This is a genomic window from Archangium sp., assembly GCF_057119385.1.
Window position 1 is genome coordinate 1 of sequence record NZ_DBNGVP010000131.1, and the last position, 57,183, is coordinate 57,183.

A 57,183-nucleotide genomic window follows, 5' to 3' on the forward strand; every position below is an offset into this window, starting at 1 on the left:
GTGGTGCGGCCGGCCTTGGACTTCGTCCTGCACTGGAGCCGCTGGCGACGCCGCCATCAGGCCATCGCCAAACGCTGCCATTACCGACGCAGAGACCCTCGCGCCAAAGTCCCACTGTAGTACTAGGCGCATTTGAGATTCTCTGCGTTTAAAATCAGTTTCGGTAAGGACCATTCCAAGACTTCGCCCCAAGCGACCCCATTGAGAAAGGCGCCTTACCGAAACAGGAGCATCAGAGATTATCAAATCAGTCGTACAATAGCAGCTGCCATACCAGCCCAGTCAACGCGACCAGTTAGATGACACCACGAAATGCGCACGGCTCGGCGAACATCAGCGTCCGCGAATCCCATTGCCAACAACACATGGCTAAGCGTGTAAGACTGTGAAGTGCAGGCAGCCCCGTTAGAAACTGCTGAAATACCTTTCCACGCTAGCATCACAGCTTCCGAATCCACCCCCGGGAAGGATATATTCAGGACATGAGGCAAAGTGCGTTCCGTATCTCCGTGGATCGTAACATTTAGCGGTTTAAGCGAAGCCAAAGCCTCTTCACGCATTTTCAGAATCATGCGTTGCCGTCGCTCATTGTCGCACAGAGCTATTTCAGCAGCCAGTCCCAATCCAACAACAAGTGGCACAGCGACAGTTCCAGGGCGAAGCCCTCGCTCTTGCCCTCCACCCACCATCAAAGGGGTAAGCGGAACTCGCTCATAATCCCGACGCCGCATAAGGAGAGCGCCAACGCCTTTGGGGCCATAAATTTTGTGGCCACTGATACTTATTAAGTCAATTCTTGGGTTGCGTATCGCCTTGAACTCCTTGCCGAATCCCTGAGCAGCATCCGTGTGCAAATATGCTGGGTGATCCGTTAATACGCGACATATCTCATCCAGTGGTTGCAGGACTCCGGTCTCATTGTTCACGTGCATCACAGACACAAGCAGTGTGTCTGGGCGAAGTGCTGAACGGATTGCATCCGCGTCCACCCAGCCGCCCCCCGTAGGAGGAACGAGCGTAACCTCAAAGCCGCACTTGCGCAGTCGCTCAAGGGGTTCGAGTACAGCTTTGTGCTCGATCGCCGTGCTTACGATGTGCCGCCGCCCCGTTTTCTCACCGTGCGGCGCCAACCCGAGAATTGCCAGATTGTTGCTCTCGGTCGCTCCGCTGGTAAACAGGACTTCGTCCCGCTTCGCTCCAAGCACGGCTGCGACCTGCTCCCGGGCACGTTGGACCGCCTGCTGCGCCCGAATTCCGAAGTCGTGCGTCCGGCTGCCGGCATTGCCGAAATCCTCGGCCATGAACCGCAGCACTACGTCCCGGACCTCGGGCTCCATGGGGGTTGTCGCGTTGCAGTCGAGGTAGGCCGTCACCGCTGAGTCCTCCTTCAGGTGCGCCCAACTAGGTATACCCCCCGAAGTCAGTCGGCCAGGATCTTGATTTTTTCGCCCTGTTTGCTTTTTTGTTGACGTACAGGCGTCATCTTTCTTATTGACGCATGGGCGTCATCAAAGATACGCCACATGACTTCATGCGTCGTGCTCCTGGCCTATCTGATACGTCATCTTCCGGACGTCGGTCGCAATCTCCGGCCGCCTTTGGGTACGTATTCCCCGCCATCCGGGGAGTACAGGCCCACCGGGAGTTCTACGTCTCCATGTGCCCGCTGCGGCTCATCCCCCGCATCTTCCTCTTCAACGAGGACGAGCTGGTCCCAGAGCTGCGCGCACAGCGAGTCCTCAATAAGGGGCGCATCCCGGAAATGGCGCGCTACATCCTGGGGAACCGCGACTCCTACACGTTCTCGGCGCTCACCGCATCCATTGACGGAGACGTACGCTTCGAGCCCCTAGGCGAGACCGGCGACGCACAGAAGCTCGGTAGCCTCCAAGTGTCGATGCACGCGCGGTTCGTCATCAACGACGGGCAGCATCGCCGCGCCGCCATCGAGGCCGCCATCCGCGAGAACCCGGACCTGGCTGACGAGACCATCGCCGTCGTCTTCTTCCTCGACACTGGTCTCGAGCGCTGCCAGCAGATGTTCGCGGACCTCAATCGGCACGCCATCCGTCCATCGACTTCGCTGGGAGTGCTGTACGACCATCGAGAGGACGGCGCGAAGGTCGTCAAACACTCGGTGCTGAAGCTGCCTCTCTACCGTGACCTCACGGAGATGGAACGTAGCACCCTCTCTGCCCGCTCGCGGAAGCTGTTCACCCTGAGCGCATTGTACACGGCGACCCGAGCCCTCCTGGCCCGCTTGGAGGATCTCAGCGACGAGGAGCGCCGGGAATTGGCGACGGCCTTCTGGGATGAGACCGCGAAGCTGTTCCCCGAGTGGCAGCAAGTTCTGGAGCAGAAGCTGAGCGCCGCGGAAGTGCGTCGCGATCTGCTTCATACGCACGGAGTCGTCCTCCAAGCCCTCGGCCGTGTCGGCAATACGCTTCTGCGTGAGCAGCCACAAGCCTGGAAGAAGTCCCTGAAGAAGCTCTCGCGGCTCGATTGGTCGCGCTCGAACGCGAAGCTCTGGGAGGGCCGAGCCCTCGTGGGTGGCCGGGTATCGAAAGCCGGTACGCACGTCACCCTGACTACGAACCTCATCAAGGCCCACCTCGGACTCCTGCTGACTCCTGAAGAGCAGCGTATCGAGGACGCCTTGCTGCGAGGAGAACATGCAGCGAACTGATTCAAAGCGGGGCTCCGCCTTCGATGCCCTTGGCATGAAGCAGGTGATTGCCTCACTGGTCGAGGAGATCCAGGAACTCTATCTGGCAGACCAGGTTCCATGGGTGGTGGGCTACAGCGGAGGAAAGGATTCGACCGCGTGCCTCCAACTCGTCTGGATGGCGCTCGCCGGGCTTCCCGCAGAGAAGCGGACGAAGACCATCCACGTCATCAGCACCGATACCCTGGTGGAGAACCCGGTCGTTGCCGCCTGGGTGTCCCAATCGCTCGAGACGATGAAGAAGAGCGCGGCCAGTGCGGGCATGCCCATCGAGCCGCGCCGGCTCACCCCCGAGGTCACGGACACGTTCTGGGTCAACCTCATTGGCAAGGGGTACCCAGCGCCACGCCCTAAGTTCAGGTGGTGCACCTACCGGCTGAAGATCCGCCCTTCCAACGCGTTCATCAGCAACGTTGTCCGCAAGAGTGGCGAGGTCATCCTCGTGCTCGGCACGCGGAAAGCGGAAAGTGCCGCCCGGGCCCGCGCCATGGAGCGCCACGAGCGAAGGCGCGTGCGGGAACGCCTCAGTCCCAACGCCAACCTGCCCAACTCCCTCATCTACAGTCCCATCGAGGACTGGACGAACGATGACGTCTGGATGTTCCTGATGCAGTACCCCAATACCTGGGGTTACAAGAACAAGGACTTGCTGACCATGTACCAGGGGGCCTCCGCCGATGGAGAGTGCCCGCTCGTGGTCGACGACACGACTCCCAGTTGCGGAGACAGCCGCTTCGGCTGCTGGGTCTGCACGCTGGTGGAAAAAGACAAGTCGATGCAGGCCATGATCCAGAACGACGAGGAGAAGGAGTGGATGCTCCCGTTGTTGAAGCTGCGTGACGAACTGGATGTCACGGACGACAAGCACCTGCGCGACTTTCGCCGCATGAACGGTCTCGTTCAGCTCCATCACGGAAGGCCCATCCCCGGACCCTACACACAGTCCGCTCGTGAAAACTGGCTGTACCGTGTGCTCAAGGCCCAACGATGGGTGCGCAACAATGGCCCCGAGCACGTCCGCAGCATCGAGCTCATCTCGCTCCCCGAGATGCAGGAGATCCGACGCATCTGGGTGGTCGAAAAGCACGAGATCGAGGACAACCTTCCTCGTATCTACGCCCAGGCCATGGAGGAGCCCTACCCGGGTCCTGCTCTCGACGACAACCTGATCTTCAGCGCCGAGGACATGGAACTTCTACGCGAGGTCTGCGGGCAGGATCGCCTGCGCTTCGAGCTCGCACGCGAGCTGCTCGACATCGAGCGACGCCATCGCTCCATGTCAAGACGCACGGGTCTCTTCGATGCGTTGGAGGGTTCCATCAAGAAAGGCTTCTTCACGGATGCTGCCGATGCGACGAAGTACGCCGTCGCTCGGCAGGACGCACGAGAGAAGATCGACGAAATGCGTCAGACCCTGGAGCCGCAGCAGCTCGACTTGTTGTCCGGAGAGTCTTCGACGGACTCTCAGGACCAGGCCGTCTCATGATTCTCGACCAGCTCATCCTCCACAACTTCGGCATCTATCACGGGCGTCACGTCATCGAGTTGACGCCCACCTCGAAGAACAAGCCGATCATTCTCTTTGGCGGACTGAACGGCAGCGGTAAGACGACCCTGCTCGATGCCCTGAAGCTCGTTCTCTACGGAAAGCTCGCCGATTGCTCGAATCGCCGGGAACTCTCCTACGAGGAGTTCCTACGCCGTTGCATCCATCGCGCTATCGACCCACAGGATGGTGCGGCTCTTGAGCTACGGTTCCGCCACCGTGTCGATGGAGTCGAGCGCATCTTCCGAATTCACCGCGCCTGGTCCGCGAAAGGGCGGACGGTGCGTGAGCACCTCGAGGTGCTTTGCGATGGCAAACTGGATCCCGTCGCTACAGAGAATTGGACCGAGATGGTAGAGGAGTTCATCCCATCACGGCTCTCCGGATTCTTCTTCTTCGACGGCGAAAAGATCGAATCGCTCGCGGACCTGGAAGGCTCCGCGGATGTGCTGGCCACTGCGCTCCAGTCGCTGCTTGGACTCGACTTGGTTGATTTGCTCCAAACGGATTTGAAGGTGGTCGAGCGTCGCAACCGGGAAAAGCAACGCTCCCAAGAGGATCAGAACAAGCTCGCGGCTGCGAATACAGAGGTCGAGCAAATCAAGGAGCGCTACTCCGAGGCGGTCACAACCCGCGGGTCGAAACAGAACCAGGTCGATCGTCAGAAGAAACGCGTTCGCGACCTCGAAGAGAAGTTCCGCAGGGCAGGAGGCGAGCTCTATACCAAGCGCGCCGAGCATGAAGCAGCGCGTCAGACGACTGCTGACAGTCTCGAAAGAACCTACGATCGTCTCCGCGAGTTGTCTGAAAGTGCTGCGCCGCTGCTCCTGGTCAGGGAGCTACTCGACGAGGTGGCTGCCAGATCGGAATCCCCTGACTCCAAGTTGAAAGAAGAGCTGCTCACCGTCCTTTCCGAGCGGGACGAGAAGCTCCTGTCGGAAGCAAAGCGGGCCGGAACACCGTCCGCAGTACTGACCCGGCTCGCACGTTACCTGACTCAAGATCGGGAGAACCGTAAGCCTGTTCATTCCGAGGGACCAAGCCTTCGCCTCACGGACGAAGCCAACCGTGACCTGGCGAGCCTACGCGGCGCCCTTCTCTCCGAGGTCCAGGCGACCGGCACGGTGCTGCTGCGTGAAGTCGACTCTCTCCAACAGGAACTCACGCGGGCGGATCGTACGCTCGAGATGCTGCCCGATGAAGAAGCCATCGGTGACTTGGTCCGCCAGCTAGAGGAGGCCAGGAAAGCCCTCGCGAAAGCGGAAGCCGAGTTGCAGGTCGCCGCAGAAGAAGTCGAGCGCCTCCAGCTGGAACGCTCACGCAAGTGGGATGCCTATACCAAGCTGGTCGAGCACGAAGTGGATGATCGCTTCCGCCAAGAGGAAGCCAACCGCATCATCCAGCATGCACAAGGCGTCCGCTCGGCCATGGAGCAGTTCCGTAAAAAGGTGGCCGAGCGGCACGTGCGGCGCATCGAGCAACTCATCCTGGAAGGATTCAGCCACCTGATCCGCAAGGATTCGCTGGTGACTCGGCTGGCGATCGATCCATCGACGTACCACCTCTCGATGTTCGGCAGGGATGACCAGCCACTGCCTCCCGAGCGTCTTTCCGCTGGCGAACGGCAGCTGCTCGCGATCTCCATCATCTGGGGGCTCGCGCGTGCCGCCGGACGCCCCCTTCCTGTCGTCATCGATACTCCGTTGGGGCGGCTCGACTCTGTACACCGCAGCCATCTCGTCGAGCGTTACTTCCCCTTCGCCAGCCATCAGGTGATCCTGCTCTCCACGGATCAGGAGATCGATGAATCAGGCCTCGAACGCTTGAAGTCCTCCGTGTGTCTCTCCTACCGGCTGGCTTATGACGGTCAGGAGCAGTCCTCTCGCGTGGAAAAAGGTTACTTCTGGGGGTAGGGCGTACATGGTGATCGAGCACATCAAGCTGTCCCAGCAGGCGAAGGAACAGCTCATCAAGCTCAAGCGCGTCACGGGCATCATGCACTGGAACGTTCTGTGCCGGTGGGCGTTCTGCACGTCGCTTGCCGAGCCCACACCGCCGCATTCCATCCGGATTCCGGCGGACAGTTCGGTGGAGATGACGTGGAAGACATTCGGAGGTGAGCACGCAGAGATATACGAGGCCCTTCTGCGGGCTCGTTGTCTTCGTGATGGTCTGGAGCTCTCCGACGAAGTTCTCGCGGACCAGTTCCGACTGCACCTTCACCGGGGCATCGGGTACCTGTTCGCCGACAAGAAGATGCGCGATGTCGCCGACTTGTTCCGGCGCATTCCTGGACTCTCGCCGTGAGCGAGGCTGCACCGGGCTTCGCGCGTCACCGGACTGCACTCGCGCGAACGGACCTGTCTCGTCCAGCCCGTCTGGCGCTGAATGACGGCGTCATTACGCAGAGCACCCGCGTCCTCGATTACGGATGCGGGCGAGGAGGGGACATCCGGCGCCTGCGCGAGCAAGGCATTGATTGCGATGGGTGGGACCCCGCCCACCGTCCTGATGGACCTCGAAACCAGGCGGATGTCGTCAATCTCGGGTACGTCGTGAACGTCATCGAGGATGTGGCGGAGCGAGCCGAGGTACTCCGTACCGCCTGGTCGCTGGCCACGAAGGTCCTCGTCGTAGCAGCCCGACTCGAAGTGGAGGCCCATCAGATCATCGGTGGCTGCCACCAGGACGGGTTCGTGACTCGCCTGGGAACATTCCAGAAGCTCTACCACCAAGATGAGCTCCGCCGCTGGATTGACGGCACTCTGGAAGTAGCGAGCGTGCCCGCGGGTCCTGGCGTCTTCTACATCTTCCGAGACGAGGCTGCCCGGCAGACATTCCTCGCATCCCGGTATCGACGGCTCGGTGCGGCCCCTCGCGTCCGTCGCTCCGACGAACTCTTCGAGCGCCACAAGGACATCTTGCAACCGCTGCTCGATTTCCTTGGCCACCAGGGTCGACTGCCGCAACAGGAAGAACTGAGCGGCGCCCAGGCCATCTGCGAAGCGTTCGGCTCGATTCAACGCGCGTTCCGCGTCGTCCGCGCTGTCGTGGACGAGGCTCAGTGGGAGGACGTGCAGCAACAACGCACGGAGGACCTCCTCATCTACCTTGCACTCTCACGGTTCAGCCGGCGCCCTCGGCTCACCGAGCTTTCTGCCCCGCTCCAGCTCGACATGCGGGCGTTCTTCACCTCGTACAAGGCGGCCTGCGAACTGGCGGATGCTTTGCTGTTCTCAGCAGGTCACATGCCCAGTGTGGACCGGCTCTGCCAGCAATCGAAGATCGGCAAGCAAACCCCCTCGGCGCTCTACGTACACGTATCAGCCCTCGACAAGCTGGCCCCAGTGCTCAGAATCTACGAGGGATGCGCACGTGCCTTCATCGGTGCCGTCGAGAGCGCGAACGTCATCAAACTGCACCGCGGCAGCCCTCAAGTCTCCTACCTCTCGTATCCGGGCTTCGATACCGATCCACATCCCCGCCTGGATTCCTCGTTGCTCGTCGCACTCCAGACGTTCCGCATCGAGGTGCGGCACTTCAGCAACTCGAAAAACCCGCCCATCCTTCACCGCAAAGAAGAATTCGTCGCGGAAGCGTACCCTCAGCATGCGAAGTTCGCCCGGCTCACAGCCCAGGAGGAGCGTCATGGGTTGTATGAGTCCCCAGAGCGGATCGGCACACAGGCTGGATGGGAGCAGGTCCTTCAGGAACGCGGAGTGAGCCTCCGAGGGCATCGCGTCGTGTTGAGCAGGGGCTGAGCCTAGCCCGGTCTTGTGGCTCTCCCGTACTTCGTGGTTCAGACGTGCCTTCGTTCCGAGCCGCCGTCCCGGTCCTACTCCGCCGAGCGCACCGGTGTGAACAAGTCACGCGTGGGCGGACCGGGGTGCTCGCGGAGGTACGCCGTCACGGACTCGGGAACCGCGGCTCCCATGAGGGTGAGGTAACGCTGGATGAGGAGCACTCGGGACCGCTCGAAGAGTTCGCCGTCGCCGGGCACCTGCCAGGGCGTGGGGATGAGCTCTTGCGCAACCCCTCGCGCGAACGCGGCGTCCCCCGCGTCCCCCACCGCCTTCAACCACTCGTAGTCCTGCATCCCCAGGCGGATGAGCTTGAGCCGCATGGACGGCAGGGGCACGCCCGTGCTCCCCCCAATGGCGGAGACCGTCCCCGGATAGAAGAGCGTCCCGTCACCAAAACCTCCAAAGGCGTTCTGGTTCGTCCACGCCGTGGAGAGCATCTGCGCCACCTGATAGTAGAGCTCTCCCGTCGCGCCCACCTGGAAGGAGATCCACTCCAGTGCGCGCGCGCTCGAGGACGGACGGTCCACCATGTACGAGGGCCAATCCCCCCCTGGCGCGGCGCCGCCACAGCCGTGGGTCACACAGCTCTGGTAGACCCACAGCTCCCGCTCCCTCCGGCCGAGGAAGGCCTCGTAGCGAGAGATCGCCCCGGCCCCCACGCGTTGCTCCGGCATCGTGTAGAGCCAGATGACCGTCACCGTGGCGATGTCGATGAGCTCGCTCAACCCTTGCCGCTCCAACTCCTGAAGGGAGGAGATGGTGAGCACCGTGCGCAACCGCGGCTCCGCCTGCCGTGACAGCCTGGCACGGGCCCGCACCTCGTCGAACGAGATGCCATAGGGGGGCTCGTCGCCCGGAAAGCTCAAGGCACGGGGCAACCAGCCGCGCGCTCCCGCCTGGACTCCGAAGTCCGCGAGCGCCTCGGCAGTGAAATCGCCCAGATACTCCACGCTCGTCATCCGCGCTCCCGGCAGACGCAGGGGCGCGAGGCCCTCGACGTACGGGCCCCACCAGGTGTCGAAGGTGGCCCAGTCCGGACGATCCTGGGGATCGAACCGGCTGGAGAGCGTGATGCGGTGCTCGAGCCCCAGCTTCAGGAAGTCCGACGACAACCGGAGCTGCTCCTCCCGGGAGCACTCCCGCTGCCCGGTGAAGGCCATGCACAGGCTGGGAGTCCAGACGGAGAAGCTCGTCCGCAACGACGACGTGCTCGGCATCACCCAGTCCACCACGGTGAGGGACACCTCCACCCGCGCGAAGGACCCGCCGCCCACCACCTCGACCGAGCCGTGGTAGTCGCCCGGGGGTGCGCCCATGGGCACGTGCACGTCCACCCAGAGGGCACGCGACTCGTGCGCGGGCACGTCCAGGGGGAAGGCCAGACGCTTCTCGCCCACCGTCTCGTCGGTGTCTGGCACCAGTCCGTCTGGCCACGCCCCCACCTCCACGCCCGACAGCGACTGGTGGGCGACGGGCACCAGCGTCTCCCGGTAGAGGACGAGGTCCCCCCCCTCGATGCGGCCGGGGCCCTCCAACGCGGAGAGGCGTGCGCTCACCCCAGGCCAGCCCCAGTCCCCTCCGTGCAGTCCCACCTGGAAGGAGACGAACTCGTTGCGCGCGGCGAACAGCTGCACGCGCGAGCCGTCACCCGGTGGCGTCTGGGGCCGCACCTTCTCCATGGCACCCAACCCCCAGGCCGAGGGACCGGAGCCCGCCCTGGCGGGCATGCCGAGAACCAGCGCCAACACACCGACGACCCACACGAGAGCGCTCATGGTGTGTTCACCATGGGAATGAGTCCCGCCCCCGTCGTCCTGTCCTCCGGTGTCGGGTGAACAGAATGGGCGCGGAGGAAGGGGCAACCGCGGTGCTGGCCGTCCCCGCTCCAGGCAGCCCCTGGCACGTGCCCCCGGGTCCAGGTTGCCTTCGGGCTCGGGGCAAAAACACTACCCACTCCGACAGGATCCCTTACTCGAAGGTGGAGAGCGCTCCTCTGGGAGAAGTGACCGGGGACTTCCGGCGGTGGAGTTGCACCGGAGCTGGTGCCCGACAACCCGGCCCCCGCCACACCGCCCGGACGAGACCGGGAACACCACGGTGGGTGCTGGTGCAACGGGGACCGGTCCTCGCCTCCGGGCCTTCACCGCCCATGCCGCATCACTTCCCGCAGGTGTTCGGCCACTCCGATCAAGATGGCCGCTGCTCCCCGGCGGTTGAGTGGTGAGGTGGCCAGCTTCTTTCCCCTGGTACTCCAGGTCCGAGCCGAGCAGCAGACGGTCAGCTCCGCTCCTCGGTGGGGGGCGGTTGTTCCCCCCCTGCTTGTTGGGCTCGACGGGAGGGCTTTTCTCCAACGGAGGGATGGGCTCCGTTCCCGCTGCTGGACGGGGTTGCTCGGTGTCCTTCTGCTTGGACGGAGACGGCCTCGACATCGCGCTCCAGTCCCAGGCCCGCAGAACCACGTCATCCTTGTCCGCCTCCTCCTGGGCGGTGGCGTTGTGCGGCGTCATCAGGTGCGCCGGGTTCTCCTCGCCTCGAAGTACACGGCCGAGCTGATGCAGCCTGTTCTCCACCAGCAGCAGGATGGCGCTGATGATGACGGGCGCGCTGTGCGTCCGAGCCGGGTCGGGCACCGCGCCCATGGCGACGCTGTCCGCGATCCAATGGGCGCCCTCGATGGCGTAACGAATTTCCCCCAGCTCGGCCGAGAGGCCGATGTGTTCCATCTGCGTTCCTCCTCGGGTGGATTGGATGAAGGCGCACTAGCCGACCAGCCAGGACGTCAGCGGGGATGACCGCCATGAGCCTTATCCCGAGGAGCACGCGGCTTTGACGGGCCACGACTACGGAGATGCCGGGCCGCGCGAAGTTGGTGGGCGAGAACACCATCAGGCCCGAGGAGCAAGGACGAGTGGCCATGAAGGTGGAACTGTTCCATCCGGGAGCTATGCCGTGAATACCCACGGGGCAGCCCTGGTGGGCTCCAGGTGTGAGCCGCTGACGAGGCTGCCCCCCCTTCTGGAGCAGGTGTCACATCCCGGTCGCGGCATGTGCGATCAGGATCTACATCCGCATATCCGATGGCGCACGCGCTACGACACTCGCCTGCAAGGCGTCGTAAATTGTCGGTTGCATGCGGTACGCTCCTTCTGGGAGAACCCGCCGCCCGCCATGTCCAGCGACCCCAGTGACTTGAAGGTGTTCGCCGCTCCCGTTTTCCGAGGGGGACGATTCGACGACCACGCCATCCCGGTCGACGTGCTGCCGCAGTTCCTGGCCTACAAGAACTTGGTGCGGGACCTCGCGATGGCCCTCTTCCGGAAGAGGAACAACCGGATCCGCGTCCCCGCCCACTTCGAGGACGCGTTCCAACTTAAGTTGCAGAACGTCGAGAAGGACTGCGCCGTGCCGGTGTTTGCACGTGCGGAGGCGCAGTTCGCTGGCGTGACGATCGACCCCTTGGATGCTGGGCAGGCGGGCGACTACTATGACGAGGCCCGGGATATTATCTCGGATACAATCCACGCCCTGGCCACTCAGCAGGCGTTGCCCGACGACTTCCCCGAGGAATTTCTCGAGGACCTGCTCGCCCTCGGCAAGTACCTCCAGGACGATGAGTCGCTCGAATTCCGCGGCCCATCCCGGGCAGCAGGCCCCAGTACGACGCCATGGTGCGCGTGCTCATTGAGTCCCGCCTGGCACAGCCCTCCTATCGGAAGCTCGCGGAACTGAGCGAAACCGTCGTTGGCTTCGACTGGGATACCGGGCGCTTCCGCCTCCGCACTCTCGATGGTTACTACGTGGTCGGGAGTCACACTGCCAGTACTGCGGGCGCCTTGGCGAAGGCCATCAACGAGAAGAACTTCTCCAGGGTGCGTGTTTTAGGGGAGGTCACCTTTACTCACGACCACATTCCGCAGAAGATCAACGATATCCGCGAAGCGCGCGGTTGGTCTGGAAGCAACGAGGCGAGCGTGCGCCAGGTTGAGGAACGCATCAAGGAACTCCAAACCCTGAAACCAGGGTGGCTCGACAACGAGCATGGCCGCGCGCTACCTGAGGAAGGGTTGTCGTGGCTGGAGGGGTTGCTGATCGGCCTGATGGTTGAGCGCTACCTACCCAAGCCGCGCCTCTATGCTACTCCCGACGGCGAGGTAGAAGCCGAATGGTCGTTCGGCACCTGGGAAGTCAGCGCGACCATCGACCTTGAAAAGAAGAGCGCGTGGATGCACGCGGCGAATGTGGAGACGCTTGAAGACGCGGAGGAAACGCTGGACCTCGGAACGCGGACGGGAGTGGGAAGCCTCGTCGCATTCTTGATGCAGTACGGCACGTTCGGCTCGGAGGTGGCCTGATGTCCGTACTGAAGGAGGAACTGGTGCCGTCCGGCGAACACTTGTACCGCCAAGTGAGCCCAAGTAGTGCATGGCTGAACGACGGCCGAGTGACGAGTGTCGCGTTCAGTCCATGGCCCAAGGACGAAGGGCTCCTCTCGGTGTCATGCGGTTCGCGCACGAGCGCCGAGCAGAGCTACGAGCACTACACGAAGACGCTCGGCTTCCCCTCGGCGGGAGTGTGGGCCGTCACGACCCAGGAAGTTGCGGATGTTGGCATGAAGTCTTACTGGTCGCCTGTCGAGCCGCCCCACCCGCATCCAGATCCCGCGCATGGATCCATCGACTTTCGAGGGCTCGACCAGAAAGCCGTGAAGACGCGCAGCAAAGCGCTCGCGGCGAAGGCGCACAATCGCGGTCGGCGTCATCCGCCGATTGATCAAGCACAGCCGGCAGTGCCACCGCCAACTGCGGCACCCGCTTCGACTGACCAGTCAGCGACTCAAAAGTAGCGTCCGTAGCCGCCATTCCGGGCATCGTGGGGCGATGGGCTTGCCCCGGTAGCACCTACGATCACTCTGGTCGGCTCGTAGGTCCTGTCGGGGCAAGCCGCCTGCGTGCCTCTCTCAAGTAGCCGTCTCCCGGCCTCCCACACGTCGGCGGACACAGCGGTACGCAGGGGCTCGCCGCTCTTGGTCTGCGGACACCCCAACACGCCCGCGACACCCTCGGCATCGCCCCGGTACGGCTCCACGCTTCCCATCTTGGCGAAGCGCACCAGTTCCGTGACGTGCCAGCCGGTGCCCGCCTGCACATCCATCCCGTCACGCCAGTAGGGAGCCAGGTGCTCCCGGGCCAGGAGGTAGTGCTCTCGGGGAATCACCTTGTCCCGCTTCCACTGCTCGGGCCTCGCCTGGGGCACCACCAACGTCTGGAACGTCGGGTCCTCGTTCACCGAGAGCAGGTGCTTCTCCTTGCGCAGCCAGGAGTAGAGGCTCTTGAGCACCGCGATCCGGTGGGGGACGTTTCCGGCTGTCTTCAACGCGGGCTTGATGTGGTCCACGAGGCTGAGCTTCCGCAGGTCGAGCCCCTTGAGCTGGTCCGCCCACCACGCGAGGTAACGCTGCTGCTTCTCCAGCCACTCGCGTGAGTTCTTCTTCGTGTCCCGGCTCCACAGCAGGAACTCTTCCGCGAGCGGCGCATCCAGGTAGATCGGCTGCTCGTGCGGCAGGCCCGCCGGGTTGTAGTTCTCCGGGTCGGTCTCGAACCGCTTGAGCTGCTCCATGGCCGCACGGAGCGTGCTGGCCCGGGTGCTGACCTTGTAGCTCCGCCCGTTGATCATGCGGCGGATCACGTAGACCTTCCGGCCCTTCGAATCGTGGCGGACGAACCCGCCCTCCCACGTCTCCGCGTAGTCCTGGCTCTTGCTCGTGCCCTCGCCCATGTCCTCGACCTCCATTGGGGAGAACGTGCGGGGGCTTGCCCGTATTTTGCCCATGAGCTTCGCGGGTAAAAAGAAAGGGCGTCGAACCGAAGTCCGACGCCCTGAGAACTCTTTGCTTTGTGTGCCCAGGGGCGGAATCGAACCACCGACACGGGGATTTTCAGTCCCCTGCTCTACCAACTGAGCTACCTGGGCGTGCTGCTCAACCGCGCGAAGTACGGGCGATTTACGGGGACTCGGCCCTCCCGTCAAGCGGGTTCTTCAACTCCCCTCCACTTCTCCCCCTTCCCCTCTCCCGCTCGCACGCCCGGCCTCCGTCCCTCCTTCTCCCACGCACCGCCCGTGCGTTTTCCCGTTAGATCCTCCCCTGTCCTCCTGGAGGCCCCTCGCGTGAGCTGGCTCAACTACCACCACCTCCTCTACTTCTGGACCGTCGCCCGCGCCGGCTCCATCGCCAAGGCCAGCCAGGAGCTCCGCCTCGCCCAACCCACCATCAGCGCCCAGCTCAAGCTCCTCGAGGAGTCGCTCGGCCACAAGCTCTTCGAGCGGCAGGGCCGCCGCCTCGTCCTCACCGACGTCGGCCGCACCGTCCTGCGCTACGCCGAGGACATCTTCCGCCTCGGCAACGAGCTCAAGAACGTCGTCAACGGCCTCCCCTCCGGCCAGCACCTCCGCTTCTCCGTCGGCGTCACCGATGTCGTCCCCAAGCTCGTCGCCGAGCGGCTCCTCCAGCCCGCCTTCGACGTCTCCCCCGACATCCACATCACCTGCAAGGAAGGCCCCCTCCCCCAACTCCTCGCCTCCCTCGCCCTCCACGAGCTCGACGCCGTCATCGCCGACGCCCCCTCCTCCGAGCCCGTCAGCATCCGCGCCTTCAACCACCTGCTCGGCAAGTGCGGCGTCTCCTTCTTCGCCGCCCCCAGGCTCGCCCACCTCGCCAAGGGTTTTCCCCGCTCGCTCGACGCCGCCCCCATGCTCCTGCCCTCGGACTCCTCCTCCGTCCGCCGCTCGCTCGAGCTCTGGTTCGACTCCCAGGGCATCCACCCCGTCATCGTCGGCGACTTCGACGACAGCGCCCTCATCAAGGCCTTCGGCCAGCGCGGCCACGGCGTCTTCGCCATCCCCTCCGTCATCGAGGACGAGGTCTCCCGCCAGTTCAACGTCTCCGTCATCGGCCGCACCGATGACATCGAGACCTGCTTCTACGCCATCTCCGTCGAGCGCCGGCTGCGCCATCCCGCCGTCGTCGCCATCGCCGAGACCGCTCGCTCACGGTTGTTCGGGTAGGGGCTCCGGGGGGGAACCCGGGATGCGTGGCACCCTCACCCCGTCCCTCTCCCGGAGGGCGAGGGGAGATTGAACAGAGTGGGGGGTGCTGGTTCACGGGGAACGGTGCACCTCGCGGCCGTCCACCACCGTGGCCACCACCTTCGCGTCCACCAGGGCCTTCGCCTCGTCCGACACCGGGTCCACCGACAGCACCGTGAAGTCCGCGTCCATCCCCTCCACCAGACGCCCCCTCCGCTCCTCCGCGAACGACGCCCACGCCGGCCCCACCGTGAAGCCCTCCAGCGCTTCCTGTCCCGTCAGCCGCTCCTGCCGCTGCCACCCTCCCTCCGGCTTCCCCGCCGCGTCCTGACGCGTCCTCGCCGCGTACAGCCCCGCCAGCACGTCCGGGTTCTCGATGGGGAAGTCACTCCCCAACGCCAGCACCGCCCCCGCCTCCTTCAGGCTCTTCCACGCGTACGCCCCCTTCAGCCGCTCCGCCCCCAGCCTCGCCTCCGCCCACCCCATGTCGCTCGTCGCGTGCGCCGGCTGCACGCTCGCCACCAGCCCCGCTTCCCCCAGCTTCCGGATGTCCTCGGGCCTCAATATCTGCGCGTGCTCCACCCGGTGCCTCAGCGGCTTCGTCCCCGTCGCCGCCGACGCGCGGATCAGCGTGTCCACCACCAGCGTGTTCGCCCGGTCTCCAATCGCGTGCACGCACACCTGGAAGCCCCGCTCCATGAAGGCCCACGTCCTCCTCGCCAGTTCCTCCGGCTCCATCAGCAACAGCCCCGTCTCCCCCGGCGCGTCACTGTAGGCCTCGTGCAGCGCCGCCCCTCGCGAGCCCAGCGCCCCGTCCAGCAGGAACTTCACCGCCTTCATCTCCAGCATCCGCCCCCCGTACGTCCCCAGCTCCAGGTACGTGTGCCGGTCCTCCCCCTGCCCGTCCGCCATCGCGTACACCCGCACCGGCAGCCGCCCCGCCATGTCCCACGCCTGCAGCTTCCGGAACGTCCGCAGGTCCATCCCCGCGTCGTGCACCCCCGTCAGCCCCACCTGCGCGCAGCGCTCCAGCGCCGCCGAGAGTCTCGCCTCCAGCTGCTCGTCCGTCGGCGGCGGCACCCCCTTCACCACCAGGTCCATCGCGTTGTCCACCAGCACCCCCGTCGGCTCCCCCTTCTCGTCCCGGAGGATCCGCCCTCCCGCCGGGTCCGGCGTCTCGCGCGAGATTCCCGCTCGCCTCAGCGCCTCCCCGTTCACCCACGCCGCGTGGTGGTCCACCCGCGTCAGGTACACCGGCGTCCGCGGGAAGCGCGCGTCCAGCTCGCTCCTCCCGGGGAAGCGCTGGCCCGGCCACCCGTTCTGGTCCCAGCCCTTTCCCACCAGCCAGTCGCCCTGGAAGCTCGTCGCCGGGGCCTCCGCCAGGCGCCGCACCACCTCGTCCACCGATCGTGCGCCCTCGAGTCGCGCCACCGTCAGGCTCCGGCCCAGCCCCGCGATGTGCGCGTGCGCGTCCACCAGCCCCGGCACCATCACCGCGTCGCCATAGTCGACGACCCGCGCTCCCTCCCCCGCCGCCTTCAGCACCTCCTCCTTCGTCCCCACCGCCACCAGCCGCCCCCGCCGCACCGCCAGCGCCCGAGCCTCCGGCTTCCGCTCGTCCAGCGTCCGGATCCGCCGTGCCACGTAGACTGTCGTCTCCACTCGCGCTCCCTCGGGCGCCCTCCGGGCGCACCCCTGCCCCAGTGCCAGCACCAGTGCCCCCATCAGGCACATCCGCGCCGCACTCCGGGCTCTCGTTCCTGCTCCGTGTTGGGATGAACGTCCCCGCATCGACGGCGCCACTGTGCGCCAGCCGCTCGCCCCTGTCACCGTCCCCGTGGGACCCGGGGAGCTCTCGTGGGCTCGACCCGGGGTTCTCGATACCCTCACCCCCGGCCCCTCTCCCGGAGGGCGAGGGAGAGGAGCCACGGTGGGCTCCTCTTCACGAGGGCGACCTCGGCGGCTTGGGGCTACGGAGGCGTTCCTCCGTCCGTGTCCGTCGGGATGTTGAGCGGACCCGAGGGCCCCGGCGGCTCCGCCGGCACCAGCTGCGAGTCCTCCTTCTGCGCCGGATCCTGGATCGGCATCGCGTTCTCCGTTCCCGGGGGCTGTGTCGTCCGGCAGGCCAGCAGGGAAACGACCACTCCTATCGTGATGAGCAGGGCATGGCGCATGCGTCCTCCTGAAAGCATCCCCCTCCCACCGTAGGGAGCCCCTCCCTCCTCCGCAATGCGCTCCCTCGCCGCTCCGTCCTCCATCGGATGCACGCGCCCCGGGGGCGCTCAGTACGGCGACGCCGAGAGGACCCCATTGTTCACGCTGCGCAGGTAGTAGCCGCTCGTGGGCCACGTCCACAGGTTGAACTGCCCGCCGGCATCCACCCGCCAGATGCGGTAGTCCGTGTAGCTCAGCGCCACTCCCGGCTCGCACCTCTCCGGCGCGTGCGTGCCCTGGACGAAGTACGCCGGGCCCGCGCCCATCACCGTCGCCAGGCCGTTCCTGTCCACCACCACCGACGTCCCCTCGTTGATGCCCAGCCCCATCACCGTGGCGTCGTACCCGTCGCGGATCCGCCGCGCCACGAAGGCCATCAGCCGCCCCATCCGGTCCCGCTGCCCGAAGTGCGTGTCCACGATGACCTCGTCCATCTGCGGCCACAGGAAGAAGTCCTTCGAGAACGTCATGTACCGGTTGTAGGGGTTGGCCAGCGCCTCATCCGAGTACACGCTGCCACTGCACGCGTTGTAGATGTGCTCCCCCTGCACCATGGCCCCCGCGCTGGTGCCGCCCACCGTGCCGCCGCGCGCCCACACCGCGTCCACCGCGCGCTGCAGCCGCGTTCCGCTGTAGTACGTGATGTAGTCGCACTGGTCCCCGCCCGCGAAGAACACCACCTCCGCGTTGCGCACCGCCGTCTCCACCTCGAGCGTGTTCGCGTCGTTGTAGCTCGGCACCACCAGCGTCTCCACCGAGTCCACCCCGTTCATCGCGGCGACGGGCGCGTTGTAGCCATTGGTGCCCGTGGCGCGGATGACGACCACGTCCACCTTCGTCGCGCACGTGGTGCACCCGCGCGCCTGATCGATCATCCACTGGATGGCCGGATCCACGTCCGGACCGCCACCGCCCAGGTTCAGCGCCGGGCCGTACAGCGTCGGATTCACGTCCGCCGCGTTGCCCGTCAGGTACCGCGTCACCTTCGCCTCCGCTCCCGTCCCCACCAGCACCGCCGCCGTCACCAGCGCTCCACACGCCACACGCAAATCCTTGAACATCATGGATAGCCTCCACTCCGAGTGAGGCGCGGTTCTTAGGTGACGGCGTCGCGAAGGGTCAATCCTCGGGCCCCGCGCCTCGCGTCATGCCATCGTCATTCCATCGTCATTCCAGTGCCGTTGCGCGGGCCGCCGTCTCCACGGCGGCGCGCGGCGTGGACGGCTCCTCCATGGCTGTGCCAAGAGGCGCTCCGCACCGTCACCAGTGACGGGGAGGGGTTCATGCACAATCCAGGTTCATTGGCGCGAGCACATCGCGCCGTGCTGCTGCTCGTGTGGCTCGCGGCACTGCCCGCGCTCGCCCAGGGCACGTCGGTCATCACCGGCACGGTGATGGACGCGGAGACGAAGAAGCCACTGGCGGACGCGGTCGTCACCGCCACCTCACCCAACCTGCAGGGCGAGAAGGTGGCCCTCACGGATGAGTCGGGCCTCTACCGGCTGCCGCAACTGCCGCCGGGCACGTACACGTTGCGGCTGGAGCGCGAGGGCTACCAGCCCTTCGCCCGCGAGGACGTCCAGCTGCGGCTGGAGACCACCCTGCGCGTCAACGTGATGCTGCTGCCCGAGGGGCTCCAGTCCACCATCGACGTGGTGGCGCAGGCGCCCACGGTGGACGTGGGCTCCACCACCACGGGTGTCAACGTGAGCGCCGACTTCGCCCGCCGCATCGCCCTGTCCGCGCCGGGCAGCAAGGGCTCGGCGTCGCGCTCCTTCGAGTCGCTGGCCGAGGTGGCCCCCGGCGTCCAGGCCGACACCTACGGCATGTCCATCAATGGCACCAGCTCGCCGGAGAACGGCTTCGTCATCGACGGGCTGAGCGTGGGAGATCCCGCCTTCGGCCTGCTCGGCACGCAGCTGAGCGTGGAGTTCGTGCAGGAGGTCAACGTCATCAGCGGTGGCTTCATGCCCGAGTATGGCCGGGCCACCGGCGGCGTGATGAACGTGGTGACGAAGTCCGGCTCCAACCAGTTCCACGGCTCCGTCTTCGGCACGCTGGCGCCGGGCGGGCTGTACGCCGGCCGCATGAGCACGCTGCGCGAGGGCGCCATCGGCACGGACGTGCGCATGTGGAACCAGGGGGACGTGGGCTTCGAGCTCGGCGGTCCCATCCTCCAGGACAAGCTGTGGTTCTTCGTGGGCGCCGCCACCGCCGCCAACCGCCAGCGCCTGGAGCGCAGCCTCTACACCGTCGACTTCGACGCCGCCGGCAACGAGACGAACGCCACCCCCATCGCCAACACCCGGCGTGACTGGTTCGCGGATCAGCGCTCGTACCAGTACATCGGCAAGCTCACCTACAACCTCAACGCGGACCACGCGCTGTCGCTCTCCGTCATGGGCACGCCCTACGAGTCGGGCGGCAAGGGCCGCTTCGGCTTCGACCCCGAGGACGGCCGCGTGGAGACGCGCAGCCTCACCGGCAGCTTCGACGCCCTGGCGCACCGCTACACCAACGACTCGCGCGACGTGGCCCTCAAGCTCAACTCGTCCTTCCTGGACAAGCGGCTGCTGCTGGACGCGAGCCTCGGCTGGCACCACCAGAGCAACACCTTCCTCGCCTCGGACGGCAGCGAGCTGGGCGGGAGCACCGGCTTGGCCGGCGTCCCCCGCTTCAACTACCGCCGCGCCAACCCCCACTCCATCAGCGAGTTCGAGGCGCTGGAGGACCCCACGGTGTGCGACCCGGCCACGCCCGGCGGCACCACGCGCTGCCCGGCCTATACGTACGCCTACGCCGGCCCCGGCCGCCTCAATGACGACGTGCTGGACCGCTACCAGGCCAAGGTGGTGGGCACCTACCTGATGGAGGCGCTCGGCCACCACGTGATGAAGGCGGGCCTGGACCTGGACTACGTGACGGCCACCGGCCGCGTGGCCTTCTCCGGAATGGGCACGTACCGCGAGGACCGCCGGGGCCGCTTCTGGCAGCTCCACCGCTCCATGGGCTACATGCTCGGCCCCGACGAGCCGAAGATCCTCCCGCTGTGGAACACCGCCTCCTCGTCCAACGGGATTGGCGCCTTCGTGCAGGACAGCTGGAGCGTGCTGGACAAGGTGTCGCTCAACGTGGGCCTGCGCTACGACATGCAGACGCTCTACGGCGGAGACGGGCGCCTGGCCGTGGCCCTGCCCAACCAGTTCTCCCCGCGCATCGGCGTGGTGTACGACTTCACCCAGCAGGGCCGCTCCAAGCTGTTCGCCAACTACGCGCGCTACTACCAGAACACCGTCATGGAGATGGTGAACGCGCAGTTCCCCGGCGAGCGCCGCCTCCAGTCCTTCTACCGCGCGGCCCGCGGCACCACGCCCGGGTGTGATCCGCTCCGCCAGGAGGCCCCCTACGCCGAGTGCAGGGACCCGGGCAACCTGCAGACGCTCTACGACCGGGGCTACAGCAACGAGCAGGACCCCAACGCGAAGTGGCTCCCCATCCGCGGCGACAACGTGCCCGTGGATCCGAGGCTGGAGGCCCAGTCGTCGGACGAGTTCGTCGTCGGCGGCGAGTACCAGCTCTTCGACGACGCCCGGGCCGGCCTCACGTACACGCGCCGGTACATGAACGCCGTCATCGAGGACATGAGCAACGACCAGGCCACCACCTTCTTCCTGGGCAACCCGGGCCAGGGCATCGCCTCGTCGTTCCCACGGGCCGTGCGCGACTACGACGCCGTCACCGTCTTCCTCGACAAGCGCTTCTCCAACCAGTGGCTGGGCCAGATTTCGTACACCTGGTCCTCGCTGCGCGGGAACTACACCGGCATGTTCCGTCCGGAGAGCGGCCAGCTCGCGCCCAACATCACCTCGGACTTCGACCTGGCCTCGCTGCTGCAGAACCGCCTGGGCCCGCTGCCCAGCGACCGCGCCCACGCCATCAAGGCCTACGGCGCGCGCGAGTTCCTGCTTCCCGGCAAGGTGCTGCTGGACGTGGGCCTCACCTACCGGGGGCAGTCGGGCACGCCGCTGAGCGTGCTGGGCTCGCATGACCTGTACGGCGACGGCCAGGTGTACCTGCTCGAGCGCGGCGCCGCCGGCCGGCTGCCGTGGGTGCACAACATCGACGCCCGCGTGGGCGTGGGCTACCCCGTGGCCCGGGGCGTGGTGGCCACCCTCAGCGCCGACGTCTTCAACGTCTTCAACTTCCAGCAGGAGGTGGCCCGGGACCAGAACTACACGTTCGACGTGGTGGACCCCCTCGTCAACAGCCGCGACCTGGCCGCCCTGGAGGGACTCGACGTCAAGCGCAACCCCAACTACGGCAAGACGACGGCCTACCAGGCGCCCCGCAGCATCCGCGTCTCCGCCAAGCTGAGCTTCTGAGCACTCCGGGAAACCCCATGAGACCGAACATGAAGAGCCCCCTTCTGGGATGTGCCGTCCTCCTGTCACTGAGCGGCTGTGCCTTCGAGCAGCCCCCCGTGCGCTGCATCGTCGGCCGCGGCGGCCACGCCGTGCGCTACGTGCTCAAGGAGGGCAGCGGCGCCTGCGCCTCGAAGAAGCCGGAGATCGTCGGCGTGCAGAAGTACAACCCGCCCGGCGCGCAGACGCAGACGGTGGCGCTCCAACCGGACGCCCTGTTCCGGCTGGTGGGCGAGGACGCGGACGAGAGCCACTCGCCCATCTCCCTGGGCTCGCTGCGCGAGGACATGCCCGGCCAGGACGGCTTCTGCCGCGTGCAGGACGTGTCCGAGGGCCGCCAGCAGGTGACGGAGGAGCCGGGCGTGGACGTGCGCTACGCGTGGAGCGACGTGCGCTTCCACGTGAGCGCCGCCGCGCCGGGCACGCAGTGGCTCGCCACGGTGCGCTACACCGAGGGCACCTGCTCGGCCACCTACGAGGCCATTGGCGTCTTCCCCGCCGTCTCCTGCCACGTGCGCAACGACGACGGAGACCTCGAGTACAACGAGGACGGCACGCCGAAGACGGATGCCCGGCTGTGCCGCGAGCCCGACTACGACACCCTGCTCGCCCTGGACGAGTCGTTCCCCGTCCGGTGCGACGAGGCCAGCGCCCTGTGCGTGCTGGACTCGGACAGCGTGCCCGCCTTCAAGCGCGGCAACTGAGGCACGCCGGAGGAAGGACGAGGGGGCTCAGGGCCTGGAGCGGCCCGCCCGCACCAGGAAGGCGCACAGGCCCACCACCAGCGCCAGCGCGGCGAGGCTGCCCGCCCCCGCCTCCAGCAGGGGGAGCTTCGGCCGCGCATAGCCGAAGCCGCCCACCAGCACCGCCACCGCCAGCCCCGCGAGCCCCTCGCCCGCCACCAGGCCCGAGGCCGCCAGCACGCCGGGGCCTCCCTCCGCGTCCTCCTCCGTCTTCCGGCTCCAGCCGTCCGCGAGCCGCCGCGCCACGCCTCCCACGAAGATGGGCGCCATCGCCGCCAGCGGCAGGTACACGCCGATGGCGAAGCCCAGCCCGTTCACCCCCGCCAGCATCGCACCCACCGACAGCCCCGCGCCCGCCAGCACCAGGTCCTTGGGCAGCGAGCCCGACATCAGCCCCTCGATGATCGTCTTCATCAACGTGGCCTGGGGCGCCGGCAGCTCCTGCGAGCCGAACCCGTACGCCTTGCCCAGGAAGAGCAGCGTCGCCGCCACCGCCCAGCACGCCGTCGCCGCGCCGATGTACTGGCCCACCTGCTGCACCGCGGGCGTGGCCCCCACGAGCTGCCCCGTCTTCAAGTCCTGCGAGATGTCTCCCGCCTTGGACGCGGCGATGGCCACCACCGTGCCCACCATCAGCACCGCCGCCTTCATGCCCGGGCCCGTCCACCCCAGCAGCGTGAACACCCCGCCAATGCACAGCAGCGTCACCAGCGTGATGCCCGACGTGGGCTGCGACGACACACCCACCAGCCCCACGATGCGCGAGGCCACCGCCACGAACGCCACACCCAGCACGCCCACGCCCACCGCGCACACCACCCGCTGCACCAGGCTCAGCTCGCCGCCCAGCAGCCCCGGCACCACCACCAGCGCGCCCACCACCCCCACCAGCACCACCCCCACCACCCTGCCCGGGATGTCCCGCTCCGTCCGGCCCCCGGCCTCGTCCGCGGACTCCCCGCGCGAGCCCCGCCACCCGCTCGCCACCGCCAGGAAGGCCCCCGCCATGGACGGCAGCGCCTTCACCACCGTGGCGATGCCCGCCGCCGCCACCGCGCCCGCGCCGATGTAGCGCACGTACCGGCTCCAGATGGTGCCCGCGTCCATCTGCGACACCAGCTTCGTGGCCTCCGGCGCCAGCGGCACCGTCAGCGCCCCTCCCACGTGGGTGATGAGCGGAATGAGCACCAGCGAGGAGATGACGCTGCCCGACACCACGATGGCCGACTGCCGGAAGCCCAGGATGTAGCCCACCGCGATGAGCGCCGGGGCGATCTCCATCGCCAGCTCCGCGTTGCGCAGCCCCGGCAGCGCCAGGCCCACTTCCCCCGGCACCAGCCGCAGCAGCTCCAGCACCAGCTTCACCCCCGCGCCCAGCAGCAGGCCCCGGAAGATCCACGTCCCCGCGGACGTGCTCGCGCGCTCGCCCGTGGTGGCGTGGAGCACCTCCGCGCACGCCCGGCCCTCCGGGTACGGCAGCTCCTTCGCCGAGCGCACCAGCAGCAGGCGCCGCAACGGAATCATCGCCGAGATGCCCAGCAGGCCGCCCAGCAGCGCCAGCCCGGCGATCTGCCAGTACGACGGCACCAGCCCCCACAGGAAGAGCGCCGGCAGCGTGAAGATGGAGCCCGTGGCCAGCGCCGTCGACGCCGAGCCGATCGTCTGCGCCAGGTTCGCCTCCTGGATGGAGGCCCGGCCGCCCAGGGCGCGGAAGAGCGCCACCGTCATCACCGCCACCGGAATGGAGGTGGCCACCGTCATGCCCACCCGCAGGCCCAGGTAGGCGTTGGCCGCGCCGAACATCGCCCCGAACACCACGCCCGCCACCACCGCGCGCCGCGTGAGCTCCACGGGCGCCAGGGAGGAATCGGCCACGGGCACCGCGACCGGTGCCGCGGGCGTGGGCTCGTGGGAAGGAGCCGGAGAACCGCTCGCCGGAGAACCACTCATGGAGACACCGTCCGTTGCGGAAGATTGAAGCGCTGGCCATCCACCAGCACGTGCTGCACCAACCCCGAGACCGACAGGCGGTTGTCCGCCGTCCGCGTCACCCGCGCCTTCGCGGCGTCGTACAGCACCACCCACCCCTGCCCCACCACCTCCAGCGTCCCGTCCGGCTTCACCCACGCCGCCGTCGCCTCGTCGATTCCCACCCCCAGCAGCTCCGGGTGCTCCGCCACCAGGTTCACCAGCCGCCCCTGCCGCTTCCTCGCCATGAAGTGCGAGTCCACGATCGTCCCCGGCCACAGCCCGATGCCTCGCGTCGTCACGATGTTCGACGCGCGCAGCACCGTCTCGTCCCCCTCCCCCACGAACATCACCTCGCTCTGGCACGCCGCTCCCGCGCTCGTCCCCGCCACCACGCCTCCGCGCGCCAGCAGCTCCCGCAGCGCCTGCAACACCGGCGTGTCCACCAGCCGCTGCGCAATCCGGTTCTGGTCCCCTCCACCGAAGAAGACGCCACCCGCGCCCTTCACCGCCTCCACCACCTCGGGCTTCAGCGCGTCCCGGCGCTCGTCGAGGTGCACCACCCGCACCTCCTTCGCCCCCACCGCCTCGAGCTGCTTCTTCAGCTCCTCTCCCGACGGGCGGCTCTCCTCGCTCGCCATCGGGAACACCACCACCGGCCGCTCCGCCCCTCCCGCCAGCTCCACGAAGCGCTTCAGCACCTCCGGCGGCTTGAAGCCTCCCCCGATCAACAGCAGGTGCCCACCTCGCACCGGAGCCGGCGCCGGCGCCTCGGCGGGCTCGCGCCTCGAGGGCTCTCCGTCGCGCGCCAGCGCCGCCGCGCAGCCCGTCAGCGACAGCCCCAGCAGCAGCGCCACCGCCATCCGCACCCGCGCCACGCTCCGGCTCACGCGCGCTCCCCCTCGCCGAGGTACCGGCTCAGCCCCACCACGTTCATGGCCGCGCGCCGCGCCAGCGAGTCCACCACCAGGTACTCGTTCTCCGTGTGGAAGCCACCCCCCTCGGGCCCCACTCCGTCCAGGCAGAGGGCCCCCATCCGGGACACGTGGTTCATGTCCCCCACCCCCGCCGTGGCCACGCCCTGGATGTTCATCCCCAGGTCCCTCGCCGCCCCCACGTAGGCCTCCAGCACCGCCTTCGTGCGCGCCGACTCCGCCATGGGCGGCGCCTCCAGGCTCCCCTCGAAGCGCACCGGCGCCCCCGCCTCCGCCCCCACCCGCTCGGCGATGCGCCCCAGCTCCTCCAACACCGCCTCCCCCACCGCCAGCTCCGTGAAACGCCACTCCAGCTCGCACTCGGCGTGGTCCGGAATCATGTTCAGCGCCACCGGCCCCACCGCCACCTTCCCGCCCGGCGACACCGTCAGCCCGGGGAAGCGCGCCTCCAGCGCCTCGGCCGCCACCACCGCCCTCGCCATCGACGTGAAGGCGTTCACCCCCGTGTCGTGCGCGATGCCCGCGTGCCCCGACTTCCCCGTCGCGATGAAGCGCCCCGCCCCCAGCCCCTTGCGCGCCACCACCAGCCCTCCGCACGGCCTCGCCGCCTCGAAGCACAGCGCCAGGTCCACCCCCTCCGCCGCCTTCCTCAGCGCCGCCATCCCCGTCGGCGAGCCCAGCTCCTCGTCCGTGTTCAGCAAGAAGCGCCAGTGGGCCAGCCCCAGCGCCCCCAGCCCCTTAAACAGCTCGAGCGTCAGCAGCCCCGTCACGATGCCGCCCTTCATGTCCGAGACGCCCGGCCCCCTCCACCGCTCCGCGCTCCGCTCCACCAGCTTCTGGAAGCCGTGCTCCTTCGGGAACACCGTGTCCAGGTGGAAGCTCATCAGCACCGTGGGCCGCCCCCGCTCCGGCTCCGGCGAGCACGCCAGCAGGTGCCTCCGGAAAGGGGCACTCCCCGCCTCGCGCGGCTCCGGCATGGGGATTTCGAGCACCTGCGTCTCCAGGCCCAGCGCGCGCAGCCTCGGCTCCAGGAGCGACAGGCACGCCGCCACCCCCTCCGCGTTCTCCGCGTGGCTGTTGGTCTCCACCAGCGACGCCAGCAACTCGAGCGTCTCGGGCATCCGGCGCCGGGCCTCGGCGAGCACTTCTTCGGGATTCAGTGGGTTTCGGGACACGGCGGCGCGGTGTAGCACAGGATCGCCCCCGTACACCCTCACCCCCCGCCCTCTCCTCCGCCCCCGCATCCTCGAGCTGCTTCTTCAGCTCCGCTCCGTGGGACGGCTCTTCTCGCCCGCCATCGGGAACACCTCCACCGGCCGCTCCGCCCCTCCCGCCAGTTCCACGAAGCGCTTCAGGACGGCCAGCGACTTGATGCCTCCGCCCATCAGCGGCAGGTGCCCGCCTCGCTCGGGCTTCTGGTTCTCGACGGGCGACAGCGCCACCCCGGCGCCGGGATTCGGTTGGATGCGCTGCATGACTCCGCCCGTCTGTATCACAGGCGACACCCGGCCCTTTCCGGGCCGTGCTCGGCTGGATGGTTGCCTTCCAGGGAGGGGCGACACGCTGGCGCACAGTGGATATGTGGTCCGGGCTGATTCACGGACTGGAGTACGGGGACGGATACCCTCACCCCGTCCCTCTCCCGGAGGGAGAGGGGAAGGAGGCGCGATGGGTGGGTTGGGGCGTTCGGTTTGGACGGTGCTCCTGCTGGGTCTGTTGCTGCTCGGCCAGCCGGCCAGTCATGCGGATTCTCCCGCTCCTCCCATCGTCTCCCGCTGCGTCCTCGATGGCACCGTGGATGCCGGCTCCCGCGCCTACCTCGTCGACTGTGTCCGCCGCGCCCACGAGGCCGGTCATCAGGCGCTCCTCGTCCGCCTCGACACTCCCGGCGGTGAGCTCGAGTCCACCCGCGACATCGTCCGCGCCTTCCTCGGCGCCCCCATTCCCGTCCTCGTCTGGGTCGGTCCCTCCGGTGCCCGCGCCGGCAGCGCGGGCGTCTTCATCACCCTCGCCTCCCACCTCGCGGCCATGGCTCCCGGGACCAACATCGGCGCCGCACACCCCGTCGTCGGGCTCACCGGCCAGGACCCCGAGGACGCCGGTGGCAAGGAGATGGCCCGCAAGATCGAGAACGACGCCGTCGCCTTCGTCGAGTCCATCGCCAGACAGCGCGGCCGCAACGTCGAGTGGGCCATCCGCGCCGTCCGCCAGAGCGAGTCCGTCCCCGCCGAGAAGGCCCTCGCCCTCCATGTCATCGAGCACGTCGCCCCCTCCCAGGAAGCCTTCCTCGAGTGGGCCCATGGCCGCTCCGTCACCGTCGGCGACTCGCCCGTCACCCTGCGCACCGCCAACGCCCAGCTCGTCGAGCTGCACCCCTCCTTCTCCCAGCGCTTCCTCCACGCCCTCGCCCAGCCCGCCGTCGTCTACATCCTCTTCCTCCTCGCCGGCCTCGGCATCGCCGTGGAGCTCACCCACCCCGGCCTCATCGCCCCCGGCCTCCTCGGCGTGGTGTGCCTCGTGCTCGCCCTGCTCGCCTCCTCCGCGCTCCCCGTCCGCACCGGCGCCATCGTCCTCATGCTGTTCGGCATCGCCCTGCTCGTCGCCGAGCTCTTCGTCACCAGCGGTCTGCTCGGTGCCGCCGGCCTCGGGCTGCTCGTGCTCGGCGGCGTGTTCCTCGTGGACCGATTCGATCCGGACTGGTTCCTCGACAGCCCCCTGCGCGTTCCCCTGCGCACCATGCTCCCCACCGCCGTCTTCGTCGCCGGGGCCGCCGTCTTCCTCGCCTTCCGCGCCGCGGAAACCCGCCGCAAACCCCAGCTCGCCGGAGACGCGGGCCTCGTCGGCGAGATGGGCCAGGTGCTCGACTCCGTGTCTCCCTCCGGCGGCGAGGTGTTCGTCCATGGCGAGCGCTGGGCCGCCGTCTCCTCCTCTCCCCTTCCCGCCGGTGCCCGCGTGGTCGTGCGCCGCGTGGAGGGGCTCACCCTCTTCGTCGATGAGGTGAAGTCATGACCGATTTCTTCGGCGCCCTCGGGCTCCTCATTCCCCTGGGCATCCTCGTGCTCGCCTTCCTCTCCGGCGTGCGCATCGTCAACGAGTACGAGAACGGCGTCGTCTTCCGGCTCGGCCGCTTCGTGGGCCTCAAGCGCGCCGGCTTCCGGTGGCTCATCCCCTTCGTCGAGCGCATCGTCATCATCGACATGCGCACCGTCGCGCGCGACGTGCCCCCGCAGGACGTCATCACCCGGGACAACGTCAGCGTGAAGGTGAGCGCCGTCGTCTACTTCCGCGTCATCCACGCCGACAAGGCCGTGCTCCAGGTGGAGGACTACCTCTACGCCACCAGCCAGCTCGCGCAGACCACCCTGCGCGCCATCCTCGGCCAGGTGGAGCTCGACCAGCTGCTCTCCGAGCGCGACCGCATCAACCGCGACATCCAGAAGGTGCTCGATGCCCACACCGACCCGTGGGGCATCAAGGTCTCCAACGTCGAGGTGAAGCACATCGACCTGCCCGCGGAGATGCAGCGCGCCATCGCCCGCCAGGCCGAGGCCGAGCGCGAGCGCCGCGCGAAAATCATCGCCGCCGAGGGCGAGCACCAGGCCGCCGAGAAGCTCTCCCTCGCCGCCGAGGTGCTCAACCGCAACCCCATCACCCTCCAGCTCCGCTACCTGCAGACCCTGGTGGAAATCACAGGGGGCGGCAACCAGACCATCATCCCCATTCCCCTGGACCTGATACGGGCGCTCAGCCTGCAGCCCAAGTGAGCGCTCCCGTCAGGCCGCGATGGTGCGGCCCAGGACGCGCTCCCCATTCTCCAGCACGTAGTGGCACCCGCCCGTGTTCCACCCGCTCACTTCGTCCGGTTGAGCTGCGCGAGGACGTACTGGACGTTGTAGGCCAGCCCGCCCCCGTTCTCCGTCACCAGCCCGTAGAGCCGCTGGTACTCCGGCGCGCTGTTGTCCGGGCAGAGCTCCGACATCACCGCGAACCACGTCATCGGCACCGCGCCCGCCTGTACCATCCGCAGCTTCGCGTCGTGGTGCGACTCCGCGCTCAGCCCACCGGACGCGTCACTCACGAAGTACACCTCGTAGCCGTCCTTCAACGCCGACACCACCGTCTGCGCCAGGCACACCTCCGTCCACAGTCCGCACATCACCAGCTTCTTGCGGCCCGTCTTCTTGATGGCCTCCACGAAGGCCGCGTCCGACCAGGCGTTGGTGTTGTTCCGGTCGATGGGCTTCACGCCGGGGAACACCTGCGCGAGCTGCATGAACAGCGGATCCGCCAGCGGGCCGCCCTCGGCCGAGATGGTGGTGAGGACGGTGGGAATCTCCAGCGCCCGCGCCACCTTCGCCAGGCCCGTCACGTTGTTGATGAGCTCCTCGGGCGAGATGGAGCGGACCGGAAAGGCCACGAACGGCTGGTGGTCGATGAAGGCGAAGACGCAGTTGTCCAGGGTGAGGGCGTTGATGTTGCGCATGGGCTGTCTCCAGAAGGGTGGAAAGGGGTGCCGTCGCCGGCGAGACACACAGTAGGAGCGTCCGCCCAGGCGGACCAGGAGGCCCTTTCCGGATGCCCTGTTCGCGTGTACGAACAATGCCATGGTGGACCTCAATGAGATGCAGCTCTTCGTGCGGGTGGTGCGTGAACAGGGCTTCACCCGGGCGGCGAAGGCGCTCGGCATGCCCAAGTCGACGGTGAGCGAGCGTATCTCCCGGCTCGAGGAGCGGCTGGGCGTGCGGCTGCTGCATCGCACCACGCGCAGCGTCCAGGCAACCGAGGTGGGGCAGGCCTACTACGAGGAGTGCACGCGCATCATCGCCCAGGCCGAGGAGGCCGATGCCCGCGTGCGGGATGCCAGCACGGCGCCCCGGGGACTCGTCCGCGTCACGGCGCCCCAGCTCTTCGGACAGGCCTTCCTGGGCACCGCGGTGGCCGAGTTCCTCGCGCGCTACCCGGAGACGGAGGTGGAGCTGGTGCTCACCGACCGCAAGGTGGACCTCGTGGAGGAGGGCTTCGACCTGGCCATCCGCGCGGTGGGCGACACGGATGCCAGCCTCGTCATGCGCAAGCTGGGCGACGCGGACCTGCTCTGCTGCGCCAGCCCCCGGTACCTGCGCGCGCATGGCACCCCGGCCACTCCCGAAGCGCTCTCCTCGCTGGCGTGCATCGTCTTCGGAACGTCCCGGCAGGGGCACACCTGGAGCTTCGAGCGCGAAGGCGAGACGCGCCGGGTGCGCATCCGCGCCCGCTACGCGGTCAACTCCTTCCCGCTCGTCCGGCAGGCCGCCCTCGCGGGCCTGGGCATCGCCCACGTGCCGCGCTTCCTCTGCAGCGAGGAGCTGCGCACGGGCAAGCTCGTCCCCGTGCTCGAGGAGTGGAGCACCGGCCAGTCCACCCTCCGCGCCCTCTACCCGAGCCGGCGCCACCTCTCCGCCGCCGTGCGCGCGCTGTTGGATCTGCTCGTCGAGCGCTTCGCCCGGCAGCCCCCGTGGAAGTGAGTCAGTGCGAGTGCGAGTCCGAACGCACGTCGCCCACGTCCAGCCGCGCGTCGCCCTCCTCCTCCACGCGCGCCACCTCCTGGCGCAGCGGCACCTCCTCCGTCCAGGTGCGCCGCTCCACCGCCTTCTTCAGGTGCACCTCCTCGTAGACCACGGCGCGCTTCACCACCTCCACGTCCTCGCGCCACAGCGGGATGACCTGCTCGAGCTCCTCGAACGCCCCCGCGGGGGTGCCCTCGGGCGCGGCGGTGGCCCCCGGCTGCACGGGCAGGCGCTCCACCACGAGCTCCTCGCGCCGTACCTCCACGGTGAGCTGCTTCAGCTCGGTGCGCACCACCTTGCGCACGCGCACCGCCCCCACGTCGCGCATGCGCAGCAGCGGGTACGCGTCCTCGCGCGCCAGTGGCACCCGCACGTCGTCTCCCTCCTCGCGCACGCTGGCTCCGGAGGTCTCGCGGGCAAGGGACTCCCGCGCCTGGGCGGGCTCGCTCAGGAGGGCCCCGGTGTGCGTCTCGCGCAGCGCCGCGCCTCCGAGCAGCCGGACTTCCCCGTCCTTCACCGCGCCCACGTCACTGCGGGAGACGGTGAAGCGCTGCGGCCAGAAGAAGCCGCGCTCCACCACCAGCACCCCCGCATCGAGCCCCACCAGCGTGCCCAGGCGCCTGCCATCCGCCCCTCGCACCGCGAGACCCGTCCGTAGCTCCTCCGTCCCGTCTCCAGCCATGACTGTCCGCTCCTCGGTTGCCCGTCGTGTCGTGACTCGTCCCCACGGGTGTCCACCACCCGTGCCCTCTCCGTGCCCTCAGTGCAGGTCCTGGTCCGGACGCCCCGTGTCCTCGTGGGCCCCGGGCCGGCGGCCCTCTGGAGCCCCGCGCCGCGCCGTGAGCACCTCGCGCCACCGCGAGCGGACCTGGGAGACGCGGCCCGGCTCCTCCACGGGGTGGGCCCCGGTCGAGGGCCGGCGGCCGATGCCGTGGAACCCTCTCGGCGCGGACAGGCGGCCGGCGAGCAGGGCGCGTCCGAGCGCCGCGCCCACCACCGCGCCCACCACCGCCGCGAGCCCGCTCCACCCCGCGACCGGCAGGACGCCCACGCTGCCCGGCCCCACCAGCGCCGCGAGCAACAGCGCGCCCGCCCAGGAGAGCAATCCGTGCAGGTACGCGCCGAGAATGCCGCGCTCGCCCGAAGCGGACGCCCCCGTCCACGCCGCCACGCCCGCGGCGAGCAGCGGCGCCACCACCCACCACACCTGACGCCCGACTCCGGGCGCCTCTTCCAGCAGCAGCGCCCGGGGCACGTCGCCGAAGCGCAGCAGCACCAGCCACACCGCCGCGCCCAACAGCGCGCCCGTGGCCACCGCGCTCCAGCGCACCTCGGAGAGGGGGTGGAACGTCCTGCGATGGGTCTCGTCCATGGTGTCTCTCCTCGCTCGGGAGTAACGGTCGCGAGCACCCTGACGGGCGCTCCGCTGATCACCATGTGCAGTGCGCTTCCCGCGCGCAGCACCCCTCGGGAAGCCCCGCCTCGCCACATCGGGAGGGCGTCCAGGCAGCAGGGGCCACGTCACTCACCGCGAGGGCGGGCAGGCGGGCAACCCATGAGCCCGGTCTACACTCCGGACACTTCCACCAGGGCACCCCTCCGTATCGGGAGCACAGGCGGGCATCTCATCCAGCGAAGTCCGGTTCCTTCAAGGGACACCGCCAGAGCCGAAGGGCACGCTTTACCTGATTCCTGGTTCGTTGCTTCAAGCGTTCAATGGGGATACTCATGCCAGAGGCGCCAGTTCCGAACGCACAGGGATGGCAGGAGGTCGGCAGTGAGTCCTGAGGAATTGAAGTCCTACCTGAAGAGCGAAGATCCACGCCTTGAGTGGAAACAATCCTCCCGCGATTCGAACGAGATCCTCCAAGCGGTCTGTGCGCTGGCGAATGACCTGGGGGATAGCCGTAAACCCGGGTTCCTGCTCATTGGAGTCAGGAAGGACGGAAGCGTCTTGGGGATCGAAGCCCGAGGCACGAAGCTTGATGACGAGCAGCGGATTCTGGCGGACCGACTTCGCGCAACCAGGCTCTGGCCGACCCCCGCATTCGACATCGACATGGTCGAGTTCGAGGGAAAGTTCGTCTTCGCCGTACGAGTCGAACCCTATGCGGTGCCTCCTATTGTCACGGTGGACGGTATAGCGTGGGTGCGTCAGGGCTCTACAACCCGTCGTGCGACAGAGGCGGACATCCAACGGCTCCGAGAGAGACGACCCGAAAAGCATCACCCCTTTGATTTGCGTCCTTGGCACGGTGCCACCCTGACCGACTTGGACACCACCACACTCAATGCCCGGTACATTGATGCCAGAGAAAGTGTCGAGGACACCGATCTCTTCCCGTCACTTGAGTCCTGGTTAACCCAGGTGCAACTCGGGGCTTCCGTTCAAGGCACCTGGGTGCCCAATCCCACGGCCCTCCTGATCTTCGGCCTGAGTCCGCAGACATTCCTCCCGGGAGCCACCGTAGAACTCGTCCGCTATGTGGGAACGGACATTGATGCTCCGGTAGCCTGGAGGAAGACAGTCACGGGTTCCCTCCCCCAACAATTGGAAACACTTTGGGCTCAGATGAGTGCGCATGTCGTAGCGGTTCCTGGTTCTGTGCAAGGCATTCGCTCTCCCTTCGTGCCTGAATATCCGGTGGACGCCCTCAAAGAACTGGTGCGAAACATGATCCAGCATCGTCAATATGAGGGAACGCACGCGCCCGGACGCATTGAATGGTTCGATGATCGAATTGAATTCTCGAATCCTGGGGGACCTTTCGGCCGAGCGAGCGCGGGAGAATTTGGCACCCAGTCTGATTATCGCAATCCAAACATCACTGATTGGCTGGTCCAGCTCGGTTATGTCGAACAACTTGGCCGAGGCATCCGGCTGGTCCGCAGGTTCCTTGCGAAGAACGATAACCCCGAACTTGAGGTCGAGACGAATGGTTTCACCCGGCTCATCGTCCGGAGGAAGGCATGAAATCTCTCGTTCTGTTCAACAATAAGGGTGGTGTAGGAAAAACCACCTTGACCTTCAACATCGCGCACATGCTGGCCCGAAATGGGCATCGAACTGTCGTCCTCGACTACGATCCGCAGTGCAATCTCTCAGCTATCTTCCTCGGCGACGTACAGCTTTTCGAGATATGGAATGAAGAGAGCAAGGCGATGCAAGCCGGAAAAAAGTCCGGGCGAACAGTCGCGGGCTGCATTGACCTCGTGCGACGTGGAAAGGGGGATGTCCTAGAGCCAACGCTCGTCCCTGTTGCTCCGGACCTTTATCTGCTGCCAGGACACTTGAATCTCAGCAGCTTCGAGCAAACCCTGGCCGAAGAATGGCCCAAGAAGTCCTCCAGGAACAACGAACGCGCTCTCGACGTCACAACGGCCCTCGACGTCCTGTCGAACATGGCCGCAGAGCGTGTGAGTGCCGATATCGTCTTGTTGGATGTCGGCCCTAGCCTTGGTGCTCTGAATCGCGCGGCACTGCTGGCATGTGATGCGGTCATTGTTCCACTCGCGCCTGACCTCTTCAGCCTACAAGGGCTTTCGAACGTGGGCCCCACCCTTGTCGATTGGCGCCATGAATGGGAGGACGCCTGCCGCAACCATCTGAAGGGAAGAGTCCAGGAGTCTCTGCCCATCCACCGATTCAGTCCTATCGGATACATCGTCCAGCAGCACCTTGCACGAGCGGACCGAATGCCCTCGGGTTACGCTCAGTGGGCACTTCAAATTCCAAACTGGTTTCACCGATTCGTTCTTGAAGAGGAGCCCCCCCCCTCCTCACTGACGGTAGAGCAGGACGCGCAGTGTATCGCCTTCATCAAGCACTTCGCGAGCCTGGTGCCCCTGGCCCAGCAGGTGAGGAAACCTCTTTTCGATCTAAAACAAGCGGACGGTATCGGCGGCGGCCAAATCCAAGCCGTGGCCCGGTGTCGACAGCAGTTCACCAAATTGGTTGACCTCTTGCTGGAGCGGCTTGAAGAGGTGCCGGAAGCAACACCCTTCGAGGAAGAATCTCTTCGAGATCGACGTGGACATGGAGGTCGTCCATCTCACTCTTGAACGTAAGAACGGTCTTCAAACTCACGCGTCCCGGTCTCACCACCGCCACGAGAAGGAGCACCCCGCCCAGGCGAGCAGTCCGTGCAGGAACGCGCTGAGGGTGCCTCGTTCGCCCGAGGCCGACGCCGCCCCCGCCGCGAGCAGCGGCGCGACCACCCGCCACAGCTGGCACCTGACTCCGGGCTCCGCTGATGAGCATGCGCAGTGAGCTCCCCTCGCGCAGCACGCCCCGGGAAGCCCCGCCTCGCCACATCGGGAGGGCGTCCAGGCGGCAGGGGCCACGTTACTCACCGCGAGGGCGGGCAGGCAGGTGAGCGCTCTGGGACGCCCGCACATGACTTGTTAGCCTCCACGCCCACGGATGACTCCGGCGAAAAAGGCCGTCACCTTCGGATGTCTGGGGCTCGCAGGGGGCCTGCTCACCTTCCTCCTGGCGGCCATGGGCGCGTTCCAGTTCCAGGCCGGCCAACCCCTTCCAGAAGCACGACATCTGCTTCACCGAGGACCAGCCCGGCACCACCGGCCGCTTCACCGTCTATACGCCGGTCCGCTGCTCGGATGAGACGCAGCGCATCGGTCCCGAGCTGGGCGCCGATTACGCGACGTTGGACTTCGAGGACGTGGACGGAGATGGCACGCCCAAAGTCATCGTCGCCTCCCCCCGCTTCCGCTGCCAGTACTGCACGGGGCTCTGCTACGACGCTTGGCGCCTAGTAGCGAAGGTCTGCCCCACGTGCGATCCCATCTTCACGGTCATCGAGGAGCGGTACCTCGAGGAGCTCGCGCCACAGTGACCGCGGACGGCGAAGGGGAAGCTCAGCGCTCCTTCCGCTCGCCACCGGCCCCGGGCGGTACGACGACCCCGAACATCTCGCGCTTCTCCAGCTCGAGCGCGGCGCGCCCCAGCCGCAACGACGCCAGCGCGAACACCACGATGAACCCCAGCAGCACCACGCCCACCGAGAAGGACACCACCGGCGGCACGTCCGGCACGCCGAAGCGCCGCTGCGACAGGTACAGCAGCGACGTCACCACGAACGAGAGCAGCGCCGCGTAGGCCGTCGCCATCGCCCGCGCCAGCAGCAGGTGCCTCTGGTCCAGGATGCCCACCTCCAGCCGCAGCACCTCGCGCCTCGGACTGTCCTCCGGCAACGAGCGCCACTCCTTCAGCATGTCCCGCGTGCGCGACGTCATCCGTGCGATCTGGTTGTCCAACCCCGTCGCCAGGATGCCGCACGCCGACACCCTCACCGCTGGCGTCACCGCCGCTCCAATCACCCGGATGGAGGAGAGGTCCCACCCGCTCCCCCACCATGCAAGCCAGGTCGCCTGCTCTCCTACATCCCGACACTGGCTTCATGACAGTGACAACTCACCACTGATATCTTGACACCACCGGTGTCGGGTCTTATTGTCAGGGGCGTGAGCACGACGAACACACGCAAGGAGTGGAAGCTGACGGAGCTGGCCGAGGCGGCGGGCGTGTCCCCACGCACCGTGCGCTACTACGTCCAGCGCGGGCTCCTGCCCGCCCCGCCCTTCAAGGGGCCGGACACCGTCTATGGCGAGGAGCACCTGGTCCGCCTCAAGGCCATCCGGGCCCTGCAGGCGCGGTTCCTCCCGCTCGATGCCATCCAGGTGGAGCTGGCGCGGCTGGGCCCCGACGAGCTGAAGGCGCTCACCGAGTCCGAGCCCACCGCTGTCACCTCCTCAACGTCCGCCCCCGCCGCACCGGCCCTCCCCGAGCCGGTGAAGGCCGAGGCCCCTCCCAGCCCCTCCAGCCCGGTGACAAGCTGGCGGCGGTGGGAGTTGGCGCCAGGGCTGGAGCTGCACCTCGCCGATACGGCGGACGCGAAGACCCGGGCGCTCGCGGAACGCGTGCGCGCCCTCATCCAGGAGTCCCAGGAAAGGTAGAGCCATGGAGATCCAGAAGGCAGGGCTGTACACGCAGAGCGGTGCGCAGGTTCCCCTTCAGGGCGTGGACGTCAGCGGCGAGCTCCTCGGAGGCCACGCCCGCGTGCGCGTGCGCCAGCGCTACCGCAACACCGAGTCCAAGCCCGTCGAGGCCGTCTACGTCTTTCCCCTCCCCTCCGACGCCACCCTCACCGCGTTCTCCATGGAGTGCGCCGGCCGCCGCGTGCAGGGCGTCCTCAAGGAGCGCGAGGAGGCCTTCCGCACCTATGACACCGCGGTGACGGCCGGTCATGGCGCCGCGCTGCTCGACCAGGAGCGCCCCAACGTCTTCACCGCCCAGGTGGGCAACCTCCTGCCCGGCGAGGAGACGCTCGTGGAGGTGGAGTTCCTCCAGGCCATCCAGGTGGAGGAGGGCTGCGTGCGCTGGGCCCTGCCCACCCTCGTCGCGCCCCGCTACATCCCCGGCACGCCCTCGGGGGACCGCACCGCCCATGGCGCGGCCGAACCGACGAACCGCGTGCCCGACGCGGACCGCATCACCCCGCCCGTGGGTGACGCGCGCTATGGCCTCACCCTGGACCTGCTCATCTCGCTCGGCCGTGAGGTGGTGGTGGAGAGCCCCTCGCACAAGCTGGACCTCTCCCGCGCCGAGGGCGGCACGCGCGTGAAGCTCTCCCAGCCCCAGGTGGCGCTGGACCGGGACATCGTGCTGAGCATCCGCAGCCCGGACACCAGCACCCCGCTCACCACGCTCGTCACCCACCGCCAGGGCGAGGAGCCGGGCACCTTCGCCCTCACCGTGGTGCCGGACCTGCTGGGCATGGCCTCGGGCCCCAAGCGCCAGGAGGTGGTGTTCGTCGTGGACACCTCGGGCTCCATGGACGGCGAGAGCCTCCCCCAGGCCCAGGGCGCGCTCCGGCTGTGCCTGCGCCACCTGCGCGAGGGAGACCGCTTCAACATCATCGCCTTCGAGAACCGCTTCCACTCCTTCGCCCCGCAGCCGGTGCCCTTCACCCAGAAGACGCTGGAGCAGGCCGACCGCTGGGTGTCCAGCCTGGTCGCCAGTGGTGGCACCGAGCTGCTCCAGCCCATGCGGGCCGCGGTGCAGTCCGTGCCGGACGGCGTGGTGGTGCTGCTCACCGACGGACAGGTGGGCAACGAGTCCGAAATCCTCGATGCGGTGATGGGGGACCGTGGGACGGCGCGCATCTACTCGTTCGGCATCGGCACCAACGTGAGTGACGTGCTGCTCAAGGACATGGCGAAGCAGACGGGCGGCGCGGTGGAGTTCATCCACCCCGGCGAGCGCATCGACGACAAGGTGGTGGCGCAGTTCTCCCGCGCGCTCGCGCCCCGCGTCACCGGCGTGGAGGTGCGCTTCGAGGGCGTGGAGGCCTCGGAGCTGGCCCCCGCCGAGCCGCCCCAGCTCGTGGACGGCACGCCGTGGAGCCTCTTCGGCCGCTACACCACGCCCGGCAACGGCAAGCTGGTGCTCAAGGGCAAGTCGGGCGCGGAGACCTTCTCGCTCTCCATCCCCGTGAGCTTCCCCGCCCGGAGCGACAGGCCCGCGGTGGAGAAGCTGTGGGCCGCCGAGCGCATCCGCTCTTGGCAGGACGCGGCGCTGGTGGGCCGGCGTGCGCAGGCACTCAAGGAGCGCATCGTCCAGTTGGCGCTCGCGCACGGCATCGTCACGCCGTACACGTCCTTCGTCGTGGTGGAGGAGCGCACGGGAGAGCGCCGCGCCTCGGGCCAGCCGGAGACGCGCGTCGTTCCCGTCAACGCCCCCGCCGGCTGGGCCATGTTCGGCACGGCGAAGCGGGAGGAGGCCGCGGACTCCCTCACCCTGGGTGGCTCGAGAGGCGGCGCGTCGCGGCAGCGCACCACGGGTTCGTTCCCGGCAGTGCCCGCGAAGTCCGTCTCCGCCAGCTCCACCCTCGCGGGTATGCCGCCTCCGGGCGTGGGCGCGATTCCTCCCCCCCCGAGTGCGCCGCGTTCCGCCCCGGGGGCCGCGCCGCGTCCTGGGGCCCCCATGGCACCCGCCCCAGCGGCTCCGGCTCGCGCCGCCGCTCCGGCTCCCCAGGAGGCCGCGAAGAAGAAGGGAGGGTTCTTCGGGGCCCTGTTCAAGGACAAGGCCCCGGAGCCCGCGGGAGGGGTCGGCATGGCCGCCCCGAGCGACGACGCGGCGGATGGACTCTCCCTGGGGGCCAGCATGGATGAGCTGAGCTACGAAGGCGAGGCGCAGGCGTTCGAGGAGCTGTCGTTGAGCGCGCCCGCGGCCGAGGCGCCCATGGAGCCGGAGCCCGCGGTTGACGGCGGGGTGGGCCTGCTCGGGACGCAGCTCGCGAGCGGCCTGTGGGCGGGCACGGGTCCGGGCGCCGAGCCCGTGCGCCAGGCCCGCGCCACCGCGCTCGCCCTGCTGGAGCTGCTGCGCCAGGGCATCACCAGCAGCCATGCCCTGCACGGCGCCCAGGTGAAGAAGGCCGTGGAGGCACTGCTCGCGCTCGTCCCGCAGCTCGGCGGCACTCCCGACGTGGCCGAGCTCGCCCTCGGCGTGGCGTGGCTGGTGGCCGCGGGTCCTCGCACCCGTGGGCGCATCGCCCAGGCCGCTCAGCCCATCGCCGGGCTCAGCTCGCGACTGCAGAACGAGGTGGACCTGCGCCAGCACGTCGACGCACTCGCCGCGCGCTGAGCCGGGAATCGGTGCCGGGGCGCAGGACTCGCGCCCCGGCGCCCGCCCTCACTCGTTGGCCACCTTGAGCACGAGCTTGCCCGTGTTCTCGCCCTTGAAGAGCTTGAGCAGGGTGTCCGGGAACGTCTGCAGCCCCTCGACGATGTCCTCGCGCGACTTGAGCTTGCCGGCGGCCATCCAGCCCGCCATCTCGCGCGCGGCCTCGCCGTAGCGCGCGGCATAGTCGAACACCACCATGCCCGTCATGCTCGCGCGGTTGACGAGCAGCGACAGGTAGTTGGACGGGCCCTTCACCGGCGTCGTGTTGTTGTACTGGGAGATGGCGCCACAGATGATGATGCGCGCGCGCATCGCCAGCTGGGTGAGCGCCGCGTCGAGGATGTCGCCCCCCACGTTGTCGAAGTAGACGTCGATGCCGTTGGGGCAGTGCGTGCGCAGCGCCTTCTTGACGTCCTCGGACTTGTAGTCGATGGCGGCGTCGAAGCCGAGCTCCTCGACGATGTACCGGCACTTGTCCGCACCACCCGCGATGCCCACGACCCGGCAGCCCTTGAGCTTCGCGATCTGCCCCACCACCGTTCCCACGGCGCCCGCCGCTCCCGAGACGACCACGGTGTTGCCCGGCTGCGGCTTGCCGATGTCCAGCAGCCCGAAGTACGCCGTCATGCCCGGCATGCCCAGCGTGCCGAGGTACACGGGCAGCGCGGCGAAGCTCGTGTCCACCTGGGTGACGCCCTTGCCGTTGGAGAGCGCGTACTCCTGCACGCCGAAGTAGCCGGAGACATGGTCACCCACCGCGAAGCCCGGGTGCTTGCTGGCGATGACTCGGCCCACGGCGCCGGCTCGCATGACCTCGCCGATGCCCACGGGCGGGATGTACGACTTGCCCTCGTTCATCCACCCGCGCATCGCCGGGTCGAGCGAGATGTAGAGCACCTTGACCAGCAGTTCTCCTTCACCCGGCTCGCGCACGGGCTCTTCGGTGTAGGACCAGTCTTCACGCTTGGGCATGCCCATGGGACGGGCGGCGAGACGGAACTGATGATTGGTGGGGGTCATGGGGCCCCCTCTTAATCTCCAGGGGATGCACGGGCCAGGGGAACGGGGACGGATACCCTCACCCCGGGGGGCTTGCCCCCCCTTTGAACGACGGGGGGCTCCTCTCCCGGAGGGCGAGGGGTGATGGGCACGGTGCAGCCGCGGGACCGTGGTTCCACGGCTGACCTGGTTACAGCGACTCGAGGAAGGAGAGGAGTGCTTCTCGCTCGTCCCTCGAGAGCTGACGGACGGCTTCCCTCGAGGCCTCGGCCTCGCCTCCGTGCCAGAGGATGGCTTCCATCAACGAGCGCGCCCTCCCATCGTGCAGGAAGCGCGTGTGTCCGTTGACCGTCGCCGTGAGTCCGATGCCCCACAGCGGCGCCGTCCGCCACTCGCGCCCCGTCGCCTCGAAGTCCGGCCGTCCGTCCGCGAGTGCCTCGCCCAGGTCGTGCAACAGCAGATCCGTGTAGGGACGGATCGTCTGTCCGGCGAGCTCCGGGTAGCCCTCCAAAGTCCCCGTGCCGAGCGTGGGCCGGTGGCAGCCCGCGCACCCCACGCGGTGGAAGACGGCCTTGCCCTGCAGCACCCGGGGCGCGTCCACGTTCCGCCGCGCTGGCACGGCCGCCACATGCGAATAGAAGGTGAGCGCCGCCAGCCGGAGGGACTCCACTTCCGGAGCGCCACCCGTGGGCGCGTCCCCACAGGCCTGCTCCGCTGGAGTGCAGGGTTGCGCGGTGAAGAGGGGCGTGGTGAGCCCCATGTCTCCCTGGAAGGCCCCCGCGTTCTGCTGCTCCAGGTCCGGCTGGTTGGCCTTCCAGCCGAAGCGTCCCAGCACCTGCCGGCCCTGGCGCACGCTCCACACGCGGTTGGGCCTGCCGGAGATGCCATCTCCATTCGCGTCGTCCGGATCCGCCCACTCCAGCACCGTCTCCTCGGGCACCGCCGCCAGCAGGCCGAGCCCGTGCAGCGGCTGGGCGAGCCGGGGCGAGAGCATCGTCTCCGGGTGCAGCGGGCCATGAGCCGGTGCCTCCAGCACGTACTCCGGAGCCTGCAGGGTGAAGGCCTCTCCGTCCGCGAAGCTGCCCTCGCGCGGCGTGTGGCGCACCACCACCCGCGCCTCGGCCGGCACTCCGGGAATGCCCTTCGGCTGGAGCTGATCTCCATAGGTGGGCTCGGGGAGCGGGCCTCCATTCGGCGCCGTGCCCGGAATGCTCAGGCGCACCAGCAACGCCTCACCCGTGGAGCCGGGCTCGTCCGGCGGCGCGGCCCGCCCATTGGCCGGGTGGCACGAGATGCATGCCACCGCGTGGAAGAGGGGCCCCAGTCCGTCCCGGTCCGCCCGGCTGCTCGAGGCCGGTGCCGGCACCCAATCAATCTCGAAGAGGCCCCGCCCCGAGACGAACCCCGAGCGCCGCTCCAGCGTCAGCGCGGGCAACGCCTGGGAGAAGGCCTGTGCGCCCGTCTGGGTGACGGTGCCCGCCTCACCCCCCGACAGCTCCTCGCCGGGCTCCACCACATCCCAGCGCACCGGAGGCTCCTCGCCTGGAGGAGACGGAGGCTCCTCGCGGCACGCCGCCGCCACGAGGGCCAGTGCCGACGCCAACATCCAGCCGTGGCGTGTCCTCATGGGAGCTTCACCTTCACGGGCTCGGGGTAGGTCCAGTTGTTCTGCAGCTCGTCATTGCCGAGCGAGCCATTGCTGCTCCACCCCCACCCGAAGAGCTGGCCATCCCGGCGCAGCCCGAACCCGTACGTGGAGCCCGCGGCGACGTCCCGCAGCTCCGACAGTCCCACCACCGCCGTGTCCGCGAGCGGATGGGCCTGCTGCTCCGAGCCACTCAGCCCGTTGCCGAGCTGCCCGTTGAAGTTCTGGCCGAAGCCCCACAGCGTGCCATCCGCCTTGAGCGCGAGGCTGAAGTTGGAGTTGGCGGCCACGGCCACCCCCTCCGTCAGGCCCACCACCTTCACCGGCGCGTGCACCTCTTTGCCCGTGCCACTCTCGCCATTGCCCACCTGACCGCTGACGTTGAGTCCCCAGGCGGACACCGTGCCGTCCGCGTGGAGCGCCAGCACGTGGTCGCGTCCGCTCGCGATGTCCACCACGCCGGAGAGGCCCGGCACCCGCGCGGGCTCGGCGTGCGCCAGCGAGTCCTCCGTGCCCTGCCCCAGGTTGCCGAAGTTGTTGTTGCCCCACACCCACACCGAGCCGTCCCGCGTGAGGGCCACCGACTGCTGCGAGCCGCCCGCCAGCTTCACCACGTCCGTCAGCCCACGCACGGGCACCGGGTAGTCGCGGTCCGTGGTGGTGCCATCCCCGAGCTGGCCGTTGTTGTTCTTCCCGAAGGCCACCACCGTGCCGTCCGCCTTCAGCACGAGCGAATGGCTGAAACCGAGCGCTCCGGACACCGCGTCCGTCAGCCCGGGCACCTGCGTGGGCCGGTTGCGGGCCACGGTGTCCGGCGTGCGCGTCTGCCCCTCCACCGGAGGCGTCCCCAGGCCGAGCTGCCCACTGGCATTGGCGCCCCACGTCCACACCGTGCCGTCCTCGCGCACCACCAGCGAGGTGTTGCTGCTGAAGGCGATGGAGGCCACCCGGGTCAGGTCCACCACCGCGGGCGTGGAGCGCGCCGTGGTGTCCCCCACCCCGAGCTGGCCCTGCGTGTTCTGCCCCCACGTGTACAGCCGTCCGCCGCGCACCGCGCCGCCGTGCAGGCCTCCCGCCGACACGAGGTTGCCGAAGTGGAAGGAGACGGACGCCTCGGCCACGTGGCCCACGGCGTCCTCCGCGCGCACCACCACGGTGTTGGCTCCGGGCCGGGGCATCACCTCCAGCGAGAAGGCCCGCCCGCCCTCCGCCTCCGTGGACTCGAGCACCTGGGACTCACCGTCGTTGAGCCGCCAGGTGAGCCGCGCCACGCCGGTGTCATCACCCGCCGTGCCCTCCAGCCGCACGGCCTGGTACGTGCCCAGACGCCGCGCCTCGTACGGCGAGGCGAGCAGCACGGCCGGCGGAGTCAGATCCACCGGAGACGGGGGCGTGTCGGTATCGGGCGGCTTGCCACCACAGCTCCACAGCAGCACGGCTCCGAGCAGGACATGAGGCGAACGTCGGTACATGGCTCTCCCTTCACCGGAGCGGTCCTCCGGCGGAAAGCCTTGCCGCTAACCCATTCCCCCACGGGAGGACAAGCCGCCCCTCAGCGCTCGCGCAGCGGAGGCGTGACCGTCTGGCCCCCGTCCACCGGCTGGGGCCAGCCCGACTGCTCCCGCTCCGGCTGGTAGTTCTGCACCTCGCGCACCATGAAGAAGGCCACCGCCGACAGCACGCCCACGTCGTCCAGCCAGCCCAGGATGGGCAGGAAGTCCGGCAGCGCGTCCACGGGCGACACGAAGTAGATGACGGCGAACAGCCCGGCCAGCCTCCGCCACAGCGGCACGCGCGGGTCTCGCACGTAACGGAAGAACCGGGTCCCCATTGCTCGAAGGCCTGCGACGTTCATGTCCTCTCCTACGAATGGAGGGCGCGCTCCATTGCGACCCCTCCACCGTAGGTGCCTGGCCGCTCGCGGGGCAAGCGGCCTCGCTCGCGAGTGTCCTCAGTCGACCTCGTCCTCGCACCGGTCCTTGTCCGGCTTGTCCTTCCCGGGCTTGTCCGCCCGCGCCCCGCGCACCTCTGGCTCCTTGCACTCGTCATCCGGGTCCGGGTGCTTGTCGAAGGGCGGGCGCCGCGCGAGGAAGGCCTCCAGCAGCTGCTGCCGCGGCGGGAGGAAGGTGCCCACCAGCGCCTCCGAGAGCCCGAAGCGCGGGCCATCCGGCCCCACATCCGTCGTGCGCTCGCTCACGTGCACGAAGGTGAAGAGCGTCGTCTTGCTGGGCCAGGTGAGCCCACCACCGAGGTCCGCCTTGGTGCTCAGCTGGTGGCACCCCGCGCACGAGAGCGTCTGCACCCGCGCGACGATGTTGTCCACCGTGAGCGGGCTGCCCAGCTCCTCGAGCCGCTTCTGGAGCTTCCTGCGCAGCGGGCTGTCCCCCTTCCCCATCTGGTGGGCGTAGAGGTTCTCCGTTCCGTTCGCGTGGCTCTGCCCGCTGTTGAACCGGTCGTCCACGTCCAGCCTGTAGCGCAGCAGCTCATTGCCCGCCAACGTCTCCACCTGGGACACGAGCGACTCCGAGAACGCCTCCTTCAACGGGTGCTCCTGCTTCGTGCTGAAGAGCACGCCGGCCGGGTTCGTCTTCACCGTGTCCGGCTCGAAGCGCATCACGCACGAGTCCCCCGTGCACCGCTTGCGCAGGCGGAACTCACGCAGCGTCCACGTGCCCTGCACGCTGCTCTGAATGAACTGGTTGGTGCGCACCTGCCCCGTCGCCTGCTCCGTGGCGTTGCCGAGGTGGTCGGGGTGGATGACCGGCGGGAACTTCCCCACGCCCTCGAAGTAGAAGCGGTGCAGCGCCTCGGCGCGCGCCGCCGGGTCGGGCTCCTGTGAGAGCTCCGCCCAGAAGCGCGCCACCTTGCGGCACCCCTCCAGCCCCTTCTTCGGCTTCGGGTTGGGCAGCACCCCCTCGAAGGCGATCAGGTTGCGCTGCCGCGCTTCGGTCATCCCCGAGCGGCGCGCGAAGACGATGCGGTACTCCCCGCAGTCGCTCCCGTCCTGCGCCGCCAGATCGAAACGGTTGAAGAGTCCAATCGGCACGTACGCCGCCGGGTTCGTCGCTGGCTCGAGGAAGGGATTCTCCAGTGCCTGCTTCCACTCCTCGCGCGGACACGAGTAGGGGTAGCTGTTGAAGATCGGCTTTCCATCCGGCAGCTGCTCGTCATCGCAGTGCGGGCCGCCCAGCCCCAGCCCCGGCGCCTTCCGCTGCGAGTCCCACCACTCCTGGTACAGCCTCAGCCCCGTCAGCCCCGGAATGCCGCTCTGCTCCGCCAGCCGGTTCATCACCTCCTCGAACCTGAAGCGCGCCAGGATGACCTCGTCCGTCACCGCCAGCGAGCGCCGCGGCTCCACGACGATGTCCTCCCCCGGCTCCGCCAGCGTCCGCGGCCCACTCACTGCCAGCAGACTGATGCCCCGGCGCTCCGGATGCCGCGAGACCTGGGGCTCCGTGGGAACAGGTGGCGACTCCACGGACGCACGACAGGCCGTCAGGGCCGTGGCTCCCGCCAGGGCCAGGACCAAGAACGAACGCATTGAACCCCCCTCCGCAAGCCTCCAGAACTTAATGATGCGTGCAAGGCGGGGTTGACCGTCCGGCCCAGGACAGCCGGTACGGGGTTTCCTCGTGCGCGTTCTGTGCGGGGTTCCACTGTGGGCCTGCCCTCGAGGGCGACCGTCATCCCTCACCCCAGCCCTCTCCCAGAGGGAGAGGGGGCTTCACACGGGCTCAACTCGCGGCCCGGATACCCTCACCCCGTCCCTCTCCCGGAGGGAGAGGGGTTGTGGGGGCGAGTGGGGTGGGTGATGGGGATGGAGTGATGCTTCAGCTCTGCTCGGGCTCCGGCTCCGAGTCCGAGGACCCGGTGTCCGGCGACGGCTCTTCGCTGCTCTCCGTGGCCGCTCCGGTGTCCGACGGCTCCTCCGACGCCACCGCTTCCACCGGTGGTGTCGTCTCGCCCCCGTTCTCCGTCTCGTCCTCCGACTCCGGCAACTTCGAGATGCCCGTCACCTTCTCGTCCGCGCTCTCCAGCGCGATCAGCCGCACGCCCTGCGTGTTGCGGCCAATGACGGAGATCTCCTTCGCCTTCATCCGGATGAGCATTCCGCCGTTCGTCACCAACATCACCTCGTCCTTGTCCGTCACCTGGACCAGGCCCACCACCTTGCCGTTCCGCTCGGTGGTCTTGATGTCGATGATGCCCTTGCCGCCTCGGCCCTGCTGACGGTACTCGCTCTCCTGCGTCCGCTTGCCGTAGCCGTTCTCCGTCACCGTCAGGATGGTGGTGTCCTTCTCCACCACGTCCGCCCCCACCACCTCGTCCCCGTCCTCCAGCGTGATTCCCTTCACGCCGTACGCCTGACGGCCCATCGAGCGCACCTCGCTCTCCGGGAAGCGGATGCTCATGCCCGTCGCCGTCGACAGCAGGATGTCCTTCGTCCCGTCGGTGATCTTCACCGCCACGAGCTCGTCACCCTCGTCGATGCCCAGCGCGATGATGCCGCTCGCCCGCACGTTGGCGAACGCCGACAGGTCCGTGCGCTTCACCACGCCGCGCTTCGTCACGAAGAACACGAACTGGTTCTCGGCGAACTCCCGCGTCACCAGCACCTGCGCCAGCCGCTCGCCCTCGCCGAACTGCACCAGGTTCACAATGGCCTTGCCGCGCGACGTCCGGCCCGCCGACGGAATCTCATGCACCTTCAGCGAGTACAGCCGGCCCTTGTTCGTGATCGGCATCAGGAAGGCGTGCGTGCTCGCCACGAACAGGTCGGTGACGAAATCGTCTTCCTTCGTCGTCGCCCCCGTCTTGCCGCGTCCACCGCGCTTCTGCGCCCGGTACTCGGACAGCGGCGAGCGCTTCACGTAGCCCGTGTGCGACAGCGTGACCACCATCGTCTCCTCGGCGATGAGGTCCTCGCTGGTGATTTCGTCCACCGCGCCGGTGATCTCCGTGCGCCGCTTGTCACCGTAGCGCTCGCGGATCTCCTTCAGCTCCGTCTTGATGACGTTGAGCAGGCTCGACTCGTTGGCGAGGATGTCCTCCAGGCGGAGGATCTCCCGGATGAGGTCCACGAGCTCGCGGAACAGCTCCTCGCGCTGCAGGCCGGTGAGGCGCTGCAGGCGCATCTCGAGGATGTTCTTCGCCTGCTCCTCGCTGAAGCCCGAGCCCTCGTACTTGTGCTCCAGGCCCGAGTAGCTCGGCACCTCGGCGCGCGCGCGCGAGACGAGCAGTTCCATCTGCGCCTTGGCCTTCTCGTAGTCGATGCGCTGCAGGTTGCGGAAGCGCTCGTGCTCGTAGAGGGCCGGCGAGAGGATGTTCATCAGGCCCCAGCGCGCCTCGTCCGGATCCTTCGAGGCGCGGATGAGGCTCACCACCAGGTCGATGAGGTCCTGCGCGACGAGCAAGCCCTCGACGATGTGGCGGCGGGCGCGCGCCTTGCGCAGCTCGAAGCGGCTGCGGCGCGTCACCACGTCGCGGCGGTGCGAGATGAAGCGCTCGAGCAGCTCCTTGAGCGTGAGCGTGCGCGGCTGGCCGCCGTCGATGGCCAGCATCACCGCCCCGAAGGTCGTCTCCAGCGGGGTGTTGGCGAACAGGTTGTTGAGCACCACCGCGGACATCGCATCGCGCTTGAGCTCGATGACGATGCGCATGCCCTGCCGGTCGCTCTCGTCGCGGATGTCGCTGATGCCCTCCAGCTTCTTCTCGCGCACCAGGTCGGCGATCTTCTCGATGAGCCGCGCCTTGTTCACCTGGTAGGGAATCTCCGTGACGATGATGGCCTCACGGTCTCCCTTCTTGGAGGTCTCGATCTCCGTGCGGGCGCGCAGGGTGATCTGCCCGCGGCCCGTCTCGTAGGCGCGGATGATGCCCTCGCGGCCGGAGATGAAGCCGGCGGTGGGGAAGTCCGGACCGGGGATGAACTGCATCAGCTCCCGGACGGTGGTCTCGGGGTGGTCGATGAGGTGCAGCGTCCCGTCGAGCACCTCGGTCATGTTGTGCGGCGGGATGTTGGTGGTCATACCCACCGCGATGCCCGTGCTGCCGTTGACCAGGAGGTTGGGGAACTTGCTGGGGAGGACGAGCGGCTCGACGGTGGAGTCGTCGTAGTTGGGACCGAAGTCGACGGTCTCCTTGTCGATGTCCGAGAGCATCTCCTCGGCGAGGCGGTCCATGCGCACTTCGGTGTAGCGCATGGCGGCGGGGGAATCGCCGTCCACCGAGCCGAAGTTGCCCTGGCCGTCCACCAGGAGGTAGCGGAGGCTCCACTCCTGGGCCAGACGCACCATGGCGTCGTAGACGGCGGTGTCGCCGTGGGGGTGGTACTTACCGATGACGTCACCCACCACGCGCGCGGACTTCTTGTAGGCGCGGTTGTGGTAGTTGCCCAGGTCGTTCATCGCGTAGAGGACGCGGCGATGCACGGGCTTGAGGCCGTCACGCACGTCGGGCAGGGCGCGCCCGATGATGACGGACATCGAGTAGTCGAGATACGAGCGGCGCATCTCGTCTTCGATGTTGACGGGGATGAGTTCTCCCACGCTGCCCGAAGGCGGAGGAGCGGGGGGCGTTGCCGGCTTGTCGGTGGTGTCGTCGGCCATGAAATCTGTGAGGTGTCGAGGGGGCCCGCACGAGGGGGCCCATCTGGGTAACGTGGTTACCTAACCCCCGGATTTTCCTGCGTCAACAAGGGAAACACGGGGGTGGTGAGGGGTAGCCAGAAAGGCGGTCCCGAGCCTGCTCGGCCGGGGGGTTCCAAGGCCCCTTCCGGGACCGTTTTTCACCCCTTCAACGGATGAGCGAGCGCGCTTGTTGCACCAGCGGAACCAACCGTGACGAATCCTTCCAGCCCCGCAGGCTCTCGGAGCCGATGCCGTGCCGCTGGATGAGCGAGCGGAGGACGTCGCGAACCCGCTCGCCGTCCGCTCCGGTCCGGCCCTCATCCGCTCGCCAGGACTGCTCCTCCAGCCGCGTCCAGCGTGCGGGCGTCCACCGTTCGTCGTCGGGAATATCCGGGCGCTGGGCGTCCCACAATTCGTAGGCCACTTCGATCAGCCCCGCCCGGGCGTCCTCGATGGCCTCCGAGGGGAGGAGCCGGACACGGGGCACGTACTCGCGCTCGAAGAGCCACCAGAGCACGGGGGCGAACTCATGCGGCTCGGGCGAGAGGGGGGCCAGCCGGGCCAGGACGAGTTGCCGCATCCGGGCCGAGGCCTCCTGGTGCCAGTACTCGGCGTGAAGCAGGCGCTCGGGGCCGTTGCGGGGCGGGTGGGACGGCGCCCGGGCGGCGCGCTTGCGGAGCTCGGCCACCATGAGGCCCTTCGCGTCCACGTCGGACAGCCGGCGCCACACCGAGGCCAGCGCGGCCTCTCCTCGCTGCCACCCCAGCTGCAGTTCCTCGCGCTGCGCCTGGGTGAAGGGGATGCGGCCGGTGAGCAGCATGGGGTGGGCGAAGAGCGGCTCCAGGAAGGCCCCGAAGGCGGCGGCCTCGCGGAGCGCGGGCAGCGAGTCCGGGAGCAGCTCCAGCGCGGTGCTCGCGCGCAGGTGCGGAGGGATTTCGCGGGGGATGGTGACGAGCCACTCCTCCAGTGCGTCCATCAAGCGGCCCAGGGGCTCCTGGGGACTGCGCCCGAGCTTGCGGGCCACGTCGCGGACGAGCTGCTCGTGGAGCGAGTGGACCTCGTGGAGACAGCGGACGGTGGGGTTGCTGGTGGGCCAGGCCTCGGCCTGGGCGCGGCGCAGGGCGGGGCCGAGCATCGCGTCCAGGGCGTCCTGGTGGGCCGCGATGTCGCGCAGCAGGGGAAGTTCCCGCCGCAGCCGCTCCTGCCAACGGGACTCGGCGAGCACCAGCACCAGCCGGTAGTAGCGCTCGCGAGCGGGCTCCAGCAGTTCCGCCCGGCCCTCGAGGCGCCGTTGGTATTCGTCGCGCGGAGCTCCCATGGTGAGGAGGAGTATACCTCCCGCGACGCGGTCCTCAGGTGACTCGTTCCCGGGACAGGGCGTCGTATTCCGCGCAGCGCTCCAGGAACCGCAGGATGGCCGCCCGGTGGTCTCCCCCGGCCTCTTCCAGGTACAGCCCGGCCCATCCTCTTCCTGAGGGGAACTCGTTCCGAACGTCGCGCAGCCAGGCGCTGAACTCCTGGTAGCGCGAGTCCTCGACTCCCCCGCAGTACAGGTGGAAGCGCACGCCGTGTACGAACGCGGCCGCGGCCTCTACATCCAGCCTGCCGAAGAACATCTCCGGCATCACCCCACCCAGAATCTGTTCCCGGATGAAGCGCAGCACATCCAGGGTCGAAACGAATTGGCCCTTCCACGCCTCGGGGGGACGAATCGCGCTCATGGAGTCACCGTGTACTGAAGCGTCCCCAGGTACGTCATGGCTGCTTGATACTCGGCCCAGGTCATTCCCACCGATCCTGTAAAGGCATCAAAGATTCTTCCATCATTGCGCACGGCCACATGGAAGTTGTTGTCCGCATGTCTCCAGCCGTGCTCGAGATGCGGATGAGTTGGGGACTCTGACCCAACTGCCTGAAACCCTCGGCGATCGCGTTGGCCGTGGACTGGCAAGCGTTGGGAGCACGGCTTGCCGTATCGAAAGCCTTCTGAAGTGCCGTGAACCACCTCGGCAACTGCGATGCGCCCGTGGCCAGCAAGTAGTAATCGCCGGCCGCCGCGACCTCGCCGCGCAGAATCAATACGAGCGTGTGCGTCCGGACCGAATCGGGAACTCCGCCGGCCAGGTCGGTGAAACGGATCGGATGGCCCAAGGCAAGGACTGGCGTCGGATGACCGACAGCCCCGGATGCATCCGCGTCCTGAAAGGGGGCGAGCAGCAGCACGGCACACATCAGGATTCGAAGCGCCCGGCCCATGACCACCTCCAAAGCTCGAGAACGAGGATACGCCTCCTCGTTCATGGGCATCAGCCCACCTGAGCCATGGTGTTGTCTTTGGGACGCAGCGGAGCGGCGAGCCGCTCGGCCTCGGCGCCCAGGGGACCTTCCGGGTCCAACTCCTTGGCGCGCTCGAAGGCCGCGAGTGCACCCGTGCGGTCTCCCTTCAGCTTGAGGGCCACTCCCACGTTGAGGTGCGCGCCGATGTTGTCGCGGTCCATGGCGAGCGCATCGCGGAAGTGCGTCAGCGCATCGTCCAGGTCACCCGCGAGCAGGGCCTCCTTGCCGGCCTGCACGCGCTTGTCCGCGTCGTTGACGAACTCCACCTGCAGCAGGCTGCCACCGGCCACCGTGAAGACGAGCGCGCGCAGGATGCCGCCCCAGTAGAACGTCAGGCCCTCGGCGGCGACCACCGCGGCGATGGGCAGATCCGGCAGCAACTGCTTGCCCCGGAACTTGAAGCGCACCTTCGTGTACCGGCCCTTGTTGGCCCAGTGCACCAGCTCGCCGCGCAACTTGCTCAGGCTCTCCTCGACGCGCTTGGGATCGATCTCGAAGGGCAGCGTGGGGCCAGCCACGGGCTCGCCCGCGGGCAAGGCCTTCATCTCGGACTCGGGCTCGGAGATGGGGAGCGCCGCGTCCGCGGTGATCTCCTCGGGCTCGGGAGCGGACACCGGGGCGGCGCGCTTCTTCGCGGCGGCGGGCTTCTTCTTCGCCGGAGCCACACGCTTCTTCACGGGCGCGGGGCTCTTCTTCGCGGAAACGGCGCTCTTCTTCTTCGGAGCCTCGCGGGTGGCCTTCTTCCGGCTCGCCGGGGCCTTGCGGGATGCGGTCTTCGCCATGGTGGGTAGACTCTAACCAGTCGCGAGCCGGCTTGCTCGCGGGTGCGCCTCGCCGGGCGGAACCCGGCGCTCCCCCGTCCCCTCCGGCGGCTCAGCCGCGCATCGGCAGCACGAAGCCCAGCTCCAGCGGCATGCCCGCGTACTCCGGCCGCACCAGCGCCGTCACGCGCACGCCCCGGGTGCCCTCGCCGGTGGGCACCACCTCGCCGCGCACCCGGCCCGCGGGCGCCGCCCCGCCGAACAGGAACACGTCCGCGGCCTGCGAGAAGAGCGTCGACACCTCCGCGTCCCCCGCACCGGACGGGAGCTGATCCCTCACCCACTGCGCGAAGCGCACGATGCGGCCCGTGAGGATCTGCGCCGGCAGCGGCACGCGGTGCTCGCCCCCGTACACCATGGGCGCCGCCGTGAGCTGCAGCACGTCCGTGTTCCTCCCGCTGCCCAGTCCCAGCACGCCCAGCTCGGCCAGCCGCGACTGCGTGCGCACGGGGAAGAACGTCTCCGTGGGCACCGCCGTCCCGCCCTCGCGCCCCGGGGGCAGCTGCCACACCGCGGGCGCCTGCACCCCGCCCGGGCCCCCCACAATCCGCGCGAAGCTCCCCGTCTCGCGGAAGCTCGACGCCAGCATGCAGGCCACGCCCAGGGCCGCGCTGGTGAAGCTCGTCCGCCGCCGGGCTCCCTGCCCATCCACCATCACCACCACCCGGTGCAGCGCCGCACACAGCCAGCGCGAGGACTCCTCGGCACGCAGGGCGGCCCAGGCCTCGGACACCCCACCGCCCTCCTCCTCCACCCGCGTCACCACCTCCGCGGCCGACGTCACGCCGAAGAGCGAGGGCGGCACCTCCACCACCACCGGGAGCTGCGCCCGCTCGCCCAGCGCGGCCAGCCTGCCGAGCAGGGCCACGTCGTCCACCGCCTCCACCACGAAGAGGGCATCGGGGCGCTCGAAGCGATCGAGCGGGAGCTGGTTCTCCAGGCCATCCACGGCCGAGGGCCCCTCCACGTCGAAGACCTCCAGGGCCATGCCGGACGACGCGGGGCAATGGTCCACCAGCATCTTCAGGCCGCGCCAGGCCGACTCGAGCCGCGCGACGAGCGGATGGGCGAGCACGTCCCGGGCCGTGGCCAGCACCGCCTCCTCCACCAGGGCGCGCGCCGGAGCCGTCGCCGAGGCGGGATTCGCCGGAGGCGCCGAGCGCGTCCCCACCGCGCGCAGGAAGGCATCCACGCCCGCCTTCGCCGCCTGCTCGGGGCGGGCCGCGTCCGTCCGCTCGAAGATGGCGTCCACCAGGTCCGGCTGCCGGGGCGCCGCGGGCGCATGGGGGGCGACGCCGTTGCCGACGCCGTGGCCCGTCTTGGGGGCTGGGGCGGCCGGAGCCTGCTTCTCGCGAAGCACGGCGCCCACCGACTCGGAGAGACGCCCGGCGCCCACCACCGCCTCGATGCTCTTGACGGCCGCCTCCGCGGGCAGCTTGTCCAGCCCGTCCATGAGGGCCTTGAGCGCGCGCAGCTCGGGGAGGGCGGACACCACCTCCGCCACGATGAAGGAGCGCAGCTTGGGGAAGGTCAGCTCGAAGGCGCGCGTCTCGCCCGCGCCCAGCCGGTCGGCCACGCTCACGCGCAGCCCGGTGGCGGAGCGCGCCAGCTCCTCGGCGAAGCTGTCCGGCGTCACCTGGAAGCGCCTGCCCGAGGGGCTCTGCGTGAAAGCCCCCGCGACCCACCACCTCACCTGCGAACCCGCTGTACCCTCATGGCTCATGCTGGCGTCCCCCCTCGGTTGGAGTGGACGCCGAGGTTAGCCCGATTCAACGGGTCCGGGACAGTTCCCGGACACGCCTCGGCCTCAGGACGGCAGTTCCCAGTGGATCGGCTCGCGCCCCGCCTTCTTCAGGGCCTCGTTGGCGCTACTGAAGGGTCTGCTCCCGAAGAAGCCCTTCTTCGCCGACAGGGGCGAGGGGTGCGGCGCCTCGAGGATGACGTGCCGTGAGGTGTCGATGAGCGCCTTCTTCTTCTGCGCGTAGCTGCCCCAGAGGATGAACACCACGGGCTCGGGCTTGCCGCTCACCTTCTGGATGACGGCGTCCGTGAAGTGCTCCCAGCCGTGCCCCGCGTGGGAGTTGGGCTCGCCCTGGCGGACCGTCAGCACCGCGTTGAGCAGCAGCACGCCCTGCTCCGCCCACGGCACCAGGTTGCCATCCCCGGGCTTCGGCGCGCCCACATCGCTCCGCAGCTCCTTGAAGATGTTCACCAGCGAGGGCGGCGGCTTCACTCCCGGCTGCACCGAGAACGCCAGCCCATGGGCCTGCCCCGGTCCGTGGTACGGGTCCTGCCCGAGCAGCAGCACCTTCACCTGCTCGTAGGGCGTCAGCCGGAAGGCCGAGAACAGGTCCTCCTCGGACGGGTACACCGTCTCCTCGCGCCGCTCCTCGGCGACGAACGCCTCCAGCTCCGTGAACTCCGGACTCTCCAGCACGTCCTTCAGCACCGTCCTCCAGTCCTTCGGCAGCCGGTCCTTCATCGAGCCCATCACGCCTCCTGGTATCGAGCCCCGTTGAAGCCTCCGTCCTACACTACTTCTGCGGTCGGATGGCGTATGTCATGTTCCTGGCGACTTTTCCAGGCGGAGGCTCATTGGGCAGGCCGGAGCGACTGGTATAGGAGCGGAGGTCCCCCATGCTCCCCTCCACTCCCGTTCCCGCTCCCAGCCCCAACGAGCCTTCCCTCGAGCCCGACCACACCGGACCCTCCCGGCTCTCCTCGGCGCAGCTGGGCGAGCAGCTGCGGGGTGAGGCAGCGGTTTCGCGCGTGGCGGCGCTCACCCTGCTCGGGCGGCTCCAGGCCGTCCACGCCGTCCTGACGGGGGTGGAGGACGCGGCACTCGCCGCGCGCATGGCCGGGGTGCCGGAGTCCCGGGAGGAGGCGGACGCGGAGCGTGAGCGCCTGCGCCCCCTGGCGCTGGAGGCGCTCACTCGCCACCCGGAGCTGCTCGCGCGGACGACCTCGACGTACTTCCGCGACAGCTCTCCGCTCGCCGCGCTGCCCGCGGAGTCCCTGCCGGCCCTGGTGCCCGCGGTCCGCGCGCTCCTCGCGACGACACAGTCGCTCGAGCCCGTCCGCACCGTGCAGACGTTCCTGGCCCGGGCCGCGCCGCGCCAGGTGGTGGAGACGGGGCTCGCCACGGATGCGCACCCCCGCGTCCGCCACGCGGTTCTCCAGGCGCTCTGCCGCTCGCGCGTGGACGGAGCCGTGGAGGTGCTCCGGCGGCTCTGCGCGCGGCCGGAGCTGACGGCCGTGGACCGGGGCCTCCTCCTGGACCGGCTGGAGGCGCTCGGCGAGGACGTCTCCCTCCTGGACACGGAGCGCACGCTCCCGCTCGAGGCCTGGGTGGAGCTCGCCCGGGCCGAGGGCGCCGCGGACGCGGTGCCGAAGGACCTTCGCGGGCTCCCACTCGTCACCGCGCTCGCGCCACTCGGGGAGCTGCCGGTGCGGTGGCTGCTCACGCGGGCCAGGGAGCTGGGGGAGGAGCGGCTGCCCCGCCCGTTCCGGCACCTGCTCGGACAACACCTCCCCCCTCAGACGCTCCCGGTACTCGGGCGGCACGCGCTGGAGAGCTGGCTCGCGGTGAAGGGCAAGACGGGCGCCGCCTGGATGCTGTCGTTGATCGCGGAGTACGGCGGAGACGAGGCGGTGACGACCCTCTGCCGCCGGATTGACGAGTGGCGCCGCCACCAGAAGCCCAAGGCCAACACCGCCATCCGCGCCCTCGGCAGGATGGGCACCGTCTTCGCCCTCTCGCAACTGGAGCGCATCGCCTCCGCGGGCGGGCGGTACACCGAGTCGCTCGTGCAGAACGCACGCGAGGGGCTGGCGGAGGCCGCGGCCGCGCGTGGCCTGACACCCGAGCAACTGCGTGAGGAGCTGGTGCCGGACCTGGGCCTCACGCTGGAGGGCCTGGGGGTGGACCTGGGCCCCCGCGGGCTCCAGGTGAAGGTGCGGGCGGACCTCTCGCTGGAGGTGCACCACGAGGGCGGCAGGGTGACGAAGTCCTTCCCGGCCCTCCGCAAGGACGAGGACCCGGTGAAGCACGCGGAGGGCAAGCAGCGCTTCGACGTGCTCCGCAAGAACCTCCAGCCGGTGCTGAAGGCGCAGCTCGCGCGGCTCGAGGAGGTGCTCTTCGTCCAGGGCGACTACCCTCAGGAGCGCTGGCAACGGCTCTTCCCGCGTCACCCGGTGCTGCGGCTCGGCATCCAGGCCGTGCTCTGGACCCGGCTCACGCCCACCGGCGAGGTGATGGGCTCGTTCCGCGTCGCGGAGGACGGGACGCTGGTGGACGCGCAGAACGCGGAGGTGCGCCTGCATCCCTCCGAGCGCGTGGGCCTCTGGCACCCGGTCCTGGAGGATGCGCGCACGCACGCGCTGTGGGGGGAGCACCTGTCGGACTACCGGCTCGTGCAGCCCTTCCGCCAGTTCGAGCGAGAGGCCCTCCGGCCCACCGGCGCGGAGCGCGGGGCCACGGCCATCACCCGCTTCCAGGGCGTGTCCCTGTGGGCCAGCCGGCTGAGGAACACCCTGGAGCGGCTCGGGTGCAGGGCCCCGGTGGGGGACAGCGGCATGCTCCACGAGCACGCGCGCGCCCTGCCGAACCACGGGGTGGCCTTCCGCGTGCTCCACTCCCCCATTCAGCGGCGTTTCGAGTTGGAGGAGCGGGTGGAGCTGGGGCAGCTCGAGTACACGCTCGAGCCGCGGTACCGGCAGCGCCACGGCATCGCACAGGAGGGCCAGCCCACGCTCGGGGAGCTGCCGCCGGTGCTGTGCGCGTGTCTGCTCGACGTGATGCGCTCGCTGGCGCTCCAGGCGGATACGCCCTGAGCCCGCGGGGCGTGTCGTCCCTCCCCATGCGGCCCGCTTACCCGGGCCCACTTCTTCCTCATCCATCGTGCTCGTAACACCTCCTCCTTCTCTTGGGGGAGCACAGCTTGCGTGTATCATCTGCCATCCAGCACGGAGAGCAGCAGGGTGGCCTACCTCTTCAGCTACTGCATCCCGATCGACGATGGCGCGGCGCCAAACCCATTCTGGGGCGTGTGCACGCTCGTCATT

General features: G+C 68.4%; 47 protein-coding genes and 1 tRNA gene (1 of these 48 only partly in view). 21 read left to right on the forward strand and 27 right to left on the reverse strand.

Translation table 11 applies throughout. The features are described from left to right. Positions 1–242: 242 nt before the first annotated feature. A complete protein-coding gene (gene dndA, locus AC16DP_RS31865) occupies positions 243–1,373 on the reverse strand; it encodes a cysteine desulfurase DndA (RefSeq protein WP_329727866.1) in 1,131 nt (376 codons plus the stop codon). 158 nt (positions 1,374–1,531) lie between these two features. Here dndA and dndB point away from each other — a divergent pair, with 158 nt between their 5' ends. Genes dndB through AC16DP_RS31890 form a run of 5 tightly spaced genes read left to right on the forward strand, consistent with a single transcriptional unit; the run spans position 1,532 to position 8,032 of the window. Then, positions 1,532–2,686 (forward strand): DNA sulfur modification protein DndB, encoded by a 1,155-nt coding sequence (gene dndB, locus AC16DP_RS31870; protein ID WP_329727932.1) that lies wholly within the window; start codon positions 1,532–1,534, stop codon positions 2,684–2,686. After that, positions 2,673–4,211, forward strand: coding sequence for a DNA phosphorothioation system sulfurtransferase DndC (gene dndC, locus AC16DP_RS31875; protein ID WP_329727867.1), 1,539 nt, complete (start codon positions 2,673–2,675; stop codon positions 4,209–4,211). Before dndB ends, dndC begins: the two co-directional genes overlap by 14 nt. Beyond that, positions 4,208–6,184, forward strand: coding sequence for a DNA sulfur modification protein DndD (gene dndD / locus AC16DP_RS31880; protein WP_329727868.1), 1,977 nt, complete (start codon positions 4,208–4,210; stop codon positions 6,182–6,184). The genes dndC and dndD overlap by 4 nt, the downstream gene beginning before the upstream one ends. Before the next feature lie 7 nt (positions 6,185–6,191). After that, complete coding sequence (dndE, locus tag AC16DP_RS31885; protein WP_329727869.1) at positions 6,192–6,578, forward strand: DNA sulfur modification protein DndE; 387 nt, start codon at positions 6,192–6,194, stop codon at positions 6,576–6,578. Continuing rightward, the gene (locus AC16DP_RS31890; RefSeq protein ID WP_329727870.1) at positions 6,575–8,032 is read left to right on the forward strand and encodes a DNA phosphorothioation-associated putative methyltransferase; all 1,458 of its coding nucleotides are present in this window, start codon (positions 6,575–6,577) and stop codon (positions 8,030–8,032) included. The genes dndE and AC16DP_RS31890 overlap by 4 nt, the downstream gene beginning before the upstream one ends. A 74-nt stretch (positions 8,033–8,106) precedes the next feature. Here AC16DP_RS31890 and AC16DP_RS31895 read toward each other — a convergent pair whose 3' ends face one another. Further along, positions 8,107–9,849, reverse strand: coding sequence for a DUF4091 domain-containing protein (locus AC16DP_RS31895; protein WP_329727871.1), 1,743 nt, complete (start codon positions 9,847–9,849; stop codon positions 8,107–8,109). A gap of 1,393 nt (positions 9,850–11,242) precedes the next feature. On the opposite strand from AC16DP_RS31895, the gene AC16DP_RS31900 reads away from it, so the two are divergent. From AC16DP_RS31900 to AC16DP_RS31910, 3 genes are read left to right on the forward strand one after another with little or no spacing between them, the layout of a single operon-like run. Continuing rightward, on the forward strand, positions 11,243–11,803 hold the full coding sequence (locus tag AC16DP_RS31900) for a hypothetical protein (protein WP_329727872.1): 561 nt from the start codon (positions 11,243–11,245) through the stop codon (positions 11,801–11,803). Further along, complete coding sequence (locus AC16DP_RS31905) at positions 11,740–12,426, forward strand: hypothetical protein (RefSeq protein WP_329727873.1); 687 nt, start codon at positions 11,740–11,742, stop codon at positions 12,424–12,426. The genes AC16DP_RS31900 and AC16DP_RS31905 overlap by 64 nt, the downstream gene beginning before the upstream one ends. Further along, positions 12,426–12,917 (forward strand): hypothetical protein, encoded by a 492-nt coding sequence (locus AC16DP_RS31910; RefSeq protein ID WP_329727874.1) that lies wholly within the window; start codon positions 12,426–12,428, stop codon positions 12,915–12,917. The genes AC16DP_RS31905 and AC16DP_RS31910 overlap by 1 nt, the downstream gene beginning before the upstream one ends. Here AC16DP_RS31910 and AC16DP_RS31915 read toward each other — a convergent pair. After that, complete coding sequence (locus AC16DP_RS31915; RefSeq protein WP_329727875.1) at positions 12,908–13,849, reverse strand: hypothetical protein; 942 nt, start codon at positions 13,847–13,849, stop codon at positions 12,908–12,910. The genes AC16DP_RS31910 and AC16DP_RS31915 overlap by 10 nt on opposite strands. 122 nt (positions 13,850–13,971) lie before the next feature. Then, positions 13,972–14,044: transfer RNA gene (locus AC16DP_RS31920), tRNA-Phe, on the reverse strand. A 195-nt stretch (positions 14,045–14,239) separates the two neighbouring features. On the opposite strand from AC16DP_RS31920, the gene nhaR reads away from it, so the two are divergent. Continuing rightward, positions 14,240–15,136: a transcriptional activator NhaR gene (gene nhaR / locus AC16DP_RS31925; protein WP_329727876.1), complete on the forward strand. Its 897-nt coding sequence runs from the start codon at positions 14,240–14,242 to the stop codon at positions 15,134–15,136. Between the two features lie 93 nt (positions 15,137–15,229). Here the strand turns inward: nhaR and AC16DP_RS31930 are convergent, their stop codons facing one another. From AC16DP_RS31930 to AC16DP_RS31940, 3 genes are all read right to left on the reverse strand, one after another. Next, the gene (locus AC16DP_RS31930) at positions 15,230–16,819 is read right to left on the reverse strand and encodes an amidohydrolase (protein WP_329727877.1); all 1,590 of its coding nucleotides are present in this window, start codon (positions 16,817–16,819) and stop codon (positions 15,230–15,232) included. 308 nt (positions 16,820–17,127) lie between these two features. Further along, positions 17,128–17,331, reverse strand: a complete 204-nt coding sequence (locus tag AC16DP_RS31935) for a hypothetical protein (RefSeq protein ID WP_329727878.1) — start codon at positions 17,329–17,331, stop codon at positions 17,128–17,130. A gap of 108 nt (positions 17,332–17,439) precedes the next feature. Next, positions 17,440–18,435 carry a cyanophycinase gene (locus AC16DP_RS31940; RefSeq protein ID WP_329727879.1) on the reverse strand — a complete coding sequence of 332 codons (996 nt, stop codon included), beginning with the start codon at positions 18,433–18,435 and terminating at the stop codon, positions 17,440–17,442. A 219-nt stretch (positions 18,436–18,654) separates the two neighbouring features. Here AC16DP_RS31940 and AC16DP_RS31945 point away from each other — a divergent pair, with 219 nt between their 5' ends. Together AC16DP_RS31945 and AC16DP_RS31950 are read left to right on the forward strand one after the other, a co-directional pair. Then, a complete protein-coding gene (locus AC16DP_RS31945; protein WP_329727880.1) occupies positions 18,655–21,753 on the forward strand; it encodes a TonB-dependent receptor in 3,099 nt (1,032 codons plus the stop codon). A gap of 29 nt (positions 21,754–21,782) precedes the next feature. Continuing rightward, on the forward strand, positions 21,783–22,496 hold the full coding sequence (locus AC16DP_RS31950) for a hypothetical protein (RefSeq protein WP_329727881.1): 714 nt from the start codon (positions 21,783–21,785) through the stop codon (positions 22,494–22,496). Positions 22,497–22,523: 27 nt separating this feature from the next. Here the strand turns inward: AC16DP_RS31950 and AC16DP_RS31955 are convergent, their stop codons facing one another. The 4 genes from AC16DP_RS31955 to AC16DP_RS31970 all read right to left on the reverse strand — a co-directional run bounded on the left by AC16DP_RS31955 (position 22,524) and on the right by AC16DP_RS31970 (position 26,913). Beyond that, a complete protein-coding gene (locus tag AC16DP_RS31955) occupies positions 22,524–24,485 on the reverse strand; it encodes an OPT family oligopeptide transporter (protein ID WP_329727882.1) in 1,962 nt (653 codons plus the stop codon). After that, positions 24,482–25,393, reverse strand: coding sequence for a cyanophycinase (locus AC16DP_RS31960; protein WP_329727883.1), 912 nt, complete (start codon positions 25,391–25,393; stop codon positions 24,482–24,484). The genes AC16DP_RS31955 and AC16DP_RS31960 overlap by 4 nt, the downstream gene beginning before the upstream one ends. Next, positions 25,390–26,613, reverse strand: a complete 1,224-nt coding sequence (locus AC16DP_RS31965) for a M20/M25/M40 family metallo-hydrolase (RefSeq protein WP_329727884.1) — start codon at positions 26,611–26,613, stop codon at positions 25,390–25,392. The genes AC16DP_RS31960 and AC16DP_RS31965 overlap by 4 nt, the downstream gene beginning before the upstream one ends. Positions 26,614–26,697: 84 nt before the next feature. Next, positions 26,698–26,913 (reverse strand): hypothetical protein, encoded by a 216-nt coding sequence (locus AC16DP_RS31970; protein WP_329727885.1) that lies wholly within the window; start codon positions 26,911–26,913, stop codon positions 26,698–26,700. 202 nt (positions 26,914–27,115) lie between these two features. Between AC16DP_RS31970 and AC16DP_RS31975 the strand changes: the two genes are divergently transcribed. Together AC16DP_RS31975 and AC16DP_RS31980 are read left to right on the forward strand one after the other, a co-directional pair. After that, on the forward strand, positions 27,116–28,447 hold the full coding sequence (locus AC16DP_RS31975) for an NfeD family protein (protein ID WP_414640698.1): 1,332 nt from the start codon (positions 27,116–27,118) through the stop codon (positions 28,445–28,447). Next, the gene (locus AC16DP_RS31980; protein WP_329727887.1) at positions 28,444–29,202 is read left to right on the forward strand and encodes a slipin family protein; all 759 of its coding nucleotides are present in this window, start codon (positions 28,444–28,446) and stop codon (positions 29,200–29,202) included. Before AC16DP_RS31975 ends, AC16DP_RS31980 begins: the two co-directional genes overlap by 4 nt. Positions 29,203–29,288: 86 nt before the next feature. Here AC16DP_RS31980 and AC16DP_RS31985 read toward each other — a convergent pair whose 3' ends face one another. Then, entirely contained in the window at positions 29,289–29,921 is a 633-nt protein-coding gene (locus AC16DP_RS31985) for a hydrolase (protein ID WP_329727888.1), read from the reverse strand. A 121-nt stretch (positions 29,922–30,042) separates the two neighbouring features. Here AC16DP_RS31985 and AC16DP_RS31990 point away from each other — a divergent pair, with 121 nt between their 5' ends. After that, positions 30,043–30,942, forward strand: a complete 900-nt coding sequence (locus AC16DP_RS31990; RefSeq protein ID WP_329727889.1) for a LysR family transcriptional regulator — start codon at positions 30,043–30,045, stop codon at positions 30,940–30,942. Position 30,943: 1 nt separating this feature from the next. Here AC16DP_RS31990 and AC16DP_RS31995 read toward each other — a convergent pair whose 3' ends face one another. After that, on the reverse strand, positions 30,944–31,666 hold the full coding sequence (locus tag AC16DP_RS31995) for a YsnF/AvaK domain-containing protein (protein ID WP_329727890.1): 723 nt from the start codon (positions 31,664–31,666) through the stop codon (positions 30,944–30,946). A gap of 78 nt (positions 31,667–31,744) precedes the next feature. After that, entirely contained in the window at positions 31,745–32,356 is a 612-nt protein-coding gene (locus AC16DP_RS32000) for a hypothetical protein (RefSeq protein ID WP_329727891.1), read from the reverse strand. 405 nt (positions 32,357–32,761) lie between these two features. Between AC16DP_RS32000 and AC16DP_RS32005 the strand changes: the two genes are divergently transcribed. The 3 genes from AC16DP_RS32005 to AC16DP_RS32015 all read left to right on the forward strand — a co-directional run bounded on the left by AC16DP_RS32005 (position 32,762) and on the right by AC16DP_RS32015 (position 35,840). After that, positions 32,762–33,958 carry an RNA-binding domain-containing protein gene (locus AC16DP_RS32005; RefSeq protein ID WP_329727892.1) on the forward strand — a complete coding sequence of 399 codons (1,197 nt, stop codon included), beginning with the start codon at positions 32,762–32,764 and terminating at the stop codon, positions 33,956–33,958. After that, a complete protein-coding gene (locus AC16DP_RS32010; protein WP_329727893.1) occupies positions 33,955–35,046 on the forward strand; it encodes a ParA family protein in 1,092 nt (363 codons plus the stop codon). Before AC16DP_RS32005 ends, AC16DP_RS32010 begins: the two co-directional genes overlap by 4 nt. 605 nt (positions 35,047–35,651) lie before the next feature. Further along, positions 35,652–35,840: a hypothetical protein gene (locus AC16DP_RS32015; protein ID WP_329727894.1), complete on the forward strand. Its 189-nt coding sequence runs from the start codon at positions 35,652–35,654 to the stop codon at positions 35,838–35,840. A gap of 22 nt (positions 35,841–35,862) precedes the next feature. On the opposite strand, the gene AC16DP_RS32020 is transcribed toward AC16DP_RS32015, so the two are convergent. Further along, positions 35,863–36,309 (reverse strand): DUF2721 domain-containing protein, encoded by a 447-nt coding sequence (locus tag AC16DP_RS32020; RefSeq protein ID WP_329727895.1) that lies wholly within the window; start codon positions 36,307–36,309, stop codon positions 35,863–35,865. Between the two features lie 159 nt (positions 36,310–36,468). Between AC16DP_RS32020 and AC16DP_RS32025 the strand changes: the two genes are divergently transcribed. Both AC16DP_RS32025 and AC16DP_RS32030 read left to right on the forward strand, forming a co-directional pair. Next, entirely contained in the window at positions 36,469–36,960 is a 492-nt protein-coding gene (locus tag AC16DP_RS32025; RefSeq protein ID WP_329727896.1) for a helix-turn-helix domain-containing protein, read from the forward strand. Positions 36,961–36,964: 4 nt separating this feature from the next. After that, the gene (locus AC16DP_RS32030) at positions 36,965–39,649 is read left to right on the forward strand and encodes a VIT domain-containing protein (protein WP_329727897.1); all 2,685 of its coding nucleotides are present in this window, start codon (positions 36,965–36,967) and stop codon (positions 39,647–39,649) included. Positions 39,650–39,697: 48 nt separating this feature from the next. On the opposite strand, the gene AC16DP_RS32035 is transcribed toward AC16DP_RS32030, so the two are convergent. The 12 genes from AC16DP_RS32035 to AC16DP_RS32090 all read right to left on the reverse strand — a co-directional run bounded on the left by AC16DP_RS32035 (position 39,698) and on the right by AC16DP_RS32090 (position 54,601). Next, a complete protein-coding gene (locus AC16DP_RS32035; RefSeq protein ID WP_329727898.1) occupies positions 39,698–40,708 on the reverse strand; it encodes an NADP-dependent oxidoreductase in 1,011 nt (336 codons plus the stop codon). A 169-nt stretch (positions 40,709–40,877) separates the two neighbouring features. Beyond that, a complete protein-coding gene (locus AC16DP_RS32040; protein ID WP_329727899.1) occupies positions 40,878–42,314 on the reverse strand; it encodes a di-heme oxidoreductase family protein in 1,437 nt (478 codons plus the stop codon). After that, positions 42,311–43,804, reverse strand: coding sequence for an RCC1 domain-containing protein (locus AC16DP_RS32045; RefSeq protein ID WP_329727900.1), 1,494 nt, complete (start codon positions 43,802–43,804; stop codon positions 42,311–42,313). Before AC16DP_RS32045 ends, AC16DP_RS32040 begins: the two co-directional genes overlap by 4 nt. An 80-nt stretch (positions 43,805–43,884) precedes the next feature. Further along, positions 43,885–44,187, reverse strand: coding sequence for a YkvA family protein (locus AC16DP_RS32050; protein ID WP_329727901.1), 303 nt, complete (start codon positions 44,185–44,187; stop codon positions 43,885–43,887). A 96-nt stretch (positions 44,188–44,283) separates the two neighbouring features. Then, positions 44,284–45,873, reverse strand: coding sequence for a hypothetical protein (locus AC16DP_RS32055; RefSeq protein ID WP_329727902.1), 1,590 nt, complete (start codon positions 45,871–45,873; stop codon positions 44,284–44,286). A gap of 289 nt (positions 45,874–46,162) precedes the next feature. After that, entirely contained in the window at positions 46,163–48,940 is a 2,778-nt protein-coding gene (gyrA, locus tag AC16DP_RS32060) for a DNA gyrase subunit A (protein ID WP_329727903.1), read from the reverse strand. A 187-nt stretch (positions 48,941–49,127) separates the two neighbouring features. Then, positions 49,128–50,279 (reverse strand): hypothetical protein, encoded by a 1,152-nt coding sequence (locus AC16DP_RS32065; protein ID WP_329727904.1) that lies wholly within the window; start codon positions 50,277–50,279, stop codon positions 49,128–49,130. A 34-nt stretch (positions 50,280–50,313) separates the two neighbouring features. Continuing rightward, the gene (locus tag AC16DP_RS32070; protein ID WP_329727905.1) at positions 50,314–50,682 is read right to left on the reverse strand and encodes a hypothetical protein; all 369 of its coding nucleotides are present in this window, start codon (positions 50,680–50,682) and stop codon (positions 50,314–50,316) included. Positions 50,683–50,743: 61 nt separating this feature from the next. Next, positions 50,744–51,262, reverse strand: coding sequence for a hypothetical protein (locus AC16DP_RS32075; protein ID WP_329727906.1), 519 nt, complete (start codon positions 51,260–51,262; stop codon positions 50,744–50,746). A gap of 5 nt (positions 51,263–51,267) precedes the next feature. After that, positions 51,268–52,080 (reverse strand): tetratricopeptide repeat protein, encoded by an 813-nt coding sequence (locus AC16DP_RS32080; RefSeq protein ID WP_329727907.1) that lies wholly within the window; start codon positions 52,078–52,080, stop codon positions 51,268–51,270. 91 nt (positions 52,081–52,171) lie between these two features. Continuing rightward, on the reverse strand, positions 52,172–53,842 hold the full coding sequence (locus tag AC16DP_RS32085) for a type VI secretion system contractile sheath domain-containing protein (RefSeq protein ID WP_329727908.1): 1,671 nt from the start codon (positions 53,840–53,842) through the stop codon (positions 52,172–52,174). Positions 53,843–53,926: 84 nt separating this feature from the next. Continuing rightward, positions 53,927–54,601, reverse strand: a complete 675-nt coding sequence (locus AC16DP_RS32090) for a uracil-DNA glycosylase (RefSeq protein ID WP_329727933.1) — start codon at positions 54,599–54,601, stop codon at positions 53,927–53,929. A 155-nt stretch (positions 54,602–54,756) separates the two neighbouring features. Between AC16DP_RS32090 and AC16DP_RS32095 the strand changes: the two genes are divergently transcribed. Further along, positions 54,757–56,952 carry a DUF4132 domain-containing protein gene (locus AC16DP_RS32095; protein WP_329727909.1) on the forward strand — a complete coding sequence of 732 codons (2,196 nt, stop codon included), beginning with the start codon at positions 54,757–54,759 and terminating at the stop codon, positions 56,950–56,952. Positions 56,953–57,099: 147 nt separating this feature from the next. Then, a protein-coding gene (locus AC16DP_RS32100) for an Nmad2 family putative nucleotide modification protein (protein ID WP_329727910.1) crosses the window boundary here: on the forward strand, positions 57,100–57,183 show its beginning. 546 nt of this gene lie beyond the right edge of the window; 84 of the gene's 630 nt are visible here — the first part of the coding sequence; its start codon is at positions 57,100–57,102; its stop codon lies off the right edge, out of view.

What these genes read in the sequence shown, in the direction of transcription:
- dndB (WP_329727932.1), top strand. Translation starts at nt 1,532, where the DNA reads ATGCGTCGTGCTCCTGGCCTATCTGATACGTCATCTTCCGGACGTCGG.
- dndC (WP_329727867.1), top strand. Translation starts at nt 2,673, where the DNA reads ATGCAGCGAACTGATTCAAAGCGGGGCTCCGCCTTCGATGCCCTTGGC.
- dndD (WP_329727868.1), top strand. Translation starts at nt 4,208, where the DNA reads ATGATTCTCGACCAGCTCATCCTCCACAACTTCGGCATCTATCACGGG.
- dndE (WP_329727869.1), top strand. Translation starts at nt 6,192, where the DNA reads ATGGTGATCGAGCACATCAAGCTGTCCCAGCAGGCGAAGGAACAGCTC.
- AC16DP_RS31895 (WP_329727871.1), bottom strand. Translation starts at nt 9,849, where the DNA reads ATGAGCGCTCTCGTGTGGGTCGTCGGTGTGTTGGCGCTGGTTCTCGGC.
- AC16DP_RS31900 (WP_329727872.1), top strand. Translation starts at nt 11,243, where the DNA reads ATGTCCAGCGACCCCAGTGACTTGAAGGTGTTCGCCGCTCCCGTTTTC.
- AC16DP_RS31905 (WP_329727873.1), top strand. Translation starts at nt 11,740, where the DNA reads ATGGTGCGCGTGCTCATTGAGTCCCGCCTGGCACAGCCCTCCTATCGG.
- AC16DP_RS31910 (WP_329727874.1), top strand. Translation starts at nt 12,426, where the DNA reads ATGTCCGTACTGAAGGAGGAACTGGTGCCGTCCGGCGAACACTTGTAC.
- AC16DP_RS31915 (WP_329727875.1), bottom strand. Translation starts at nt 13,849, where the DNA reads ATGGGCGAGGGCACGAGCAAGAGCCAGGACTACGCGGAGACGTGGGAG.
- AC16DP_RS31935 (WP_329727878.1), bottom strand. Translation starts at nt 17,331, where the DNA reads ATGCGCCATGCCCTGCTCATCACGATAGGAGTGGTCGTTTCCCTGCTG.
- AC16DP_RS31940 (WP_329727879.1), bottom strand. Translation starts at nt 18,435, where the DNA reads ATGATGTTCAAGGATTTGCGTGTGGCGTGTGGAGCGCTGGTGACGGCG.
- AC16DP_RS31945 (WP_329727880.1), top strand. Translation starts at nt 18,655, where the DNA reads ATGCACAATCCAGGTTCATTGGCGCGAGCACATCGCGCCGTGCTGCTG.
- AC16DP_RS31950 (WP_329727881.1), top strand. Translation starts at nt 21,783, where the DNA reads ATGAAGAGCCCCCTTCTGGGATGTGCCGTCCTCCTGTCACTGAGCGGC.
- AC16DP_RS31955 (WP_329727882.1), bottom strand. Translation starts at nt 24,485, where the DNA reads ATGAGTGGTTCTCCGGCGAGCGGTTCTCCGGCTCCTTCCCACGAGCCC.
- AC16DP_RS31970 (WP_329727885.1), bottom strand. Translation starts at nt 26,913, where the DNA reads ATGCAGCGCATCCAACCGAATCCCGGCGCCGGGGTGGCGCTGTCGCCC.
- AC16DP_RS31980 (WP_329727887.1), top strand. Translation starts at nt 28,444, where the DNA reads ATGACCGATTTCTTCGGCGCCCTCGGGCTCCTCATTCCCCTGGGCATC.
- AC16DP_RS31985 (WP_329727888.1), bottom strand. Translation starts at nt 29,921, where the DNA reads ATGCGCAACATCAACGCCCTCACCCTGGACAACTGCGTCTTCGCCTTC.
- AC16DP_RS31990 (WP_329727889.1), top strand. Translation starts at nt 30,043, where the DNA reads ATGGTGGACCTCAATGAGATGCAGCTCTTCGTGCGGGTGGTGCGTGAA.
- AC16DP_RS31995 (WP_329727890.1), bottom strand. Translation starts at nt 31,666, where the DNA reads ATGGCTGGAGACGGGACGGAGGAGCTACGGACGGGTCTCGCGGTGCGA.
- AC16DP_RS32000 (WP_329727891.1), bottom strand. Translation starts at nt 32,356, where the DNA reads ATGGACGAGACCCATCGCAGGACGTTCCACCCCCTCTCCGAGGTGCGC.
- AC16DP_RS32010 (WP_329727893.1), top strand. Translation starts at nt 33,955, where the DNA reads ATGAAATCTCTCGTTCTGTTCAACAATAAGGGTGGTGTAGGAAAAACC.
- AC16DP_RS32030 (WP_329727897.1), top strand. Translation starts at nt 36,965, where the DNA reads ATGGAGATCCAGAAGGCAGGGCTGTACACGCAGAGCGGTGCGCAGGTT.
- AC16DP_RS32035 (WP_329727898.1), bottom strand. Translation starts at nt 40,708, where the DNA reads ATGACCCCCACCAATCATCAGTTCCGTCTCGCCGCCCGTCCCATGGGC.
- AC16DP_RS32040 (WP_329727899.1), bottom strand. Translation starts at nt 42,314, where the DNA reads ATGAGGACACGCCACGGCTGGATGTTGGCGTCGGCACTGGCCCTCGTG.
- AC16DP_RS32045 (WP_329727900.1), bottom strand. Translation starts at nt 43,804, where the DNA reads ATGTACCGACGTTCGCCTCATGTCCTGCTCGGAGCCGTGCTGCTGTGG.
- AC16DP_RS32050 (WP_329727901.1), bottom strand. Translation starts at nt 44,187, where the DNA reads ATGAACGTCGCAGGCCTTCGAGCAATGGGGACCCGGTTCTTCCGTTAC.
- AC16DP_RS32055 (WP_329727902.1), bottom strand. Translation starts at nt 45,873, where the DNA reads ATGCGTTCGTTCTTGGTCCTGGCCCTGGCGGGAGCCACGGCCCTGACG.
- gyrA (WP_329727903.1), bottom strand. Translation starts at nt 48,940, where the DNA reads ATGGCCGACGACACCACCGACAAGCCGGCAACGCCCCCCGCTCCTCCG.
- AC16DP_RS32065 (WP_329727904.1), bottom strand. Translation starts at nt 50,279, where the DNA reads ATGGGAGCTCCGCGCGACGAATACCAACGGCGCCTCGAGGGCCGGGCG.
- AC16DP_RS32070 (WP_329727905.1), bottom strand. Translation starts at nt 50,682, where the DNA reads ATGAGCGCGATTCGTCCCCCCGAGGCGTGGAAGGGCCAATTCGTTTCG.
- AC16DP_RS32075 (WP_329727906.1), bottom strand. Translation starts at nt 51,262, where the DNA reads ATGAACGAGGAGGCGTATCCTCGTTCTCGAGCTTTGGAGGTGGTCATG.
- AC16DP_RS32080 (WP_329727907.1), bottom strand. Translation starts at nt 52,080, where the DNA reads ATGGCGAAGACCGCATCCCGCAAGGCCCCGGCGAGCCGGAAGAAGGCC.
- AC16DP_RS32085 (WP_329727908.1), bottom strand. Translation starts at nt 53,842, where the DNA reads ATGAGCCATGAGGGTACAGCGGGTTCGCAGGTGAGGTGGTGGGTCGCG.
- AC16DP_RS32090 (WP_329727933.1), bottom strand. Translation starts at nt 54,601, where the DNA reads ATGAAGGACCGGCTGCCGAAGGACTGGAGGACGGTGCTGAAGGACGTG.
- AC16DP_RS32095 (WP_329727909.1), top strand. Translation starts at nt 54,757, where the DNA reads ATGCTCCCCTCCACTCCCGTTCCCGCTCCCAGCCCCAACGAGCCTTCC.